The 56,601-nt window shown below is 65.6% G+C and carries 50 protein-coding genes, 1 tRNA gene, 1 pseudogene and 2 riboswitches (2 of these 54 cut by a window edge); of the genes and pseudogenes, 23 read left to right on the forward strand and 29 right to left on the reverse strand.

What is annotated here, in order from left to right:
* Both AC5RVB_RS03625 and AC5RVB_RS03630 read left to right on the forward strand, forming a co-directional pair.
* Nucleotides 1–1,335 carry the 3' portion of a BCCT family transporter gene (locus AC5RVB_RS03625; protein WP_494142021.1) on the forward strand. 483 nt of this gene lie to the left of the window's left edge, so only the last 1,335 of its 1,818 coding nucleotides appear in the window; the start codon falls outside the window, past its left edge; the stop codon is at nt 1,333–1,335.
* Between the two features lie 259 nt (nt 1,336–1,594).
* Nucleotides 1,595–3,151 (forward strand): alpha/beta hydrolase, encoded by a 1,557-nt coding sequence (locus tag AC5RVB_RS03630; protein WP_494141992.1) that lies wholly within the window; start codon nt 1,595–1,597, stop codon nt 3,149–3,151.
* Nucleotides 3,152–3,218: 67 nt separating this feature from the next.
* Here AC5RVB_RS03630 and AC5RVB_RS03635 read toward each other — a convergent pair whose 3' ends face one another.
* The 5 genes from AC5RVB_RS03635 to AC5RVB_RS03655 all read right to left on the reverse strand — a co-directional run bounded on the left by AC5RVB_RS03635 (nt 3,219) and on the right by AC5RVB_RS03655 (nt 10,364).
* The gene (locus tag AC5RVB_RS03635; RefSeq protein WP_227905831.1) at nt 3,219–4,625 is read right to left on the reverse strand and encodes a sugar porter family MFS transporter; all 1,407 of its coding nucleotides are present in this window, start codon (nt 4,623–4,625) and stop codon (nt 3,219–3,221) included.
* Nucleotides 4,626–4,708: 83 nt separating this feature from the next.
* Entirely contained in the window at nt 4,709–5,611 is a 903-nt protein-coding gene (gene sucD / locus AC5RVB_RS03640; RefSeq protein WP_227905829.1) for a succinate--CoA ligase subunit alpha, read from the reverse strand.
* Nucleotides 5,612–5,647: 36 nt separating this feature from the next.
* Nucleotides 5,648–6,817 carry an ADP-forming succinate--CoA ligase subunit beta gene (gene sucC / locus AC5RVB_RS03645; RefSeq protein WP_227905827.1) on the reverse strand — a complete coding sequence of 390 codons (1,170 nt, stop codon included), beginning with the start codon at nt 6,815–6,817 and terminating at the stop codon, nt 5,648–5,650.
* A 200-nt stretch (nt 6,818–7,017) separates the two neighbouring features.
* Complete coding sequence (gene pcrA / locus AC5RVB_RS03650) at nt 7,018–9,468, reverse strand: DNA helicase PcrA (RefSeq protein WP_227905825.1); 2,451 nt, start codon at nt 9,466–9,468, stop codon at nt 7,018–7,020.
* A gap of 92 nt (nt 9,469–9,560) precedes the next feature.
* Entirely contained in the window at nt 9,561–10,364 is an 804-nt protein-coding gene (locus tag AC5RVB_RS03655; protein WP_227929188.1) for an inositol monophosphatase family protein, read from the reverse strand.
* Nucleotides 10,365–10,500: 136 nt separating this feature from the next.
* Between AC5RVB_RS03655 and AC5RVB_RS03660 the strand changes: the two genes are divergently transcribed.
* Complete coding sequence (locus AC5RVB_RS03660) at nt 10,501–11,130, forward strand: hypothetical protein (protein WP_227929189.1); 630 nt, start codon at nt 10,501–10,503, stop codon at nt 11,128–11,130.
* Nucleotides 11,131–11,151: 21 nt separating this feature from the next.
* On the opposite strand, the pseudogene AC5RVB_RS03665 reads toward AC5RVB_RS03660, so the two are convergent.
* Nucleotides 11,152–13,113: pseudogene (locus AC5RVB_RS03665) on the reverse strand (MMPL family transporter); the annotation flags it as partial.
* 82 nt (nt 13,114–13,195) lie between these two features.
* Here AC5RVB_RS03665 and AC5RVB_RS03670 point away from each other — a divergent pair.
* Complete coding sequence (locus AC5RVB_RS03670; protein WP_494141993.1) at nt 13,196–13,750, forward strand: MarR family winged helix-turn-helix transcriptional regulator; 555 nt, start codon at nt 13,196–13,198, stop codon at nt 13,748–13,750.
* Nucleotides 13,751–13,783: 33 nt separating this feature from the next.
* Nucleotides 13,784–13,857: transfer RNA gene (locus AC5RVB_RS03675), tRNA-Arg, on the forward strand.
* 41 nt (nt 13,858–13,898) lie between these two features.
* Here AC5RVB_RS03675 and AC5RVB_RS03680 read toward each other — a convergent pair.
* From AC5RVB_RS03680 to AC5RVB_RS03690, 3 genes are all read right to left on the reverse strand, one after another.
* Entirely contained in the window at nt 13,899–14,807 is a 909-nt protein-coding gene (locus AC5RVB_RS03680) for a carbohydrate ABC transporter permease (protein WP_494141994.1), read from the reverse strand.
* A 1-nt stretch (nt 14,808) separates the two neighbouring features.
* Entirely contained in the window at nt 14,809–15,729 is a 921-nt protein-coding gene (locus AC5RVB_RS03685; RefSeq protein WP_227905815.1) for a carbohydrate ABC transporter permease, read from the reverse strand.
* A 71-nt stretch (nt 15,730–15,800) separates the two neighbouring features.
* Nucleotides 15,801–17,033 (reverse strand): extracellular solute-binding protein, encoded by a 1,233-nt coding sequence (locus AC5RVB_RS03690; protein ID WP_227905814.1) that lies wholly within the window; start codon nt 17,031–17,033, stop codon nt 15,801–15,803.
* Between the two features lie 361 nt (nt 17,034–17,394).
* Here AC5RVB_RS03690 and AC5RVB_RS03695 point away from each other — a divergent pair, with 361 nt between their 5' ends.
* From AC5RVB_RS03695 to nagB, 6 genes are read left to right on the forward strand one after another with little or no spacing between them, the layout of a single operon-like run.
* A complete protein-coding gene (locus AC5RVB_RS03695; RefSeq protein ID WP_494141995.1) occupies nt 17,395–18,336 on the forward strand; it encodes an SIS domain-containing protein in 942 nt (313 codons plus the stop codon).
* Nucleotides 18,333–19,277, forward strand: coding sequence for an ROK family protein (locus tag AC5RVB_RS03700; RefSeq protein ID WP_494141996.1), 945 nt, complete (start codon nt 18,333–18,335; stop codon nt 19,275–19,277). The genes AC5RVB_RS03695 and AC5RVB_RS03700 overlap by 4 nt, the downstream gene beginning before the upstream one ends.
* On the forward strand, nt 19,274–20,263 hold the full coding sequence (locus AC5RVB_RS03705) for a 1-phosphofructokinase family hexose kinase (protein ID WP_494141997.1): 990 nt from the start codon (nt 19,274–19,276) through the stop codon (nt 20,261–20,263). Before AC5RVB_RS03700 ends, AC5RVB_RS03705 begins: the two co-directional genes overlap by 4 nt.
* Nucleotides 20,263–21,123, forward strand: coding sequence for a class II fructose-bisphosphate aldolase (locus AC5RVB_RS03710; protein ID WP_227905801.1), 861 nt, complete (start codon nt 20,263–20,265; stop codon nt 21,121–21,123). The genes AC5RVB_RS03705 and AC5RVB_RS03710 overlap by 1 nt, the downstream gene beginning before the upstream one ends.
* Nucleotides 21,124–21,129: 6 nt before the next feature.
* Nucleotides 21,130–21,954 (forward strand): DeoR/GlpR family DNA-binding transcription regulator, encoded by an 825-nt coding sequence (locus AC5RVB_RS03715; protein WP_227929195.1) that lies wholly within the window; start codon nt 21,130–21,132, stop codon nt 21,952–21,954.
* 4 nt (nt 21,955–21,958) lie between these two features.
* Nucleotides 21,959–22,720, forward strand: coding sequence for a glucosamine-6-phosphate deaminase (gene nagB, locus AC5RVB_RS03720; protein ID WP_227905799.1), 762 nt, complete (start codon nt 21,959–21,961; stop codon nt 22,718–22,720).
* A 39-nt stretch (nt 22,721–22,759) separates the two neighbouring features.
* Here the strand turns inward: nagB and AC5RVB_RS03725 are convergent, their stop codons facing one another.
* Nucleotides 22,760–24,667 carry an ABC transporter ATP-binding protein gene (locus tag AC5RVB_RS03725; RefSeq protein ID WP_227905797.1) on the reverse strand — a complete coding sequence of 636 codons (1,908 nt, stop codon included), beginning with the start codon at nt 24,665–24,667 and terminating at the stop codon, nt 22,760–22,762.
* A 194-nt stretch (nt 24,668–24,861) separates the two neighbouring features.
* Between AC5RVB_RS03725 and AC5RVB_RS03730 the strand changes: the two genes are divergently transcribed.
* Complete coding sequence (locus AC5RVB_RS03730) at nt 24,862–26,565, forward strand: ATP-binding response regulator (protein WP_494141998.1); 1,704 nt, start codon at nt 24,862–24,864, stop codon at nt 26,563–26,565.
* A 70-nt stretch (nt 26,566–26,635) separates the two neighbouring features.
* Here the strand turns inward: AC5RVB_RS03730 and fdhD are convergent, their stop codons facing one another.
* The 9 genes from fdhD to AC5RVB_RS03775 form a co-directional block, all read right to left on the reverse strand.
* Nucleotides 26,636–27,481, reverse strand: coding sequence for a formate dehydrogenase accessory sulfurtransferase FdhD (gene fdhD / locus AC5RVB_RS03735; RefSeq protein WP_227905792.1), 846 nt, complete (start codon nt 27,479–27,481; stop codon nt 26,636–26,638).
* Nucleotides 27,482–27,526: 45 nt separating this feature from the next.
* Nucleotides 27,527–28,825: a molybdopterin molybdotransferase MoeA gene (locus AC5RVB_RS03740; protein ID WP_227905789.1), complete on the reverse strand. Its 1,299-nt coding sequence runs from the start codon at nt 28,823–28,825 to the stop codon at nt 27,527–27,529.
* Nucleotides 28,822–29,109 (reverse strand): DUF6457 domain-containing protein, encoded by a 288-nt coding sequence (locus AC5RVB_RS03745; RefSeq protein ID WP_494141999.1) that lies wholly within the window; start codon nt 29,107–29,109, stop codon nt 28,822–28,824. Before AC5RVB_RS03745 ends, AC5RVB_RS03740 begins: the two co-directional genes overlap by 4 nt.
* Entirely contained in the window at nt 29,061–29,759 is a 699-nt protein-coding gene (gene mobA / locus AC5RVB_RS03750) for a molybdenum cofactor guanylyltransferase (protein ID WP_290245683.1), read from the reverse strand. Before mobA ends, AC5RVB_RS03745 begins: the two co-directional genes overlap by 49 nt.
* On the reverse strand, nt 29,759–30,259 hold the full coding sequence (locus AC5RVB_RS03755; RefSeq protein ID WP_494142000.1) for an HNH endonuclease: 501 nt from the start codon (nt 30,257–30,259) through the stop codon (nt 29,759–29,761). Before AC5RVB_RS03755 ends, mobA begins: the two co-directional genes overlap by 1 nt.
* 349 nt (nt 30,260–30,608) lie before the next feature.
* Complete coding sequence (locus AC5RVB_RS03760) at nt 30,609–31,397, reverse strand: NlpC/P60 family protein (RefSeq protein ID WP_227905780.1); 789 nt, start codon at nt 31,395–31,397, stop codon at nt 30,609–30,611.
* A 27-nt stretch (nt 31,398–31,424) separates the two neighbouring features.
* Nucleotides 31,425–32,228, reverse strand: coding sequence for an NlpC/P60 family protein (locus AC5RVB_RS03765; RefSeq protein ID WP_227905778.1), 804 nt, complete (start codon nt 32,226–32,228; stop codon nt 31,425–31,427).
* A gap of 3 nt (nt 32,229–32,231) precedes the next feature.
* Nucleotides 32,232–32,389: riboswitch (cyclic di-AMP (ydaO/yuaA leader) on the reverse strand.
* A 125-nt stretch (nt 32,390–32,514) separates the two neighbouring features.
* On the reverse strand, nt 32,515–33,285 hold the full coding sequence (locus AC5RVB_RS03770) for a M23 family metallopeptidase (protein ID WP_494142001.1): 771 nt from the start codon (nt 33,283–33,285) through the stop codon (nt 32,515–32,517).
* A 3-nt stretch (nt 33,286–33,288) separates the two neighbouring features.
* A riboswitch (cyclic di-AMP (ydaO/yuaA leader) is annotated at nt 33,289–33,478 on the reverse strand.
* A gap of 91 nt (nt 33,479–33,569) precedes the next feature.
* Nucleotides 33,570–34,268: a metal-dependent transcriptional regulator gene (locus tag AC5RVB_RS03775; RefSeq protein WP_227905774.1), complete on the reverse strand. Its 699-nt coding sequence runs from the start codon at nt 34,266–34,268 to the stop codon at nt 33,570–33,572.
* Nucleotides 34,269–34,481: 213 nt separating this feature from the next.
* On the opposite strand from AC5RVB_RS03775, the gene serC reads away from it, so the two are divergent.
* Complete coding sequence (gene serC, locus AC5RVB_RS03780) at nt 34,482–35,609, forward strand: phosphoserine transaminase (RefSeq protein ID WP_227905765.1); 1,128 nt, start codon at nt 34,482–34,484, stop codon at nt 35,607–35,609.
* A 38-nt stretch (nt 35,610–35,647) separates the two neighbouring features.
* On the opposite strand, the gene AC5RVB_RS03785 is transcribed toward serC, so the two are convergent.
* The 3 genes from AC5RVB_RS03785 to AC5RVB_RS03795 are packed head-to-tail and all read right to left on the reverse strand — an operon-like array spanning nt 35,648 to nt 37,914.
* A complete protein-coding gene (locus AC5RVB_RS03785; RefSeq protein ID WP_227905764.1) occupies nt 35,648–36,928 on the reverse strand; it encodes an MFS transporter in 1,281 nt (426 codons plus the stop codon).
* A 53-nt stretch (nt 36,929–36,981) separates the two neighbouring features.
* Nucleotides 36,982–37,509, reverse strand: a complete 528-nt coding sequence (locus AC5RVB_RS03790; RefSeq protein ID WP_227929238.1) for a DUF3027 domain-containing protein — start codon at nt 37,507–37,509, stop codon at nt 36,982–36,984.
* A gap of 21 nt (nt 37,510–37,530) precedes the next feature.
* Nucleotides 37,531–37,914: a cold-shock protein gene (locus AC5RVB_RS03795; protein WP_227905763.1), complete on the reverse strand. Its 384-nt coding sequence runs from the start codon at nt 37,912–37,914 to the stop codon at nt 37,531–37,533.
* Between the two features lie 200 nt (nt 37,915–38,114).
* Between AC5RVB_RS03795 and AC5RVB_RS03800 the strand changes: the two genes are divergently transcribed.
* The 6 genes from AC5RVB_RS03800 to AC5RVB_RS03825 all read left to right on the forward strand — a co-directional run bounded on the left by AC5RVB_RS03800 (nt 38,115) and on the right by AC5RVB_RS03825 (nt 45,292).
* The gene (locus tag AC5RVB_RS03800) at nt 38,115–38,441 is read left to right on the forward strand and encodes a hypothetical protein (RefSeq protein WP_227905762.1); all 327 of its coding nucleotides are present in this window, start codon (nt 38,115–38,117) and stop codon (nt 38,439–38,441) included.
* Nucleotides 38,442–38,480: 39 nt separating this feature from the next.
* Nucleotides 38,481–40,910 carry a helicase-associated domain-containing protein gene (locus AC5RVB_RS03805; RefSeq protein WP_227905760.1) on the forward strand — a complete coding sequence of 810 codons (2,430 nt, stop codon included), beginning with the start codon at nt 38,481–38,483 and terminating at the stop codon, nt 40,908–40,910.
* A complete protein-coding gene (locus AC5RVB_RS03810) occupies nt 40,903–42,549 on the forward strand; it encodes a DNA repair helicase XPB (RefSeq protein WP_227929201.1) in 1,647 nt (548 codons plus the stop codon). The genes AC5RVB_RS03805 and AC5RVB_RS03810 overlap by 8 nt, the downstream gene beginning before the upstream one ends.
* An 88-nt stretch (nt 42,550–42,637) precedes the next feature.
* Nucleotides 42,638–43,351 (forward strand): response regulator transcription factor, encoded by a 714-nt coding sequence (locus AC5RVB_RS03815; RefSeq protein WP_227905757.1) that lies wholly within the window; start codon nt 42,638–42,640, stop codon nt 43,349–43,351.
* 4 nt (nt 43,352–43,355) lie between these two features.
* Nucleotides 43,356–44,837: a sensor histidine kinase gene (locus tag AC5RVB_RS03820; protein WP_290245688.1), complete on the forward strand. Its 1,482-nt coding sequence runs from the start codon at nt 43,356–43,358 to the stop codon at nt 44,835–44,837.
* A 164-nt stretch (nt 44,838–45,001) separates the two neighbouring features.
* Nucleotides 45,002–45,292, forward strand: coding sequence for a WXG100 family type VII secretion target (locus AC5RVB_RS03825; protein ID WP_227905752.1), 291 nt, complete (start codon nt 45,002–45,004; stop codon nt 45,290–45,292).
* A gap of 110 nt (nt 45,293–45,402) precedes the next feature.
* On the opposite strand, the gene groL is transcribed toward AC5RVB_RS03825, so the two are convergent.
* From groL to AC5RVB_RS03845, 4 genes are all read right to left on the reverse strand, one after another.
* Nucleotides 45,403–47,040: a chaperonin GroEL gene (groL, locus tag AC5RVB_RS03830; protein WP_227905746.1), complete on the reverse strand. Its 1,638-nt coding sequence runs from the start codon at nt 47,038–47,040 to the stop codon at nt 45,403–45,405.
* A 356-nt stretch (nt 47,041–47,396) separates the two neighbouring features.
* Nucleotides 47,397–47,600 carry a cold-shock protein gene (locus AC5RVB_RS03835; RefSeq protein WP_227905745.1) on the reverse strand — a complete coding sequence of 68 codons (204 nt, stop codon included), beginning with the start codon at nt 47,598–47,600 and terminating at the stop codon, nt 47,397–47,399.
* Nucleotides 47,601–47,720: 120 nt separating this feature from the next.
* Nucleotides 47,721–48,353, reverse strand: coding sequence for a LytR C-terminal domain-containing protein (locus AC5RVB_RS03840; protein ID WP_227929204.1), 633 nt, complete (start codon nt 48,351–48,353; stop codon nt 47,721–47,723).
* A 70-nt stretch (nt 48,354–48,423) separates the two neighbouring features.
* Complete coding sequence (locus AC5RVB_RS03845; protein WP_227905743.1) at nt 48,424–48,756, reverse strand: DUF3263 domain-containing protein; 333 nt, start codon at nt 48,754–48,756, stop codon at nt 48,424–48,426.
* A gap of 113 nt (nt 48,757–48,869) precedes the next feature.
* Between AC5RVB_RS03845 and AC5RVB_RS03850 the strand changes: the two genes are divergently transcribed.
* From AC5RVB_RS03850 to AC5RVB_RS03865, 4 genes are read left to right on the forward strand one after another with little or no spacing between them, the layout of a single operon-like run.
* Entirely contained in the window at nt 48,870–49,361 is a 492-nt protein-coding gene (locus AC5RVB_RS03850; RefSeq protein WP_494142002.1) for a transporter substrate-binding domain-containing protein, read from the forward strand.
* Complete coding sequence (locus tag AC5RVB_RS03855; RefSeq protein ID WP_494142003.1) at nt 49,358–50,356, forward strand: cation diffusion facilitator family transporter; 999 nt, start codon at nt 49,358–49,360, stop codon at nt 50,354–50,356. The genes AC5RVB_RS03850 and AC5RVB_RS03855 overlap by 4 nt, the downstream gene beginning before the upstream one ends.
* A gap of 57 nt (nt 50,357–50,413) precedes the next feature.
* Nucleotides 50,414–51,202, forward strand: coding sequence for a uracil-DNA glycosylase (locus tag AC5RVB_RS03860; RefSeq protein WP_494142004.1), 789 nt, complete (start codon nt 50,414–50,416; stop codon nt 51,200–51,202).
* A 30-nt stretch (nt 51,203–51,232) separates the two neighbouring features.
* Nucleotides 51,233–52,099, forward strand: coding sequence for a siderophore-interacting protein (locus AC5RVB_RS03865; RefSeq protein WP_494142005.1), 867 nt, complete (start codon nt 51,233–51,235; stop codon nt 52,097–52,099).
* 87 nt (nt 52,100–52,186) lie between these two features.
* Here AC5RVB_RS03865 and AC5RVB_RS03870 read toward each other — a convergent pair whose 3' ends face one another.
* The 3 genes from AC5RVB_RS03870 to AC5RVB_RS03880 all read right to left on the reverse strand — a co-directional run.
* A complete protein-coding gene (locus AC5RVB_RS03870; protein WP_494142006.1) occupies nt 52,187–53,785 on the reverse strand; it encodes a threonine/serine exporter family protein in 1,599 nt (532 codons plus the stop codon).
* A 315-nt stretch (nt 53,786–54,100) separates the two neighbouring features.
* Nucleotides 54,101–55,174 carry a lipid II:glycine glycyltransferase FemX gene (locus AC5RVB_RS03875; RefSeq protein ID WP_494142007.1) on the reverse strand — a complete coding sequence of 358 codons (1,074 nt, stop codon included), beginning with the start codon at nt 55,172–55,174 and terminating at the stop codon, nt 54,101–54,103.
* A gap of 142 nt (nt 55,175–55,316) precedes the next feature.
* Nucleotides 55,317–56,601, reverse strand: partial view of an MFS transporter gene (locus AC5RVB_RS03880; RefSeq protein WP_494142008.1) — the 3' portion only. Its footprint extends 284 nt past the window's final position; the window shows 1,285 of its 1,569 coding nt (coding positions 285–1,569); the start codon falls outside the window, past its right edge; the stop codon is at nt 55,317–55,319.

Consider the following 56,601-nt stretch of genomic DNA (forward strand, 5'->3'; position numbering starts at 1 on the left):
ATGTACGCCGTGGTGGGTATTGCCATGGCCTACGGCACCTACCGGCTGGGCCGCAAACAGCTGATCTCCTCTGCCTTCACCTCGCTCTTCGGCGCCAAGCGCGTGGACGGCCCGCTGGGCAAGGTCCTGAACATCTTCGCGATCTTCGCGACGCTCTTTGGCACCGCCGCTTCCCTCGGCCTCGGCGCCCTGCAGATCGGCAGCGGCCTCCAGGCCACCGGCTTCCTGGGTACGGTGGGAACACCCATTCTGGTGGCCATTGTCGCCATTCTCACCGGCTGCTTTGTGGCGTCCGCCGTGTCCGGCATTTCCCGCGGCATCCAGTGGCTGTCCAACATCAACATGGTCCTGGCCTTCGTCCTCGCCGCGATCATCTTCGTGGTGGGCCCAACCCTGTTCATACTCAACGTGGTTCCCGCCGCCATTGGCGACTACGCCGCCAACATGGCCCAGATGGCTTCCCGGACCGAAGTGACCGGCGATGAAGCCATGCGCGCCTGGCTCTCCAGCTGGACCATCTTCTACTGGGCCTGGTGGCTCTCCTGGACGCCGTTCGTGGGTATGTTCATCGCCCGGATCAGCCGCGGGCGCACCATCCGGCAGTTTGTTACCGGCGTCCTGCTGGTGCCCTTCGCCGTCAGCGTTGTCTGGTTCTCCGTCTTTGGCGGCGCGGCCATCGGCACCCAGCAGGAAGCAGCGGCTAACGGATCCGAGGGGCTGGTCACCATGGTGGACGGGGAACCCACCATTTCCTTCGACGGATCGCTCTTCGATCTCTTCGCTGCCCTGCCGATGCCGAATCTGCTGGCCGGCGCCGTCGGCGTTCTGGCCATGATCCTCATCGCAATCTTCTTCGTCACCGGAGCAGACTCCGCATCCATCGTGATGGCCTCAATGAGCTCCAACGGCGCGGAAACCCCGCCCCGTGCCGTCGTCGTCTTCTGGGGAATCCTTACCGGTGGCGTGGCGGCAGTGATGCTGCTGGCCGGCGGCGACGAACCTGCCGAGGCATTGGACGGCCTGCAGCGAATCACCATTGTGGCGGCTTTGCCCTTTGCCGTGGTGATGTTGCTGCTAACCGTGGCACTGGTTAAGGACCTGGCCAGGGATCCGCTCTCGCTGCGGCGCAAGCTCGCGGTATCCGTTGTCGGCCGTGCCATTCAGGCCGGCGTGGAGGAGCACGGTTCCTCCTTCGACCTGCACACCACCGAGCATGACGAACGCCAGGAGCCGGCAGCATCCAACAACGGTGCGGTGCCGGCCGATAGCGCGGCCTCCAAGAGCGCGGCGCCAGAGGGCACAGACCGCGACGGCGGTGCCCGCGGCGGCAAGTAGCCGCAGGCAAGCACCGAGAATCATCCCGGAATGCCCCCGCACCATAGGTGCGGGGGCATTCTGTTTGCCTGAAACCGTCCATGCCGTACCGGCGTCCTCTAAACCACTGACCATCGCAGCACAATAGACAACGCCAAAAAGGACTCCACTATCGGTTCAATATGTTGCACAAAGCTTGTGCCCCTGCCGGCCTCTCCATAGTCTGCGGGAAGTTACCAGTCGGTAACCAATCTTCTTCCCCACGGACAATGAGGTCATTATGAGGAAACACCTGGGCGTTTTGGCGGTTGCCGCGGCTTTGCTGGGCCCCACACTGGCTGCCGTACCCGCTGTGGCAGCACCGGCTGCCCCCACCGCTGCGGCACCGGCAGCGCGCACCGACGTCGTCGTTACCAGCTTTGACGGCACGCCTATCCATACCAATTTCTTCCCTGCCACAGGGCTCGCCGCCGGGCAGCAGGCCCCTACCGTGATGGTGGGGCCCGGATTCGGGCTTCCCGGCGGACGCCTGCCGGTCACCTCCACCAGCACTCTGATCGGCTCCATCGGCATCGCGCCGCTGCGGGAAGCCGGGTACAACGTGGTCACATGGGACCCGCGCGGGTTCGGCCTCAGCGGCGGTGAGGCCTATGTCAACAACCCCGCTTATGAGGGCCGGGACGGCTCGGCCATCATTGACTACATCGCAGCGCAGCCGGAAGCGAGCCTGGACACCCCGGGGGATCCTGTGCTGGGCATGGCCGGGGCCTCCTACGGCGGCGGCATCCAGTTTGTCCTCGCCTCCCAGGACCAGCGGGTGGACGCGATCACGCCCACCATCGCCTGGAATGACCTGACCACCAGTCTCTACAAGGCGGGCTCCTTCAAGAGCGGCTGGGGCGCCCTGCTCTGTGCCGAAGGTACGGCACTGGGCCAGCTGGGTTCGCTGGTGGGAAACCAGGGCGCCCTGGCCGCCCCGGTCCGGAAGGCCTGCAGGGAAGGGCTGACCTATCCAAACCAACTCAGCGCCGAATCCATTGCCTACTTCGAGTCACTGACTCCGGAAAGTATGTTCACCTCCATTACTGCTCCCACGCTGATCATCCAGGGCACTGCGGATACGCTGTTCACCCTTGATGAGGCCACCCGCAACTATCGCCTGATCAGCAGCACCGGCACCCCCACCAAAATGCTGCAGTTCTGCGGCGGACACGGCTTGTGCAACTCCGCGGCCGGTCCGGACCGGATTACCCCGGCGGTGCTGAACTGGTTCAGTAAATACCTCCGGGACCAGCCGGTGGACACCGGAGCCGCTTTCGAGTTCATTGATCAGCACGGCGTCACCCGGGCTGCTCCGGGCTACCCGGAAGCCACCGGCTCCCTTACGGGTGCGGGGCGGGGATCCATGCTCCTCTCCCCCGCCGCCGTCAGCGGCGCAGTGGTAGCGGCTGCGGTTGCACCGGTAGCAGTCAACGTACCGATTACCTCACCGGCGGTCACCACTTCGGTCTTCGGGGCGCCGCAGCTGACGCTCACCTACAGAGGGTCAGCCCGGCAGGGCAGCACCCACGTTTACGCGCAGATCATAGATAAGGCCCGGGCTTCCCTGGTGCTGGGCAACCAGGTGACGCCGGTGCCGCTGGTCCTGGACGGCAAAGAACACACCGTGACCCTGCCATTGGAAGAGGTGTCCTACACCGTGACGTCCGCCAGCAGGCTGGTGCTGCAGGTTACGCCGGCCACGTCCGTCTACGCGCCGCCGAAGGCCACCGCGCTCACCAGCTTCACTGCGTCGGTGACGGTGCCCACGGTCGCGGCATACCCTGCCGTTCCCTAGGGGATCTTGGAAAGGCGGAAGGGACCCTGCAGCGTGCAGGGTCCCTTCCGTTGTTCGACGGCGCGGGCTACTTGGTGCCAGCGGCCCGCAGCTGTTCCTCCACCTGTTCCAGGCTCTGGCCGCGGGTCTCCGGGACGTACCGGCGGACAAACAGCAGGGCCAGGATCCCGAGCACCACAAAGATAAAGAAGGTGTTGGAGATGCCGATGGCAGCCATCAGGATCGGGAAGGAGAATCCAACGGCAAAGTTGGTCATCCACTGCACAAAGACCGACATACCGATGCCGAGCCCGCGGACCTTCAGCGGGAAGATCTCGGAGAGCATCAGCCAGGTGACCGGCGATACGGCGCCCTGCTGGAAGGCCAGGAACGTCACGGTCAGGGCCAGGATGAGGTACCCGCGGAGGCTGCCCTCGGCCACAGTCAGGGACACGATCCCGATCAGCAGCAGGGAGGATGCGGTGCCGACCAGGCCGGTCATCAGCATTCGGCGGCGCCGAACCCGCCCCAGCAGCCAGATGCCGACACAGGCCGCGGCCACGGAGACCACGCCGTTGGCGATGTTCGCCGTGAGGGCCGCTTCCGTACCGAACCCTGCATTGGCGAGGATCTGCGTGCCGTAGTACATGATCGCGTTGACGCCGGTGATCTGCTGGACGATGGACAGGCCCATGCCGATCAGCAGCACCCGCATCAGCCACGGCTCGGCGAAGTCACGCAGGCTCCCGGCGGAGGCAGACTCCTTCTCCGCGAGTCCGCGCACCTCGTTGTACTCCGACTCCGCCGCTTCCGCGCTGCGGATACGGCGCAGGGCGGTAAGGGTTTCCGCGAAACGGCCCTTGGAGGCCAGCCAGCGCGGGCTTTCGGGCACAAACGCGATACCGATCCACAGCGCGATGGCAGGGAGGGTGGCCACCACGAGCATCCAGCGCCAGACGCCCTGATCCTCACCCCAGATGTTGCCGATCACCGCGTTGGCGATGAAGGCAACCAGCTGGCCGGTAACAATCATCAGCTGGTCGCGGGTCACCATCTGGCCACGCCGTTCAGCGGGAGCCAGTTCGGCCAGGAACAGGGGCACCAGCGCCGAAGCGCCGCCCACTGCCAGCCCCAGCACGATCCGGGAGATCACCATCACGGCAATGGTGGGCGCCAGCGAGGTACCCAGCGTACCCAGCAGGAACACGACGGCGAGTCCCATCAGCACGCGGCGGCGGCCGAACCGGTCGGTCAGCTTGCCGGAGATGGCACCGCCAAACGCCGCGCCGAAGAGCAGGCTGGAGGTGATGAGGCCCTCGGTGAACGGGGTCAGACCCAAATCGTCCTGCATGTATGGCAGTGCGCCGTTGATGACGCCGGTGTCATAACCGAACAGGAAACCGCCGAGGGTGACAATCCAGGAGGCGCGGCGCAGGGCCCGTTTATGCCGGGATGCGCCGGCCTTGCCGGGACCGTTTGTTACTGAGGTGGACATGTCTAACTTTCTAACCGGATCAGTACGCACAAAACCCCCGTCCCGCGGAATGTATCCGCGGGACGGGGGCATGCGTGGTGGAACTAGAGGGCTGCGTAAACTTCGCGCAGCAGGGTGGCGGTCTCGGACGGCGTCTTGCCAACCTTGACGCCGGCAGCCTCGAGGGCTTCCTTCTTGGCCTGGGCGGTTCCGGCGGAACCGGAGACGATGGCGCCTGCGTGGCCCATGGTCTTGCCTTCGGGAGCCGTGAAGCCTGCCACGTAGCCGACAACCGGCTTGGTGACGTTGGCCTTGATGAACTCGGCTGCGCGCTCTTCGGCGTCGCCGCCGATTTCGCCGATCATCACGATCGCCTTGGTTTCGGGATCCGCTTCGAAGGCAGCCAGGGCGTCGATGTGGGTGGTGCCGATAACCGGGTCGCCGCCGATGCCGATGGCGGTGGAGAAGCCAAGATCGCGCAGTTCGTACATCATCTGGTAGGTCAGGGTCCCGGACTTGGAAACCAGGCCGATGGGGCCCTTGCCGGTGATGTTGGCGGGCGTGATGCCGACCAGTGCTTCGCCGGGGGTGATGATGCCGGGGCAGTTCGGGCCGATGATGCGGGTGACCTGGTTGCCGTCGGCGTCCACCTTGGACTGGGCGTGGGCCCAGAACTCGGCGGAATCCTGTACGGGGACGCCCTCGGTGATGACCACAACGAGGCCGATGCCGGCGTCGATGGCTTCCATGACGGCGTCCTTGGTGAAGGCCGGCGGCACGAAGACGATGGAGACATCGGCGTCGGTCTTGTCGATGGCCTCGGCAACGGTGCCGAAGACGGGCAGTTCAACGTCGCCGTGGGTGACGGTGGTGCCTGCCTTGCGGGCGTTGACGCCGCCGACAACCTGGGTGCCGGCCTTGAGCATCAGGGCGGTGTGCTTGGTGCCTTCGCCGCCGGTGATGCCCTGAACGATGACCTTGGAGTCCTTGTTCAAGTAGATAGACATAGGTGGATTCTCTCTTCTAGGTTTCGACAGGCTCGGTTAGCGAGCGGCGTGAGCGAGCTCGGCGGCCTTGTCGGCGCCTTCGTCCATGGTGGTGGCCAGGGTGACCAGCGGGTGGTTGGCCTCGGCGAGGATGCGGCGGCCTTCCTCGACGTTGTTGCCGTCGAGACGGACAACCAGCGGCTTGTTGGCTTCGTCGCCGAGGATTTCCAGGGCCTTGACGATGCCGTTGGCGACGGCGTCACAGGCGGTGATGCCGCCGAAGACGTTGACGAATACGGACTTGACCTGGGAGTCATTCAGGATGACGTCCAGGCCGGCGGCCATGACGGATGCCGAGGCTCCGCCGCCGATGTCCAGGAAGTTGGCAGGCTTGACGTTGCCGTGCTTTTCGCCGGCGTAGGCCACCACGTCGAGGGTGGACATCACCAGACCGGCGCCGTTGCCGATGATGCCGACTTCGCCGTCCAGCTTGACGTAGTTGAGGTCGTTTTCCTTGGCCTTGGCCTCGAGCGGATCAGCGGCATCCTTGTCCTCCAGCTCGGCGTGGCCGGGCTGGCGGAAGTCTGCGTTCTCGTCGAGGGAAACCTTGCCGTCGAGGGCAACGATGTCGCCGGCGCCGGTGCGGACCAGCGGGTTGACCTCAACCAGGGTGGCGTCTTCCTTGGTGAAGACGTCCCACAGCTTGATGATGGCGTTGATGACGCCGTCGCGCAGCTCGGGTGCGAACCCTGCGGCGTCGACAATCTCTGCAGCCTTGGCGGAGTCGATGCCGACGGCCGGATCAACGGCCACGCGGGCCAGGGCGTCGGGACGCTCCACGGCCAGCTGCTCAATCTCCATGCCGCCTTCAACCGAGCACATGGCCAGGTAGTTGCGGTTTGCGCGGTCCAGCAGGACCGAGAAGTAGAATTCCTCGGCGATATCGGCACCCTGGGCAATCATCACCTTGTTAACGGTGTGGCCCTTGATGTCCATGCCGAGGATGTTGGATGCGTGCTCGAAAGCCTCATCGGCGGTCTTTGCGACCTTTACGCCGCCGGCCTTCCCGCGGCCACCAACCTTGACCTGTGCCTTGACGACAACGACGCCGCCGATCTTCTCAGCAGCAGCTTTGGCTTCTTCAGGAGTGTGCGCCACGATTCCGGCAAGCACGGGTACACCGTGCGCCTCAAACAGATCGCGCGCCTGATATTCAAACAGGTCCACGGGCTAGTGTCCTTCTACGTCGAAGTAGGTTTACATTCGATCTGACGATCGCAGAGCAGATGCATCCAGCCGGTCTGCTCCATTGGGAACTTTAGTACCTCGGCGCTTGGCGCCGATCACAGACTACCCCTTTAGTGATGAAGCACACACTTCTATCGTTTGTAGAAATGAGGGGGCCTGCGCTATGACAGGCGTCTCTTTCAGGACTCCTTCGTCAGGGGCGCATAGCGCAGCAGCAGGCGTTTTTCACCAATGTCGAATTTCACCTTGGCTACCGTTTTATCCCCGGCACCTTCCACCGCGAGCACCGTACCGTGCCCGAAGGAGGTGTGGTTGACCTTGTCGCCCGCGGCTACGGAAATGACTTCCTTCTGCGGCTGTACGCGCCCCATGGCCTTGGCCACCGGGGCGTTGGCTGTACTGCCGCCGGTTCCCATCGGTGCACCGGCGCCCCAGGATGATCCGCCGTAGCGGCTGGAGGTGATGCTGCCTCCGCCGCCCCACGTGGGCCGGTCCATCCCCTCGCGCTTCCACTCGATCAGTTCGGCCGGGACCTCGCCGACAAACTGGCTGGCGGGGTTGTACTGGCTCTGCCCCCACATGCTGCGCACCTCGGAGCGGGTCAGGTAAAGGCGCTGCCGGGCGCGGGTCAGGCCCACGTAGGCCAGGCGGCGTTCCTCGGCGAGCTCGGCCGGGTCGGTGGCGGAGCGCTGGTGCGGGAAGAGTCCCTGTTCCATGCCGGTCAGGAACACCACCGGGAACTCCAGGCCCTTGGCCGTGTGCAGGGTCATCAGGGTGACCACGCCCTGGCGACGGGACTCCTCGACGGCAGCGGCAACCTCCTCGGCGGAGCCCTCCGGGGCATCCGGAATGGAATCGGCGTCGGCGACGAGGGAAACCTGTTCCAGGAATTCTCCCAGTGACCCCTCGGGGTTGTCCCTCTCGTATTCGCGGACCACGGCAACCAGTTCGGCGAGGTTCTCCACCCGTGATTCGTCCTGCGGGTCATTGCTGGAGCGCAGCTGGGCCAGGTAGCCGGTCTGCTCCAGCACGGCCTCCAACGCGGCGGCAGCTCCTGATCCGGATGCTACCTCGGAGAGGTCGTCGATCAGCTTCACAAAGCCGTTGATTGCGTTCAGGGACCGGGTGGCCAGCCCCGGCGCCTCATCGGCACGGCGCAGGGCAGCCATAAAGGAGATCCGCTCCCGTTCGGCCAGGGCCGCCACGGAGTATTCCGCGCGGTCGCCGATCCCGCGCTTGGGTTCGTTGAGGATGCGGCGCAGGTTCACGACGTCGTCGGAATTCACCAGCACGCGCAGATAGGCCAGCGCGTCCTTGATTTCCTTGCGTTCGTAGAACCGGGTGCCGCCAACCACCTTGTAGGGCAGGCCAACGCGGACCAGGACGTCCTCCAGGGACCGGGACTGGGCATTGGTCCGGTAGAAGACGGCGACGTCGCCGGGGCGCAGGTTTTCCTCGTCCTGCAGGCGGTCGATCTCCTCGGCGATAAAGCGGGCTTCCTCGTGTTCGTTCTCGCCCACGTAGCCGATGATTTTCTCGCCGTCGCCCTCGGCAGTCCAAAGGCGTTTCTCCGGCCGGTTCGGGTTCCGCTGGATCACGGCGTTGGCCGCGTTGAGGATGGTCTGGGTGGAACGGTAGTTCTGCTCCAGCAGGATGGTCCGCGCGCTCGGATAATCCTTCTCGAAGTCATTGATGTTGCGCACATCGGCACCACGGAAGGCATAAATGGACTGATCTGAATCGCCGACCACGGTCAGCTCTGCCGGCGGAATCTCCAATGCGTCGCCGTCGGTGCCCACCAGTTCGCGAACCAGGGCGTACTGGGCGTGGTTAGTGTCCTGGTACTCGTCCACCAGGATGTGCCGGAAGCGGCGCCGGTAGTATTCGGCGACACCCGGGAACGCGCGGAACATAAAGACCGTCTGGGCAATCAGGTCGTCAAAGTCCATGGCATTGGCCTGGCGCATCCGCTGCGCGTAACCCTTATAAACCTCCGCCACGGCGGATTCGAACGGATCGGCGTGGTTGGCCGATTCGGCGTAGGACTCCTCGTCGATCAGTTCGTTTTTCAGCGCCGAGATCTTATGCATGATCGACTTCGGCGTGAACCTCTTGGGGTCAAGGTCCAGGCCCTTGGCCACCAGGGTGATCAGCCGCAGCGAGTCAGCAGAGTCGTAGATGGAGAAGTTGGAGTTCATCCCCACCGTTTTGGCTTCCCGGCGCAGGATCCGTACGCAGGAGGAGTGGAAGGTGGAGATCCACATGGTCTTGGCGACGCCGCCCACCAGCGATTCGATCCGCTCACGCATTTCCGCGGCGGCCTTATTGGTGAAGGTGATGGCGAGGATCTGGCCGGGGTTGGACCGTCCGGTGGCCAGCAGGTACGCGATCCGGTGGCTGAGCACCCGGGTTTTGCCGGAGCCTGCGCCGGCCACAATCAGCAGCGGCGAACCGCTGTGCTTCACCGCTTCCTCCTGTTGCGGGTTCAGGCCCTGCAGCAGGTCTGCGGCACGGCTTTCATCTGCGTAGGAGGAGCCCCGCCGGGCATTTTCGGCGTCCGGCGCTTTGGCGGCGGGTACCGGTTCGTTGGTGCGGGGTGCGGGAAAGAGTGGATCAAAGAGGTAGTCCATGATGGCTTTAAGTCTAGGCGCTGCGGCTGACATTCCGGTGAGGGGCGGTTTGCGCCCCTCAACTGCGGGGAAGGGTATGGGCCGGGCGCGGGTCAGGCGGAGGTCAGCGCGCCGTGGATCTCGCGCACAGCGGCGGCGGTGCCGGCAATATGCCAGCGGAATCCGTTCACCTCGGCGACGGCGGTGCTGCCGCCGGCAGCGAGGACAATCGCCTTGCCCGGCAGCCAGTCCCATTCCGGACAGCTGTGCTGGAACCAGGCACCGAACTGGCCGGCAGCCACACGAACCAGGTCACAGGACCCGGAGCCCATCATCCGGATCGTGGCGGCCCGGGACGCGGCTGCCGTCCAGGGGCCGGCAACTTCCGGGCGCAGCAGCCAGGTCGGGTGGATGTAGGTCCCGGCCGAGATGCGGTTCAGCGGCTCATCCTCGGGCCAGGTAACCGGTTCCCCGTTCCGGGTGGCCGGATATCCCCTGCCGCCCAGCCAAAGCTGTTCTTCCTGCGGCTGGTAGACGGCGCCCAGCAGCACCTCAGGATCGCCGTGGACGTCGTGCGGACCCGGATCGGCGCGCAGCGCGAGGGCAGAGCACCAATACGTTGAGCCGGCAAAGAAGTTGTAGGTGCCGTCCACCGGGTCAATAACCCAGGAGCGGCCGGAGGTGCCGTTTCGGCTGGCGCCTTCCTCCCCCACAATCCCGTCCTCGGGCCGCAGCTCGCGCAGCCGCTTCACCACCAGCGCTTCGGCCTCACGGTCTGCTGCGGTCACTACGTCGGACACGGAGGTCTTCTCACTGGCGGTCAGCCCCTCCATGCGCATGCGAAGGGCGAGCTGTCCGGCGTCCCGCACCAGATCGGCGGCCAGGGCAAAATCTTCAGGGCTTGCTACGGGGTCCATAGCCCCAGCGTAGCTTCCGGTCCGGCGCCCGCGACAGGGACGGTGCCGGCGCCGCAGCAGGCACGGCGCCGCACGGCGCGGCACGGCGGAAACAGTATGGCCGCACCGTATGTACCGGTACGGCCATACTGTACTTATGGGAAAAACCGCCGCGCAGCGCGCAGCCAAACACGGACCAAACGCAGCCCCGGCCCGCCCGGGGGCACCGGGAGCGGGGCAGCCGCCACAGCCCAAAAGCAGTCCGGGGCTGATTGTTATTGCCGGGGTGGTGACCACCCTGTTCCTGTTCTGGTACCTGCACCTGCTGGTGCTGGGCCAGCTGACCGACCTCTCGGACGGGCTGGCCATGCCCGATTCCATGGTCTTCGGCTACGGGGAAGATCACCTGGCGGCGCTGCGCGCTGCCATGGACGCGGACGCCCTGGGCCAGCTCAGCTACGTGCACAAAACTGCCGGGGTGCTCTTTCCCCTGGTCTTTGGCATGACCTGGCTGCTGATCATCGGGCTGAACACCCAGCGCCGTTCGCTGCGCTGGGTGCTCTTCAGTGCGCCGATCCTCTTTGTGGTCGCCGATCTGTGGGAGAACATCGCCATTGACAATGCCCTCGGTGCCGCAGAACTATCCAGCGGCGACGCCGCTCTTGCTGGCACCCTGACCGTCGCCCGATGGGTCCTGCTCGGCCTCAGCCTTGCGGCGGCCGTGGTTTCCGTCTTTACCCGCCGGGTTGGACGGCCACCAGAACTTGTCGCCAAGGATAAAGGTTAGGGCCGGGACCACCACGGTCCGCACCAGCAGGGTGTCGAAGAGGACACCGATGGCTACGATGATGCCCACCTGCGTCAGGGTGACCAGCGGAAGCACGCCCAGCACGGCGAAGACCGCCGCCAGCAGAATGCCTGCACTGGTGATCACACCGCCGGTGGAACGCAGTGCGGCCAGCATGCCCTTCCTGGTGCCCATGGTCACCGCGTTTTCCCGGGCTCGGGTGGTGAGGAAGATGTTGTAGTCCACGCCCAGTGCCACCAGGAACAGGAACGAGTAGAGCAGGGTCTGCACGTCCATGGCCGGGAAGTCCAGCACGTTCTCGAACACCAGCCAGCTCAGTCCGGTACTGGCCAGGAAGGTCAGCAGTACCGAGGCGACCAGCAGGAACGGTGCCACGAGTGAGCGGAGCAGGATGGCCAGCACCAGCAGCACCAGGATGATCACCGAGGTGCCCACCAGCAGCGTGTCGTGCTGGTTCGCCGCCAGCTGGTCTACTCGCTGTGCAGCTTCGCCGCCTACCAGTGCTTCGTAGTCTTCATCCGCAAGGTCTTCGCGCAGATCGGTAATGAAGGTGTTCGCTTCATCCGTTCCGGCTTCATAGCCGGTGATCAGTTCAACGCGGGTCAGTCCGTCGTGCTCGCTGCCCGGGGTGGCGGAGGTGACGCCCTCGAGACCCTGGAGGTCGGCGACGGCCGCATCAGTGGCCCCGGTTTCCACCAGCACGGTGACGGGTGAGGAGGATCCTGCCGGGAAGCCCTCGGCAAGGGTTTCCGCAGCGGTCACTGCCTGCGGCTTTTCACGGAACTGCTCGTTCTCGCTCAGGCCGATCTGCAGGGTGAACACGGCGCTGCCCAGCGCCAGCAGGACAACGACGGCGGTACCGGCAATGGTCTTCGGCCGGCGGGCAGTTGCCTCGCCCAGCTTGCCCCAGAACTTCCCTTCCTTGGCCGGGTCCCCGACCTTGGGCACGAAGGGCCAGAACAGCTTGCGACCCAGCAGCACCAGCGCCACCGGCAGCAGGAACAGTGCACTGAAAATGGCCAGCACAATGCCGATGGCCGCGGAGAAGCCCAGCCCGCGGTAGCTGTCCGTATCGGTGAAGAGCAGCGTCAGCAGCGCCAGGATCACTGTGCCGCCGCTGGCAATGATCGCCTCACGGGTGCGGGTCAGGGCCTTGCCCATCGCTTCGTAGACCGAATCGTGGGCGCGCAGCTCCTCCCGGTATCGGGCAATCAGCAGCAGCGCATAGTTGGTGGCCGCACCGAAGACCAGGACGCTGGTGATGCCGACAGCAGATGGATCCACGTTGATTCCCGTGGCAGGGGCCAGCAGGTCCACCACCTTCGCGGCCAGCTGCTCAATGGCCGCAACAATGAGCAGCGGCACAATCCAGAGCCACGGGGAACGGTAAGTGACAATCAGCAGGACGGCGACGACGCCGGCCGTCACGGTGAGCAGGACAAAGTTGGCACCGGAGAACACGCCGGCCAGATCTGCGCTGAACGCCGCACCGCCGGTCAGTTCGGCCTTCACACCCTCCGGGGCTGCATCGGAAACCGCCGTCCGCAGGGCCTCGACTTCCTCCGATACTGCGTCGCCGTCGTCGGCGGCAGCCTGCAGGGTCAGCGGAACGATGGCCACGAGCTTGTTCTCCGAGACCACCGGCGGAACCTGCGGGGGCGGGCCCGAGGCGCCGGCGTCGGCCGCCGCCGCATTAATCTCCGCGATGGCGGCCGTGTCCGCATCGGTCAGCGGTTCGCCGTCTTCGCGGGAAACCACCACAATGGCAGAGGATTCCTGCGCGTCGGGGAACTCCTGGAGCAGCTCCTCCACCTGGGTCGACTGGTACTTGTCGTCCAGGCCACCCACTCCGGTGGTGTCGTTTTCCTCTGCCGGCAGGGCGAACAGGCCAATAATGACGGCCACCCCGATCAGTAGAGTGACCCACGCCGTTTTGGCGTTCTTCACTATCCCTGCGTACATGTGCTTCTCCCGTGACGTAAGTATCTCTATCCGAAAGTATCTCAGATATGGAGATACTTCAATTCCAAGTTACTATTGGGCTGTGGAAGATCAGGAGCTACGACGGGATCTCGTCGACGCGCTGCGCGGCATCACCCTGGACGGGCAGCGGGTCGCTGATGCCTTCGCGCACGCCCACGGGCTGAACACCACCGATATGCGCGCGCTGGTACTGATCATGGAGGCGGAGATGCGGCATGAGGCACTGACCGCCGGCCAGCTCAGCGCCCGGCTAGGCACCTCGTCCGGCGCCACCACCGCCGTCATCGACAGGCTGGAGCGGATCGGGCACATCCACCGCAACCGCACCCACGCTGACAGGCGGAAGGTGACCCTGCATTTTGAACCGCTCGCCATGCAGCTTGCCGGAGCCTACTTCGGGCCGCTCGGCGCGCTGAATGACGAGGTGATGTCCCGGTATTCGGATGCGGAACTTCGCACTGTTCTGGGGTTTATGCAGGGCATTCGGGATAGCTATCAGCGGTACGTGAACGAGCTGCGCCCCGACACCGGACAGCCGCCCTCAGGTGACGCGGCCGGCGGCGCAGCCAATGGCACACCGAATGAGCTGCAAACACGTACGGAAAGAAACGGGTAAGCTGGTACCGCTCCGCCGGTATCCCGGCGGTTTGCCTCCGTAGCTCAGTAGGATAGAGCGGCCCTCTCCTAAAGGGCAGGTCGTCGGTTCGATTCCGGCCGGGGGCACTTTTTCCTTTAAGGACCCCACGCCCTGAACGCTCTTCCGTCTACTTGACGGCCCCGGCGGTCAGCCCGCCGATGAGGCGCTTCTCGATCACGGCAAAGAGAATAATCACCGGCACAATGGCCACGATGGAGACGCCGAAGACATACTGCCAGCTGGTGGCGTACTGGCCGATGAATTTGGTCAGCGCAACGGAGAGCGGCTGGTTCTCCGCGGTGGACATAATCACCAGGCTGGCGGCGAATTCATTCCAGGACGAAACAAAGGTGAAAATCACGGCAGTAACAATGCCCGGCCAGACCAACGGCAGGTTGATCCGGAAGAGTACCTTCAGGCGTCCCGCGCCGTCGATCTGCGCTGCCTCGTCGATTTCCTTTGGGATGGCAGCGAAGAAGCTGTGCATGATCCAGAGGGCAAAGGAGAGGTTGAAGGCGGCGTTGATCAGGATCATCGCAACCCAGGTGTCATTAAGGTCAAGCCAGAGCATCTGCCGGAACAGCCCGGCGGTCAGAACGGCCGGCTGAAGCATCTGGGTCACGATCACCAGGAAGAGGAAGACCATCCTCCCGGGAAAGCGGAAACGCGCGGTGTAGTACGCGGCGGGGGTGGCCACCAGCAGCACCAGCAAGGTAGCGAATACCGCGATGATGATCGTGGAGAGCAGGTTGTAGGTCAGCGGGGTTTCCGGGGTATCCCACATGGACTGGTAGTTCCCCAGCTGAAGGCCGTCCTGCGGCAGGTACTCGGGCGGAACCGAGAGGATTTCCGAGCGTGTCTTCAGGGAGCCCACCAGCATGATCAGGTACGGGGTCAGGAAAACAAGTGCGATAACAGCGCCGATGGCGGTCCGTCCCCACATGCGGCGGCCGCTGACGTTGTCAGTCCCGTACCGCTTCCGGCGGGGCCGTACGGGTGCGGCAACCGGGGGAACTGCGGGGGCTGTCACGGCCATTTCAGACCTCCTTCATAGGTTTGACGATCTTCACGTAGACCGCCACGATCACCAGGACGACGGCGAAGTTAACCACGCTGAGCGCGCTCGCCACATCCAGGCGCCGGTCAAACTGCAGCACCTTGAAGATGTAGGTCATTAGGGTGTCGGCACTGTAGCCCGGAATGGATCCGGTCATGATCCTCAGGATGGGCAGGTTATTGAAGACGTTGATGATGTTGATCAGTACGGCGACGGCGAGCGCGCCGCGCAGCTGGGGCAGCACCACACTGAAGTAGGTGCGGACCGGACCGGCACCGTCCATCTTGGCGGCCTCGAGAGCATCTCCGGGTACCGCCTGCATTCCGGCCAGCAGGGTATAGGTGGTGAACGGGAGGGAGACAAACACACCGACAATAATGGCCGCGGCCAGGGCGGTGGTCGTGTTTTTAGTGAACCCGTAGGCGGCATCCATCAGCCCAATGTCGACCATGAACTTGTTGATGATGCCGTAGTCCCGGTCCAATCCGTAATAGAACACCGTGGTGGTCATGACCACGCTGGCAGCCCAGGGAACCACCACCGCCATCCGGACCAGGGTCCTGCCGGGGAAGGGTTTGTTCAGGAAGTTTGCCAGCGCCAGGGAGATGATGACCGTCAGGGTCACCACCACGGCAACCCAGACCACGGTGTTGAGCAGGATCCGCGGCAGGTTGGGATCCGTGAACACTGTCTGGAAGTTCGCCAGGCCCACACCCTCCACGTTCGTTCCCGCCTGGCTGATGCGCCTGGTGGAGCTGTAGATCATGTAGCCGGCGGGAAAGATGACGATGCCGAAGATTAGGACCAGGACCGGGCCGATCCAGGGCAGGGCGGCCCAGATGCTTTCGCTGCCCCGCGGCCTGCCGGCCCGCACTCCCGGATGCCGAAGTGTGCTGCTCATAATGTGAAACCGTTCTGGAACAGGAAGGGGCCGCCGCTTCGAACCGGAGCGGCGGCCCCTTCGGGCCGGGGTCAGGCTGCGTCTGCCTTGGACTGGATCTGATCCAGGACGGTCTTTGCATCCTGGTCTTCAAGCTGGCCCATCAGGGACTTGAAGGCGCCGTCCGTGCTGTTCCAGGCAGGGTTGGTGGTGGGGTAGAACTTTGCGCTGGGCAGCATGTCCAGGAACGGTGCGAGGTCCTCGTTACTGGCCATGGCTTCGGAACCGCTCTTCGTGGTGGGCAGGAAACCCTCGGTCTGCACCCAGTCCACGTAGTTGTCCTCCGAGTAGAAGAAGTCCATGAAGGCCGTGATGGCTTCCTGCTTGTCCTCATCGTTCTTGAAGGCCATCAGCCGGTCGGCAACGCCAAGCGTTGCAGGCTCACCGCTCTTGGTGGGGACCGTGGTCACTCCGTAGTTGAGCTCGGGATTCTCTTCCTCAATCTGGCCCACCGTCTGCGGCAGGGCGTAGACCATGCCGATCTGGCCCTGGGCGAAAACATTGATCATGGGCGTGCGCTGGGTTGCTCCCGGATCCGGCTGCGTCACGCCGTCGGAAATCATCTTTTTCATGAACTCGGCGGCTTCGAGGTTCTCCGGCGAGTTGACAGTGATCTCGGATTCGCTGCCGAAGCCGCCTCCGTTACCGGCGAACCAGATCAGGCTTTCGCCCTGCGCCTCTTCAGAGCCCAGGGGCATGCCGTAGCCGGGGGTGCCTGTATCCGAGATTTTCTTCGCGGCAGCATGCAGCTCATCCCAGGTGGTGGGAGGTGCCGTGACACCCGCGGCGTCAAAAAGGTCCTGGTTGTAGAACAGCGCACGGACCGAGGCGATCAGCGGCAGGCCGTACTGCGTGCCGTCGAGGGCTTCATTCTCGGCGAAGGATTCCTGGAAATCGCTGATGGTTTCCTCGGACGCAATGTCTTCTGCCGGATACAGCAATCCCTCGTCCGCGAAGGCCGAGAAGGCACCGCCGTTGTAGATATCCGGAGCCTCGCCGGCCTGGATCTTGGTCTGCAGGACGGACTCGAGGTTCTCCCACGATTCCACCTGCAGGTTTACCTTGATTCCCTCGTTCTCGGCCTGGAAGTCCTCGATGACGCCTTCCCAGAGGGCCTTGGTTCCGTCCGAATAGCTGGGAACAAGCAGGTCCAGGGAGCTGGCATCCCCTTCACCGGAACCGCCGCCACCGAACCCACAGGAGGAAACCGCGAGGGCGCCGGTGGCGGCCAGGGCCACCAGGCCGATGCGAACTTTGCTCTTCATTGAATCCTCTTTCAATAGTCACGGCCGTGGGACCGCGAAACGGTGCCAGCTGCTGCCGGCGGTAAAACGACCGGATGCCCGTTAGCTATGACGGAATCTGATAACTAGGAGTTGTCTGTAATCAGTGTTCATCAGTCAGTTGAGAGAATACTTACCCGAGGATGCGTCGCCGTCAAGACTTTTTTCTGCAGATTTCTCGCTGTTTCTCGGGAAAATGCCGCCATTCCGGCAAAACCTGGGTCAAAAATGATCGGAGCCTCCATGGTTTTTCATGATCACTAGACAAGCTAAGCAATCAATGTCCATCATTGAGCAACATTGATTGCCGGAAAGCCGGCCCGCTGCACACAGGAGCACCTACATGCCAATTTCCTTCACCGACGCAGCACCCGCCGCCTCGGCGCCCGGCCAGTGGATGCGCGAGGAGCTGTTCTCGCAGCCGGATGTCTGGGAGCGTGCAATTGGACAGGCGCGTGCGGAGAGGCTCCTGCCTGCCGCGGGCAAGCGCGTAGCCGTTGTCGGCTGCGGCACGTCCTGGTTCATGGCCCAGTCCTACGCGGCGGCCCGGGAGGAAGCCGGCCTCGGCGAAACCGACGCCTTCGCTGCTTCCGAGGCATCGGTTGTTACCCGCCGCGGATATGACGCCGTCGTAGCGATCACCCGTTCCGGCACCACCACCGAGGTACTAAGCCTCCTCGCCGAACTGGACAACGCAGTCCCCACCACAGTGCTGCTCGGGGACCTGGATTCGCCGGCAGCCCAACTGGCCGGATCCGTGGTTGCCCTGCCCTACGCAGATGAGTCCTCGGTGGTCCAGACCCGGTTCGCCACCGCGGCGCTGGCCTATCTTCTGACCTCCCTCGGTACGGACCTGGCGCCTGCGGTCGAAGACGCACGCGCCGTGCTGGCTGAACCTGTCCCGGAGGAACTGCTGGACGCGGAGCAGTTCAGCTTCCTTGGCCGCGGGTGGACCGTTGGCCTGGCCCACGAAGCTGCGTTGAAAATGCGTGAAGCGGTACAGGGCTGGACCGAGTCCTACCCCGCAATGGAATACCGGCACGGCCCGATCGCGATTGCCGCGCCCGGCCGGGTGACCTGGCTGCTGGGAGAGGAACCCGAGGGCCTGCGCTCCGACGTCGGACAGGCGGGCGCACGGTTCGAGCATTCCACCCGCCATCCCCTTGCCGAGCTGGTCCGCATCCACAAGCTCACCCTGGAACGTGCCGTGGGCCGCGGGCTCGATCCCGACCGCCCGCGCAGCCTGACCCGTTCCGTCATCTTGGAAGGCCAGCCGGGCACATGAGCGCACCGGCAGCCTCCTCCCCCGCCGGCGGGTCTGTCCTCGCCTTTGACGTGGGTGGAACCGATATGAAGGCAGCCCTGCAGGACGGGAGCGGAAAGTTCCACTCCCTCCTGCGGATGCCGACGCCTCGCGATCCGGCCCGCCCCGGCGACGCGGTGGTGAAGGAGGTTGCCGCCCTGGCCCAGCGGTACACCCGGGACTATCCGCAGGTGTCCGTGCAGGCTTTGGGACTGGTGGTACCCGGACTGGTGGATGAGGGCACCGGAACCGGCCTTTTTTCGGCGAACCTGGGGTGGCGGGATTACCCCTTCGCCCAGCGGCTCCGGGAGGAGACCGGGCTGCCCGTAGCTTTCGGGCACGACGTCGGACTGGCCGGCGAGGCCGAAATGCGCCTCGGCGCCGGCCAGGGACTGCGCGACGCGGTGGTGCTGATCATCGGCACCGGCATTGCCGGAGCCGTGTTCAGTGACGGACGGCGGGTGCGGGGCGGCGGCTATGCCGGGGAAATCGGCCATGCCGCCGTTCCCACGGGCACTCTGTGCGCCTGCGGTGCCCACGGCTGCCTCGAAACGGTGGGCTCCGCCGGGGCCATAGTCCGCCGGTATACGGAACGCACCGGCAGGGCCGCCGCCGGGGCAAAAGAGGTGCTGCACGCCGCACACAACGGCGACGCCGACGCAGCAGGAGTCTGGGCAGACGCGGTGGAGGGCCTGGCCGATGGCATCTGCCACCTGGTCGCGGTATTGGGCACCGAAGCCGTCATTCTCGGCGGCGGCCTCTCCCAGGCCGGCAGCGATCTGACCGGGCCGCTGCGCCGCGCCGTCGACAGCCGGCTCTCCTTCCACCGCCGGCCAGGGATCCGGGTTTCCGTCCTCGGCCAGGATGCCGGGCTCATGGGCGCTGCCCTGCACGCGCGCGGCCTGACCGGACAACCGCTGTGAACCCGGCCGTCCGTACGGTGCTGACCGTCACGGCCAATCCGGCGCTGGATGAGACCTATGCCGTGCCGGCGCTTGTTCCCGGTTCCAGCCATCGGGTGCCGCCGCCGGCCGTCCGCGCCGGAGGCAAGGGAATGAACGTGGCCCGGGTGGCCCACCAACTGGGCGCGCGGACGCTCGCCGTTGCCACCAGTGGAGGCTCTTCCGGTGCCCGCTACCGCGAGGACCTTGAGCATGCCGGTATTCCGCACCATCTCGTTCCCGTGGCGGCGCCGACCAGGCGGAGCATGGCGTTTGTCGACGAAAGCGCCGGCATCACCAGCATCTTCAATGAAACCGGTTACCCGCTAGAGGGCGGTGAATGGCAGGACCTGAGCGTTCACATCGGGCAGCTGCTCCCCCGCGCCGGCGTGCTGGTGGGCTCGGGCAGCCTGCCGCCCCAGGCTCCCCCGGGGTTTTATCCCGGTCTCGTGCGGGCAGCCGCCGGATACGGCATCCCCTGCATCATCGACACCTCGGGGCCGGACTTGATCCGCGCGGCTGAGGCCGGGGTCTTCGCCCTGAAGCCCAACCATCACGAGCTGCGCGAGGCCACCGGCGAGGATGATCCGCACCAGGGCGTGCTCCGGCTTCTCAGGGCCGGCGCGGAGACCGTTTTCCTCAGCTGCGGTGAGGCCGGATTGCTGGCCTTTTCCGCGGCAGATCCCGAGTCCTACCTGCACGCGCGGCTGGGCCGCAGCCTGCCCGGCAATCCAACCGGCGCCGGCGACGCAGCCGTGGCCGCCCTCGCCGTCCATCTGGCGTCCGGGAACCGGGACCTGGAGCAGATGCTGCGCACGGCGGCCGCTTGGTCTGCGGCAGCTGTGCTGATGCCGGCAGCAGGCGAAATCTCCGCCGAGCACCGCAGTCTGCTGCGGCAGATCACCGTTACCAGGCACCGCACCGGCACCGCGGACGCCCATCTAAATACTGCATTGGAGAAAAACTAATGGGTCTCACCCCTACCCGGATCCTGATGGAAAACGCTGTGGCGGCCGGCACCGGAATCGGCAGTTTCAACGTCCTGCATCTCGAAACCGCCGAGGCCATTGTCGCCGGCGCCGAAGCCGCCGGGCTGCCGGTGATCCTGCAGATTTCGCAGAACTGCGCCACGTACCACGGTGCCCTGAAGCCGCTGGCGGCTGCCTGCCTGGCGGTGGCTGATGGTGCCACGGTCCCGGTGGCCCTGCATCTGGACCACGCGGAGGACGAAGCCCTGGTCCACCAGGCGTTGGAGCTTGGTTTCGGGTCGGTGATGTTTGACGGCGCGGCCCTGCCCTACAGCGAGAATGTTGCCGCTACCGCCCGTGTGGTCAAACATGCCGAGCCGTTGGATGTCTTCGTGGAGGCGGAGTTGGGGGAAGTGGGCGGCAAGGACGGAGCGCATGCCCCGGGGGTGCGGACTGATCCCTTCGAGGCGGCGGACTTTGTCCTGTCCACCGGCGTCGATGCCCTGGCCGTTGCGGTGGGGTCCTCGCATGCCATGACCAGCCGGAGCGCACAGCTGGACCTCGAGCTGATCCGGGAGCTGAAAAACGCCCTGGATGTCCCGCTGGTGCTGCACGGCTCCTCCGGGGTGCCGGACAGCATGCTGGTCGCCGCCATCTCCGCCGGCATGACTAAGATTAATGTTTCCACCCATCTGAACGGTTTCTTCACCCGTGCCGTGCGCCAGATGCTTGGAGACCATCCGGATCTTGTCGACTCGCGCAAGTACCTTTCCGCGGGCCGCCGGGCCCTGGCCCCCGAGGCCGGGCGCCTGTTGTCCCTGTTCGCCCTGACCGGGACAACCGTTGTGGAAAAAGGCTGAAAAACCATGGAAAAGACCGAGCGCCTCAACGCCATCCTCGATCTCCTGGCGGCGCGCGGGCGCGTGCAGGTGGACGAGATCATGGCTGAGCTGAACGTCTCGCCCGCCACCGCCCGCCGGGACCTGGATGCTTTGGCCGCACAGCGGCTCCTGACCCGCACCCGCGGCGGGGCCACAATGGAGGCTGTTGCCTACGACCTGCCCACCAGGTACACCCGGGATGACCATACGGCCGAGAAGCAGGCCATTGCCCAGGCCGCCAGTGCCCTGGTCCCGCTGGGCGCCGTCATCGGCCTGTGCGGCGGCACCACCAGTACCGCCATCGCCCACGCGCTGGGCATGCGCCGGGACCTGATGGAACCCTCGAGCAAACCCACACTGACCGTGGTCACCAACGCCATCAACATCGCGGTACAGCTGGTGGTCCGGCCCAATATCCGCGTGATGGTGACCGGCGGCACCGTGAACCCCCGCTCGTACGAACTGGTGGGCCCGTACACCGACGTCATCCTGCAGCGGGTGGCACTGGACTTCGCTTTTGTGGGGGTCAACGGGCTCGACGCCGAAGTGGGGCCCACCGTCAGCGATGAAGGCGAAGCAGCGGTCAACTCGCTGATCTCGCGGCGTGCGTCGGAGACGTACATCGTGGCGGACTCCTCCAAGATCGGCACCCGAAGCTTCGCCACGCTCAACGGGTATGTGTTCAGCAATCTGATTACTGACAGCGGGATCACCGATAGCGAGAAGGCCGAGTTTGAAAGCCGCGGCACCAGGGTGATCGTAGCGCCGGTCAAAACGGCCGGCGGGGCCCGGGAACGCGCCGGAAGGTAGAGCCATGCAGGTTGTTGTTCTGGACAGTGCCGCGGAGGTCGGAGAATATGCCGCCGGGGTGATCCTTCGCGGCGTCAGCCACGGCACCGTCAAGACGCTGGGCGTGGCCACCGGTTCCTCTCCCCTGGCCATTTACAAGGCACTCGAACGCCACCGCAGCCCGGAGCTCTCGGCTCTGAGCGCCTTCGCCCTGGACGAGTACGTAGGCCTGGCGCCGGACCATCCGGAGAGCTATGCCGCAGTGATCCGCCGGGAAGTCACCGACAGACTGGGCCTGGATCCGGGCAGGGTACATGTCCCTGACGGCGGCGCTGCGGATCTTGCTGCTGCCTGCTTGGACTATGAGGCTGCCATTAAGGCCGCGGGCGGGATCGACCTGCAGATTCTGGGCATTGGACGGAACGGGCACATCGGATTCAACGAACCGACGTCATCCCTTGCGTCGCGGACCCGGGTGAAGACCCTGATGTCCGCCACCCGCAGGGACAACGCACGGTTTTTTGCCGATGTGACCCAGGTGCCTTCCCTCTGCCTCACCCAGGGGCTGGGCACCATCATGGAGGCGCGGACGGTGCTGCTGGTGGCCAACGGTAAAGCCAAGGCGCAGGCTGTGGCCCGGGCGGTGGAGGGGCCGCTGGCCAGCATGTGTCCGGCCTCGGTGCTGCAGATGCATCCGCACGCAACGTTCGTCCTGGACCGTGAGGCGGCCGCGGACCTGGCGCTGAAGGATTATTACCGGGACGTCCAGGACCAGATGCCCCGGTAGGCGGCAGCGGACCGGCGGCGGAGCGCCGCCGGCCGGCGCTTATGGCCTGCCGGCGGGATTCTCCTCAAGGTGTCCGTCCGTGGCCGGTTCCGTTGCGAACTGTGTGTTGTACAGCTCCGCATAGCGTCCGCCGCGTGCCAGCAGCTCGGTATGCGTGCCCTGCTCGGCAATCCGGCCGTCTTCAATCACCAGGATCCGGTCCGCGTTGCGGATGGTGGAAAGCCGGTGGGCAATAACGACGGCGGTGCGTCCCTGCAGCGCCTCCCCCAGGGCCGCCTGTACGGCTGCTTCGGAGGTTGAATCCAGGGCGGCAGTTGCCTCGTCCAGGATGACGATCCGCGGCTGGGCCAGCAGCAGGCGCGCAATGGTCATGCGCTGTCGCTCACCGCCGGACAGACGGTAACCGCGCTCCCCCACCATGGTTTCCAGGCCGTCCGGCAGGGACCGGACCATGTCCTGAAGCCGGGCACGGCGCAGCGCGTCCCAGATCTGTTCCTCCCCCGCTTCCGGATTGGCGAGCAGCAGGTTGGCGCGGATGGTCTCGTGGAACAGGTGCCCGTCCTGGGTGACCATGCCCAGCGCCCCGCGGATGCCTGCGAAACTCAGGTCCCGCACATCGGTGCCGGAGAAGCGCACGGCGCCGGAATCGACGTCGTACAGCCGGGAAAGCAGCTGGGCGATGGTGGATTTGCCGGCGCCCGAGGTGCCAACCAGTGCAACGGTCTGCCCCGGCTCCACGCGGAAGGAGATTCCGTGCAGCACTTCCTCACCGCCGCGCGTATCCAGCACGGCCACGTCCTCCAGCGATGCCAGCGAGACCTTCTCTGCGGTGGGATAGGCAAAGCGGACGTCGTCGAACTCCACGGCCAGCGGGCCGTCCGGCACCGGTGCCGGCTTCTCCTTCTCGGCGATGAGCGGGCGCAGATCGAGGATCTCGAACACACGCTCGAAGCTGACCACCGCGCTCATGATTTCCACCCGGGCGTTGGCCAGCGACGTCAGCGGTGCGTAGAGCCGGGTGAGCAGCAGGGCCAGGGTGACCACGTCGCCCGTGTTCAGGCTTCCGGTCAGCGCCAGGTAGCCGCCAAGACCGTACACCAGGGCCAGGGCCAGGGCAGAGACAAGTGTCAGGGCGGTGACAAAGACCGCCTGCATCATGGCCATTTTCACGCCGATGTCCCGTACCCGGGCGGCCCGTACCGCGAACTCGCGGGACTCCGCGTCAGGGCGGCCAAAGAGCTTGATCAGGGTTGCCCCGGGTGCGGAAAACCGCTCGGTCATCTGGGTGCCCATGGAGGCATTGTGGTTGGCTGCCTCCCGGCGCAGGGCCGCCAGCCGTCCGCCCATCCGCCGGGCCGGCAGCAGGAACACCGGCAGCAGCAACATGGCCAGGACGGTGACCTGCCAGGAGGTCCCGAGCATCACAATCAGGGTAAGGATGAGGGCGACGACGTTGCTCACCACGCCGGACAGGGTGCCGCTGAACGCCTGCTGGGCGCCAATGACGTCATTGTTCAGCCGGCTGACCAGGGCGCCGGTGCGGGTCCGGGTGAAGAACGCCACCGGCATCCGCTGGACGTGGTCGAATACCGCCGTCCTCAGGTCAAGGATGACGCTTTCCCCGATCCGCGAGGAGAACCAGCGGGTGGCCAGCGACACGGCGGCGTCGGCCACCGCAACGGCGGCTATCAGCAGGGCGAGGCGGATCACCACCCCGGGGGCGGTCCCGGCCACAATGGAGTTGACCACCTCACCGGCCAGGACCGGGGTGGCCACGGCCAGGAACGCGCCGGCTACGGAAAGCAGCACAAAGCCCAGGAGCCGGAACCGGTAAGGGGCAGCGAACCGGACAATCCGGCCCAGCGTGTCCTTGGAAATCTTGTTATCCGTGCCGCTGCCGCGGGAAATCTTGTGGAGCGAACTCCACGCGGCGCCTTCCATGCTCATGTGTTTTCCTCCGTTATCTGCACGTTCCAGCTTAAGCCTCCGTGCGCCCGCGTCCGGGCCTATCGCCAGGGGCTGAAACCGGCCCGCGACATCCTCGCGCCCGCCATGAAACAAGTCACTGTTTTGGCTGTCTGCGCTGATACACTTCCAATCGCTGCCCGGTTTTCTGCCCCGGGCACCGACGAAAGGCCGCTATGTCTCCGGCGCTAAAACCCGTGGCCGTCCCCGAGGACGATTCCTCTATGGACGGCACCGCCCGGCGCCCTACGGCCCTTGTGGCCGTTGAGGAGCCCGGCGTTTTTTCCGTCGTGGCGGGAATCCTTGCGGCTGCCGGGCTGGACGCCGTTGCGGTGCGAAACCTTGACGAGGCCATCGACGCCGCCCGGAAGGCCCCGCCGGCCCTGGCCGTAGTGGATTCCACGGTCCGCCAGATTGCCGGAATGGACATGCTCAAGCGCGTCCGGCATGAGCGGTCCATGACCAAACTTCCCGTGATCCTGGTAACCGGTGAAGCCGGACTGGACGTGGAACTGATGGTGGAGCTGGGCATTGCCGACTTTGTGCCCAGTCCCGTAGACCCGCAGGATCTTGCCCGCCGGGTCAACCTCATCCTCACCACTGCCCAGGCCCGCCGCGGACGCCGGATGGCCACCGCCCGGATGCGTGCGGATACCCGCCGCATCTCTGCTTCCATCCGCTCCACCAATGACCCGCAGCAGATGGCCGAGGTTATGGTTCACGGGCTGGGCACCGCCTTCGAAGCAGACCACGTCCTGCTGGTGACCTTTCCCGATGAACGGGTGCCTGAGCTCAACCTGTCCTGGAGCAGGGACGGCACCGTTGGGGCCATTCCTGCGCTGGCGGGCCACACTGCCGGAGAACTGGCGGACCGGCTGTGGGAACGCGGACACGCGCTGGCGGTGGAAGACCACCGCGCACCGGCCGGCGACGAACCGGTGCAGCTGAGTCCGGCGTCCGCTGCGGCGGGCCTGCGGACCTCCCTGGTGACCCCGCTGGGCCACGGGGATAAGTCCTTCGGGTTGCTGTGGCTTGCAGGTGAAGGCAGCGCCCGGGAGTGGACCAGTACCGAGATTTCACTCATCCAGCACGCCAGCGGGAACCTGGCCCACGGTCTGGTGCAGGGGAACCTGATCACCGCCCAGCGGATGGTGCTCAAGCGACAGCGGGAACTGGACCGGGCCAAAACGGACTTCGTGGCCACCGTAAACCATGAACTGCGCACTCCGCTGACCTCCATCACGGGCTATCTGGACCTCATTCTGGAAGACTCCGGCGCCGATCTTCCCGATGACGTCGCCCAGATGCTGAAGATTGTCGGCCGCAACGCCGTACGGCTCAACCAGCTGATCACGGATCTGCTCACCATCTCCCGGCATGACGCGGATGAGAACACCTTGGAAGTGGAGGAGGTTGACCTGGATGAGCTGCTGCGCTCCGTCGCGGCCTCCCTGGCGCCCGCCGCCCGGGCCAACAGCCTGGACCTGCGCTTCGAGCCCTCCCCGGAGCCGCTGCTGGTGGATGGTGACCGCGCCCAGCTGGAACAGGTTTTCACCAACCTGTGTTCCAACGCCGTGAAATTCACGCCCACCGGCGGGTCCGTGCACATCCGCGCCCAGCAGGTGAGGCCCGACGCCGCCGGCAACAGTATCCGGGTCCAGGTCAGCGACACGGGCATCGGGATTCCTGATGCGGACCTGCCGAACCTTTTCCGCCGGTTCTTCCGGGCGTCCAATGCCACCACCGCTGCCATTCCGGGCACCGGCCTGGGACTGGCCATTGTGCAGGACATAGTCCTGCAGCACGGCGGCGAACTGGGCATCGTCTCCACGGAGGGCAAGGGCACCACCGCCACTGTCCTGCTGCCGGCTTCCCGCTAATCCGGCCGACGAGCCTCCCCTGCCGGTCCGGGCCGCCGGCCGGCCGCCCGCCCGGGCCGCCGCTCCGGCGTCAGAGCGCGGCAGGCACCGGAGCGACAATCCGCTCCGGTGCGGAATAGCAGTTCAGGGAACTGCCCCTGCTGAAGCCGATCAGGGTCATCCCTGCATCCTTGGCCAGCTCTACGGAGAGGGCGGACGGTGCGCTGACGGCGGCCAATACGGGAATGCCGGCGAGCTGGGCCTTCTGCACCAGTTCAAAGGATGCCCGTCCGGAGACCTGGAGTACGGCGCCGCGCAGGGGAAGCATTCCTGCCCGCAGCGCCCATCCAACCACCTTGTCTACGGCGTTGTGCCTGCCCACGTCCTCGCGCAGGCACAACAGCTCACCCTCCGCGCTGAACAGTCCGGCTGCATGTACGCCACCGGTGCGGTCGAAGACTTTCTGTCCCTCCCGCAGCCGGTCCGGCAGCTCCGCCAGCATCTGCAGGGGCAGCCTGACGTTGTCACCCGCGGCGTCAAAGTGCGAGGACTTACGCACGGCCTCAATGGAGGCTGTGCCGCAGATCCCGCATGAGCTGGAGGTATAGACGTGCCGCTCCATGCCGGTGTCCGGCAGCGCGGTACCGGGACGCAGCTGGACGTCGACAACGTTGAAGGTCTGTTTCCCTTCCTCATCCACCCCTGCGCAGTAGCGCAGGCTGATGAGCTGGCCGGGCTCCCAGATCACTCCTTCGGAGACCAGGAAACCGGCCACCAGATCGAAGTCGTCGCCAGGGGTGCGCATCGTGACGGTAAAGGAGGTGCCGTTCAGCCGTATTTCCAGCGGCTCCTCCCCCGCCAGCACGTCCTCGCGGGTGCCGGTATGTCCGTCCAGCCGGAACCGCGTAACCCGTCCTCGTTGGGTAACCCGTCCCATAATGCCTCCCTGTGCAGTAGTACCTGTTGCGTTTGCGTGCCGGCCCTAGCCCGCGGGGGCCTGGTTGACCTGCCACGGCAGTGGAAGGGCCATAACCGCCTGGTCACGGATGCAGCCCTCCGCGGGGACCACCATCACTGCATCGGCTTCAGCCAGCCCACGGAGCATGCCGGAGCGGAAATACGGCGAGGGCATGGCCCGGTCCTCCTGGATGGTGCACGGAACCAGGCGCGTCCTGCCCGGCAGCGGCTCCAGGTCCACTCCCGCCAGCACATGCCGCTCACGGGAAATCGGTGCGCCGCGCAGCCCGTCCAGCAGCGGCTGAACCAGTGTGAAGACCGCCATCATCGCAGCCAGGGGGTTGCCAGGCAGCGCCACCAGCAGCCTGCCGTCCCTCAGCCTTGCCAGCATGGTGGGATGTCCCGGCCGCATGGCAATGCCGTCGATCAGCAGCTCGGCGTCCACTTCCTCCAGGGCCCGGCGCAGATGGTCTGCCTCGGAGCGCCCCGTGGCACCGGTGGTGATCAGCACGTCCCCGGAGGACATTGCAATGGAGAGTTCGTCATTGGCCTCCTCGCTGCTGAGTGCGGCCACTACCTCCTCGAGCCGGTCCGGCAGGCGCCGCACCACGTCCACCCGTCCGCCAAGCATGGTGATTAGCTGCGGCAGCTGCGGCCCGAACGTGTCCCGGACCTGGCCCGGTTCAGGCAGCCCCGCTTCGATCACCTCGTCGCCGGTCAGCAGCAGGGAAACCCGCGGGGAGCGCAGTACGGGGAGGGTATCGTGCCCGCAGACGGCGGCCAGGGCGATGTGCGCAGGATTCAGCAGCTTCCCTGCCGGGATGGTGGTTTCGCCTGCCGATGCTTCCTCGCCGGCCGGACGGATGTGTTCACCCTGCCGGGGCTGGACGCCTTCCGCACGGTCATTCAGCGTCAGCACCGGCACTTCATCGCCGGACACCGTACCGCTTTCCGAACGCAGCACCGAATCCGCGCCCTCTGGGATGAGTCCGCCCGTAAGGATGGCCACGGCCTCGCCGGGCTGCAGTGCCCGGCGCCCGGATTCGCGGTGAATCTGCCAGCGCTCTACTTCCGGTTCCTTGGTGGTGATGACCGTCCAGGGCGGCGGGCCGGCCACAGCCCACCCGTCCATGGCCGCCGAGGCGTAATGCGGCACGGGCTGCAGCGCAGCGGTTTCCAGCGCGAGGATCCGCCCCAGGGCTTCGTCCAGGGGTACCGTCTCATAGGGCAACGGACGGGCTGCGGCGTACGCGGCATGCCGGGCCTGGGCCCAGGACGCGTTGGGCTGCACGGGGAGGATGACAGGAACCGAGGGTTCACTCATTCCATTCCCCCTTTCTCTGCAGCTGCGCCGGCGCATTCGCCGGCCGCCACCGCCATCGCCGAACGCATGGCCACCGCGTCATCCGCCTGGCCGCTGCCTGCTGCCATGCCCGCAGCGTAACCCGCGATGAAGGTGGTCAACGGCGCCGCCGGACGCACCACGCTATGTGCCGCGGCTGCCGCGAGGTCGAGGACGGCGGAAACCTCCACCGGAGTGCCTTCGAGCTCAAGGGCCCTCAGCAACCTGCCGCTCCATGCTTCGAGTTGTTCCTGCTGGCTTGCCATTCGTGCTCCTTCGCTTCGCTGGGTCCATGCCGCAGGCTGTGCTGCTGCATGTCCGTGGCGCTCACACCCAGGGACGTCGCGTCCGCCCAGGTGTCAACATCGGCCGTACTCATGGGGGAAACCTGCACACCCCTCCATTGCACCCTAGCAAGCAGCCCCTTCATCGACATGTTTGTCAGCTGTCCGGGCGCAGGAACATTCACTGCGGAGAGCAGGTCCGCCGTACGGTAGATCCCTGCAAGTGGCTGCATATATCCCTCGGCGTCCACCGCCAGCAGGCTCTCGGATCCCGTCGCTGAGCACAGCAGTGTCTCTACGGCGGCCGCGATACCGGGCATGTCGCAGGCCAGCACCAGCGTCCATTCGGGCGGATCGGTCATGGCCAGGATGCCGGCCGCCACTGCTGCTGCCGGTCCGCCGAAGGCGGGTTCTTCACGGACCAGCACCGCCTCCGGTGCAGACCGGGCCAGGAGCGGGGCCAGCTCAGGCGGACCGGCGACGTATACCGGCCGCGCGTCGGGCACCGCGGCAAGGGTGGTTTCCAGCAGCGTTTTACCGTCCGCCAGCAATAGTGCCTTGGGCACACCGCCCAGGCGGCTGGAGCGGCCGCCGGCCAGGATAATTGCCGCGTGATCCGGGGGTCCGGGCATCAGGCAGCCGTGTCATTCTGCAGGAAGGGGTCCCATTGCGGGGACGGCCGTTCCAGTTCACGGATCTGACAGCGGGCGCCGCAGGGCGCCTTGGGCGAAATGCGCAGCTGCCACCCGAGTTGCGCCAGGGTCTTATCCCCTTTGGTGTTGTTGCAGCGCAGGCAGCAGGCTACGAGATTCTCCCAGCTGTCATCTCCGCCGCGGGAGCGGGGCACTACGTGGTCCACCGTCGCCGCAGCCTTGCCGCAATAAGCGCATTCATGGTTATCCCGGCGCAGTACTCCCCGGCGGGTGGCAACAGTGCCCTCGCGGTAGGGAATTTTCACATAACGGTGCAGCAGGATCACGGAGGGCCGGGGAAAAATCTCATTTGGCCCGGCCACGGGTTCACCGCTCTCGGCTACCACGCTTGCCTTTCCGTTGAGGACCAGTACCAGGGCCCGGCGGAAGGTAATCACGGCCAGCGGTTCGTATCCAGCATTCAGAACGAGAGTGCGCATGCACATACCTCTTCATCTGCCGCCCACGAACCGGTGAGTACAAGACACCGTTCCGCAAACGGCACTTCGGATTGTCTATGCAAGAGTATGCCGGGATTCGCAACTTGGCCATTTTCACGCGCAAAACCCCGGCGGACACACCACTCCCCCGCTCCGCTTCCCCGCCCCAGCGACGACGGCGGGGTGCGGGTGTATCAAAGGGCCGGAGGGGTTAGACGGGCCGGGCGGGTTAAAAGGAATGGATTAAAGCCGGAAGGCTCCCCCCGAAGGAGGAGCCTTGCCGTGGTCTTACAGACTGTCTTACAAACTCACGCCCCGCACTCAGGCAGTGCGTTGATGTGCAGGGGTATTAGCCGCCTACGCGGATGTAAACGCCGCCGGAGCCAAGCTCCGCCGGAGCAACCACTGTGCTGTTTCCGTTGAACCCGCCGTGTACTGCCTGTCCGCCGCCTACGTAGACGGCAATGTGGGCCATGCCCATGCCGCCGTCGGCGTAGTAGATCAGGTCTCCGGGCATGGCCTCGGCTGCACTGACCGTCCGTCCAAGGGACAGGTAGCCGGCCGGCCATCCGTGGAAGTTGATGCCTGCGGCAGCCAGCGAATTGGTGGCCAGCATGGTGCAGTCCTGGCTGACGCCAAGCTGGGCGTAAGCTGCGGCCGCGATGGTTGCGCCAACTCCGGAAGGAACTTCCGGTGCCGGTGACGGGGTTGCCGCGGCCGGTGCTGCAGTTGCGGCACCGGTGGCGGCGCCGCCCTGGGCATTGGTGTTGGCCGTGGCGGGAACTACTTCCTGGGCCTGTACGGTCAGCGTGGGCGTCTCGGCCGGCACAGGCTCGGGAGCGGTGATCACACCGTTGATCCCGTCCCGTTCGAAGGAGACCTGAATGGTCTCCGGTACCTGGACGGGCTGGGCCGCGGAAAGGTTCAGGTTGCTGGTGCGGACATCGCGCAGGGTCTCCGCACCGGAGGCATTGGCGGCAACGCCGGTTGTCAGTACCAGCCCCGAGGCCGCGGCAATAACAGCGGCCTGGCGGCCCACTGTTCCTGCGTTGGCGCTCACGGCACCGGCGAGTGCGTTCAGCGTAGTGGTGCGTTCCACCGGCGCCCGGTGGCGGGCGCGCTCAGTTGTCGAGGTCATGATTCTCCGGCTCTCGAAAAACTGGGCTTAGCTGACCCGGACGAAGCTGGCGCCCGGCAGGTCGGAGAGGCTGTGCAGGCCGGTGTTCATACCGTTCAGCCCGCCGCTGATGACCTGGCCGTTGCCGACGTAGATCGCGACGTGGCCACCGGTGATGACCAGATCGCCGGGCTGCGGGCTGCCGACAACTGCGCCGAACTGGAAGAACTGGCCCGGGGCCAGATCGCCGACGGACTTGCCGACGGAGCGCAGTGCGTTTTCAACCATGGCGGTGCAATCCTGGGCAACGCCGATCTGGCCGTAGGCCGAGGCGACCAGGGCCGCGCCGACGTTGCTGGGAGCAGCGGTTTCCGGTGCGGGTGCGGCAGGAGTGGAGGAAGCCGTCATAACGGCGGCACCGGCAGCGGCCGGGGCAGCTGCGGGTGCGGTTGCTGCAGCGGCGGTCTGTGCTGCCTGGGCAGCCTGTGCAGCTGCCTGCTCGGCTGCTGCGGTTGCTGCTGCTTCTTCTGCTGCAACCTGTGCGCGGTATTCGGATCCATCGATGGAACCGGCGGTAGCGGCCAGCTGCAGAGCGAAGGGGGCGTTGGCGGGAGCGGTGACGCTGCCGTCCACGAAGTTCAGGGTGGTTGCCTCAAGTGCCTGGCGGTCCGTGTTGACGGAGGAAGCCTGTGCAGGAAGTCCTGCAGCCAGCACGAGGCCGGATGCTGCTACTACGACGGCGGCCTGGCGGCCTACGGTACCGGCGTTGGAGCTGACTGCCTTGGATAGCGCGGTGATCGGGTTGGTCTGTACGGTGGCAGCGCGACGGCGGCCATGAGCGTGTGATGACACAAGTTTGCCTCTCCCAATGCCTACGAGGTGAGCTGTCGGATTCGGATGGGAGTCACCCGGTTGCCCGGCCTAATGGCCTTTGCAACTTAACCCCAAGGGTTTCTTTCGAAACCCGAAATTGGTTCCCCCGCCTCTGCCATGCGATTCTGCGAACGGACTTCAAACAGTGGCAGAGCTCGGCGATCTGTTCGAAGGTGCCCGATCGTTGGCGAATCAGGCACGAGGACGAGCGTACAGCAACATTTGCTCTATGTCACGTTCCGATCACGAAACGATATTCGTCCGGTTACAACCAGTCCCGCGGGTCGACTACTTCGCCGTTAACTACGACCTCAAAATGCAGGTGGCAGCCGGTGGAAGCGCCAGTGGTTCCGCTTGCGCCCACCAGGTGTCCGCGCTTGATTTCGGTACCCACGGTGACTGCTGCGCTGGACAGGTGGTTGTACGTGGTCTCTACGCCGTTGCCGTGGTCAATCACCACACGGTTGCCCCCGCCATAGGGGTGCCAGCCGGCAAAAACGACCGTGCCGGAGGCAGCGGCATTTACGGCGGTGCCGCAGGCTGCAGCGAAGTCCTGGCCATTATGCATTTCGCCGGCTTCACCGGTGATGGGGCTGACGCGGTGTCCGAACCCGGAGGTTTCGATCAGGGCGGCGTCCAGCGGAGTGGAGAGTGTGCCCTTGGCGGCGGCGGGAACCACCGTGCTGCCGGCAGCAACCGTAACCGAGGCGAGTTTGGCGTCCGGATCGAAGGCGCTGCTCAAACCTGCCCGGGCGAAGCCGACATTGGCATTCGGGTCAGCCTGTACTGGCGTACTTGTCGCTGCAACCGGTTCCGGCTGCACTGCGGGGTCCCCGGCAGCCGCCGTCGTCGGCAGGGCCGCGGTGAGGATCAGGCCCGACGTGGCAGCGGTAATGGCAACCTTCTGGGCGGCTCCCCCAACGGAGATGGTCTTGGTTTCAGCCCGCCGGCGGCCGGAGGACGTTGAGTTGCGCTGACGCGCAGGCGTAACAGGAGCAGACGCACGGCGCCGGCCCGAAGCAGCATGCTTCGACAAGTAATTCCCTCTCTTGGATCGCCTACGAAGTTAGCTGTCGGATTCGAGTAGAGAAACTCGGCCTCCGGTCCGGCGGCGTGCAGGCGGCTGGGCGTGCACGGCTGTCGGCGTCCGGAAGGCTTCACCCCAAGGCAGCTGTGCTGCCGGAAAGTGGGTCCTCCGCCCCTGCCTGAACGGTTGGTACTCCGGTCCGCTGGCAGGGCTCGGCGGACGGACCGGATAACGATGGTGTTTCAACGTCAGGAACTCACTATAGGGTAAACGCCACAAAAGTGACCATTCCGTTACCCGGCGTGGGACACGAAGACGTGCGCCGCAACCTCCGCAGGCAGTTCCAGGGCCCCTTCAATGCCGGGCACACGGACTGAGATATACCCGCCCACTTCTTCCGCGGTGATCCGGGCGCCGGGCCGCAGGCCTGCTTCGTCCAGCTGGGACAGCAGTTCGGGCTCCACCTGGATGGGCTCGGCCAGGCGGACCAGCTTCAGCGGGGCGCCCGGCACAGCTTCAGCGACCATGGAGACCAGGTCATTGACTCCTGAACTGAAGACCTCCGAGGCTACGCCGCCGATCGCTTCCAGGCCCGGGATGGGGTTGCCGTAGGGGGATTCGGTGGGGCGTCCCAGCAGCTCGTAGAGCCGCCGTTCCACCCGTTCACTCATGACATGCTCCCACCGGCAGGCCTCGTCGTGGACGTAGGCCCAGTCAAGGCCGATCACATCGGCCAGCAGGCGTTCGGCCAGCCGGTGCTTCCGCATGACCTCCGTGGCACGGCGCCGGCCGAGTTCGGTCAGCTCCAGCCTGCGGGTTCCCGCGACCACCACCAGGCCGTCGCGCTCCATCCGCCCAACTGTCTGGGACACGGTGGGGCCTGAGTGGCGCAGCCGTTCGGCAATCCGCGCCCGCAGGGCAACAATGTTTTCCTCTTCCAGTTCCAGGATGGTCCTGAGGTACATCTCAGTGGTGTCAATGAGATCCGTCATGACGGGCCGCTCCTACTAAGGAAGAAAGGAGGACAACATACCGCTGCCCCGGGTGTACGCCAACACGTTAGCCTATTCGCCCGACGCCCCGTAAATTGCCCGGCCTGCAGCACATCCTCCCGTGGCCGGGGTCATAAATCGTCCGGTGGAGGAGGGTGCGGCAGAATGGAATTGCATACGCGCTTTCCCCTGACACGCTTGGAGCGATAACCAATGGGCGATACCGCCGCACTGAAGATTCCCGCCGGACTCCTGCCCCGCGACGGCCGGTTCGGCGCCGGACCGTCCAAGGTCCGCCCGGAACAGATCGAGGCGCTTGCGCAGGCCGGAGGCAGCCTGCTGGGCACCTCCCACCGCCAGGCACCCGTGCGCAACCTTGTAGGCAGCATCCGTAACGGCCTCTCCGACCTGTTCTCGGCGCCCGAGGGTTATGAAGTGGTCCTCGGCGTCGGCGGGTCCACCGCCTTCTGGGACATTGCCTCCTTCGGCCTGGTGGAGAACAAGGCCCAGCACCTCTCTTTCGGTGAGTTCGGTTCCAAGTTCGCCGCCGCCACCAACAAGGCGCCGTTCCTCTCCGCATCCAGCATCATCAAGGCCGAACCGGGTACCCGGCCGCAGCCCGTGGCCGAGCCCGGCGTAGATGTTTACGCCTGGCCGCAGAACGAGACCTCCACCGGCGTAGCAGCTCCGGTCCAGCGGGTGCAGGGCGCCGACGACGGCTCCCTGGTCCTCATTGACGCCACTTCCGCTGCCGGCGGGCTGGACGTGGACCTGGCCCAGTCCGATGTGTATTACTTCGCGCCGCAGAAGAACTTCGCGTCCGACGGCGGGCTGTGGCTTGGCATGTTCTCCCCTGCCGCGCTGGAGCGTGCGGCGCGGATCAACGCCGGCGACCGTTGGATCCCCGACTTCCTGAACCTGCAGACGGCCATTGATAACTCGCGGCTGAACCAGACCTACAACACGCCGTCGTTGTCCACTCTGGTGACCCTGAACTCGCAGGTCCAGTGGCTCAACACCAACGGCGGGCTGGCCTTCGCCGCCGGCCGCACTGCCGAATCCGCCGGCCGCATATACTCCTGGGCGGAGAAATCCGCGGTGGCCACACCGTTCGTCGCCCGGCCCGAGGACCGCTCAAACGTGATTGCCACCATCGATTTCGATGACAGCATTGACGCGTCCGCCATCGCTGCGACCCTGCGTGCCAACGGCGTGGTGGATGTGGAGCCCTACCGCAAGCTGGGCCGCAACCAGCTGCGGATTGCCACCTTTGTTGCCATCGAACCCGATGATGTCAGTGCCCTGCTGAACTGCATCGACTACGTGATCGAGCATTCCTGACCCTTCAGGCCAGCAGCATCAGGCGCAGGACCCGGACGCTAGGCGTTGTCCGGGTCCTGCGCCTTTTCCGGGATGTCTGTGGTCATGCTCAGGCGGCGCGGCAGGCTGCGGTCATAGTGGAACCGCATTCCGTAGGTCCGCCACGCCCAGACAAAGCCCAGTGTGGCCGCCACAATGCCGGCAGCGGCCGCTACCCCCAGGCTCCAGCGCGGACCGAAGGCGTTGGAGACCCAGCCGACCACCGGGGCGCCCAGCGGCGTTCCGCCCATGAAGATCGCGAAATACAGCGCCATCACCCGCCCGCGCATTCCAGGTGCGGTGGTGGTCTGCACATAGGCGTTGGCGCTGGTCATCAGTGTGAGGGCGAACAGCCCCACCGGGATCAGCGAGAGTGCGAACAGGATCAGGTTGGGTGCGGCGGCGGAAAGGATGCAGGCGAACCCGAAGGCACCCGCGGCGCCGAAAACAAACCGCAGCCGTGGCCGGTCCCGGCGGGCGGAGAGTAAGGCACCGGATACCGAGCCGATCGCCATCACTGAGTTGAGCACCCCGAAGACCCCTGCATCGCGGCCAAATTCCGTGCGCGCCATTGCCGCTATATATATGGCAAAGTTCATGCCGAACGTGCCGACAATGAAAATGGCGAGCATCACCATCATCAGGTCCGGCCGGTGGCGCACATAGGCCAGCCCCGCCCGGATGCGCCCCTTGCCGGCGGCCGCCTTCGGCATGGCCCGCAGTTCCCCGGCACGCATCTTCAGCAGGGCCACCACCATGGCGCCGAAGGTCAGGGCATTGAGGATAAAGACCAGCCCCGGGCCGACGGCCACGGTCAGCAGGCCCGCGACGGCGGGGCCGATCATCCGTGCCCCGTTAAAGGAGGCGCTGTTCAGGGCCACGGCGTTCGGGAGATCCCGTTCCGAAACCACTTCGGACACAAAAGCCTGCCGTGCCGGACCGTCAATGGCGGAAACAATCCCCAATGCCATGGCAAACGCGTAGACATGCCACAGCTCGGCATGGCCGGAGAGAACCAGCAGGCCCAGGGCGAGGCCGAGACCGCCCATACTGATCTGGGTCAGCAGCAGGACCTTGCGGCGGTTGTAGGTATCCGCAATCAGTCCGGACCAGGGGGCGAGCAGCAGCTGGGGGCCCAACTGCAGGGCCATGACAATGCCCATCGCTGCCGCATTCTGGTCAGTGAGGATGTCATAGACCAGCCAGTCCTGTGCGGTCCGCTGCATCCAGGTGCCGATGTTTGAGACCAGGGCACCGAAAAACCAGATCCGGTAGTTAAAGATGCGTAGGGAACGGAACATCAGTTCAGCGCCCCCTGCGGGATTGATGAACCTGTTGCCGCAACCGTCACGGGTTAGTCGTCCTCCCCGGCACCCGTCGCGTCAGTGGAGGACTGCTGCCCGTCCTGCCGGGGCTCAGCCTGTTCCAGCGCGTCGCGGGCCTCCTGTTCGGCCTGCTCCTTCGCCTGCTGTTCCTGCTCGGCGGCGATATCCTCGGGCCGCAGCCGGTCGGACCACGGCACCCATTCAGGCGCCAACAGGGAATCCTCGGACGGCAGCAGACCCACCTCGCTGACCGTCACCTTTTTACTTCTGGGCATCCGCGCAACCGTGGAGTACCACTGCCATCCGCGGTAACCGGGACGCAGGGCCGCGAACCGGTGGGTTACCAGGCGCTCGGCATCCGCAACGGCGCCCACGTACTCGCCCACTTCTTCTTCAGCTGCGACCTCCAGCAGGCCGGCACGTGCTTCAGCCACTGCTGCGGCCAGGACGGCGTCGGGTTTACCGGGACGGCGCGGAGCCCGCCGCCGGGCCGCGGGAGCTGCCTGGTCGGATCCGGGTTCCGGAGACGTATCGGGAGAGGGGGTTACCGGTGTCATAGTCACTTCAGTACGCGAACCTTATACATCCAGGTCGTCAGCGACGGCGCGCAGGACTGCGGCCACCTTGGCGGCATGTTTCTTTTCCGGGTAGCGCCCGCGGCGCAGGCCGTTGGAGATTCCGTCAAGGAGTTTGATCAGGTCTTCGGTAATCACAGCCATGTCTTCGGCGTCCTTGCGGGTGGCCTTGGCAACCGACGGCGGTGCTTCCAAGATGCGTGCGGAAAGGGCCTGCGGGCCGCGCCGGCCGTCGGCTACGCCGAACTCCATGCGGGTGCCGGGCTTAACCTCGCTGACTCCTGCTGGCAGGGCCGAGGCATGAAGGAATACTTCCTGCCCCTCATCCGTGGCCAGAAAACCAAAACCCTTACCAGTGTCGAACCACTTGACCTTGCCGATAGGCACTTCGGTTACCTCGTTCTTAGTTTTCAGCAAGGCAGGGTTGCCTGCCTTTTCGTGTGACCCGCAGTCCGGCACGGAAGCGGCGCTCCGTACCCCAGAGATACTACGGGGAAGTCTGTTCCCTTTAGAATATCCCGACAAGGGAATCCGCCTCCAAGCCTTCCCCTTTGTCGGCTGGTTTTCCGCTGTTAGCGTTAATAACCATGAGCACCACGCCACCGGACGCGGTCCGGGCCACTGCGGCAGCGCAATCTCCGCAGTCCGAAGATGTGAAGTTCCATGATCCGCAGCCACAGAAAGGGTCCGGCATCTCCAACGGCACGTCTCCCCTACGCCGCATCGCTGCCGCCCTTGCGGGTGTGCTGGCACTGTTTGGCCTCGGCACTCTGGCAGCGGTTCTCTTCCTTTCCCTGCAGGGACGGACCGTTGAGCCCTGGCTGGTCGCAGCAACCTTTTATGCATTGCCCCTTGCCTTCGTGCTGATGGCGGGCCTGGTCATCGATTCAATCAGGCGCAGGCGCCGGGGCTGATCGGTCCGTTTCCCTCCCTCCTCAGGTAACGTGGTGCTGATGTCCGCGATTCGAGCTTTGGCCGATGATCTAGCCGCACGCAGCGACGACCAGCTGCGTGAATTGCTCACGGCCCGGCCCGATCTCGTACTTCCGCCGGTACCTGATTTCCAGGCCCTGGCGGCACGTGCGTCCACCCGGGTCAGCGTGCAGCGGATCCTGGAGAAACTCACCGCTCCGGAGCTGCAGGTCCTCGAAGCCGTGGACCTGACCACCAACGAGGATTCACATCTCAGCACCACTGCGTCCTGGCTCAAGGGCGCGATTGCCGGATCCACGATCAAATCCCTGGACGTCATTCTGGGACACCTGCATTCCCTTGCGTTGCTGCGCCGGGCGAAACCGCATCCGGGAGCCCCCAAAGCAGATGCCACGCGCCGCTTCTACCTGCCGGTCTCCGTTCTTGGCGAGGCGCTGGGCGCCTATCCGGCGGGCCTGGGCCGCCCCTACTCCACGCTTGCCGCCCAGCATCCCGAGTTCGGGCAGCGTCTCGTAGGCATAGTCGAGGGGCTGCGCAGCGCCGGGCTGCCTGTAGAGAAAGCCGACACCCCGGCTACCGCTGCCCACGCGCTGCATCATCTGGTGTCCGACCCGGTTGCCTGGGCATCGCTGATGAGCGGGGCACCTCCCCAGACTGCCGAACTGCTCCGCAGGTTTAAATATTCACCGGTGGGCACCATTCCCAAAAAAGCCGCCCTGGGACGTGCCGTGCTGGAAAACCCTTCGCCCACAGCGGTGGAATGGCTGGTGGCCCGCGGCCTCCTCGTCCCCCTTGATGCCCTGCATGTGGAACTGCCGCGCCCGGTGGGACAGGCGTCCCGCGGCCACGTCATCGTGGCCGACTTCCAACTGGAAGCACCCCGCCCCAACCCGCGCCCCGTAGCGCGCAACCTGCGCGACAATGCTGCGTTCGGAGCCGTGGCTGAAACCCTCCGCCTGGTGACGGAGTTGGTGGGCCTGGCTGCGGAAAACCCGGTAGGGACACTGCGCTCTGGCGGTGTGGGCGTGCGTGAAGTGCGGCGGCTGTCCGAATCCCTGCGCCTCGACGGCGCGGCCACCTCCTGGCTGCTGGAACTGGCCGCCCTGGCCGGGCTGCTGACCCTGGACGCCGCAACGTCCCGCTGGGGCGCCTCGGAAGGAGACTGGCTGCAGGCCAGCCGTGAGGAGCAGTGGCGGCGGCTGGTGGAAGCCTGGCTGGACGCCGACAGGGCTCCCTCACTGGTCGGTGCACCGCTGCCGGCCGGCGGAGCAGTCAACGCGCTGGCCGCCGAAGTCTCCCGCCCCGACGCTCCGGTGGTCCGGCGCCGGGCCCTGGAAATGCTGGCACTGCTCTCGGAAGTCGAAAGCTCCGGGGACTCCGTGAACGCCTTTGACACTGAGGACCTCATCAGCGCCCTCACCTGGCACCAGCCCCGCCTGCAGCGGCGTTTTGCCCGCCTGGTGCCGGGCATTCTGCGGGAAGCGGCACAACTGGGACTTCTCGGTTCCGGCGCCCTGACCGTCCTGGGCGCCGCCGTGTCCGAGGGCGACTACGTGCGGGCCGCCTCCGTGCTGCGCGATGCTTTGCCGGCGCCGCTGAACTCCTTTTTGCTGCAGGCGGACCTGACCGCCATCGCGCCCGGCTACCTGGAGCCCGACGTCGCGCGTGAACTGGCGCTGATTTCCACCGCCGAAGGCCAGGGCCCGGCCACCATTTACCGTTTCTCGGCCGAATCCATCCGCCGTGCCCTGGATGAAGGACTCGACGCCGAAGGCATCCTCAGGTTCCTGCGCCAGCATTCCGCCACCGAAGTCCCCCAGCCGCTGAGCTACCTGGTGGAGGACACCGCCGCCCGGTACGGCCGGCTCCGGGTCGGCACCGCCGGGTCCTATCTGCGCAGCGACGATGAGGAAGGGCTGAGCGCGCTGCTCGCGGACCCGCGCACCGCGTCGCTGGGCCTGGTCCGGCTTGCGCCCACCGTCGTGGCAGCTGGCGTGTCCGCCAAGGAACTCACGTTTTCCCTGCGGGAACTGGGGTATCCGCCTGCACTGGAGGGACCGGCCCGCAAACCGGTCGGCTCCCACCGGATGGTTCCCGTAGCTGCGCCGTCGTCTTCCAGGACCCGACTGAACCAGTGGGAGCTGACAGATGAGGATCTGGACAGGCAGCTCGCTGCCCTCCGCGGCGTTGGGCCAGTGCTGCATACCAGCGGTGAAACCGAGTCCCTGGTCAGCCTGGAAACCCTGCGCAAGGCTATCCGGACAAAAAGCTCTGTACGGATGGGCGTGGTGGACAGCCAGGGGAATCAGCGCCAGGAGATCTTTGTTCCCCTTTCAGTGAATGAGGGCAGGGTGCGGGTCTACGACCCGCGGCATGACGTGGAACGTACAGTGTCAGTACATCGGATTATGGACGTGGAAATAGTGGAGGGTAGCCCGGCACATGGTTGACGGACCGTTGATTGTCCAAAGCGATAAGACGATTCTTCTGGAAGTCGATCACCCGCAGGCTACCGAGGCCCGGCATGCCATTGCGGCTTTTGCCGAGCTGGAGCGTGCCCCCGAGCACATCCACAGCTACCGGCTCACCCCGCTGGGTCTGTGGAACGCCCGCGCTGCCGGCCTCGACGCCGAGCAGGTGCTGAACACACTGCTGACCTACTCCCGCTTCCCGGTGCCGCATGCGCTGCTGATCGACATTGAAGACACCATGTCCCGGTACGGGCGGCTGCGGCTGGAAAAGGACCCCCAGCACGGGCTGGTGCTGCGGACCAATGACTACCCGGTGCTGGAAGAAGTTATGCACGCCAAGAAGATCCAGCCGCTGCTGGGTCCGCGGATCGACGGCGAAACCGTGGTGGTCCAGTCCGCCATGCGCGGACAGCTGAAGCAGCTGCTCCTGAAGCTTGGCTGGCCGGCTGAGGACCTGGCCGGTTATGTCGACGGGACTCCGCACCCCATTCTGCTCAACGAGGACGGCTGGGCGCTGCGGCCCTACCAGAAGCTGGCCACGGAGAACTTCTGGGCCGGAGGCTCCGGCGTGGTGGTCCTGCCGTGCGGGGCGGGCAAGACCCTGGTGGGCGCGGCAGCCATGGCCACCAGCTCCACCACCACCCTGATCCTGGTCACCAACACCGTCTCCGCCAGGCAGTGGAAGGATGAGCTGCTCAAGCGCACCTCGCTGACCGAAGACGAGATCGGTGAATACTCCGGCGCGGTGAAGGAGGTCCGGCCGGTCACCATCGCCACCTACCAGGTCCTCACGCTCAAGCGCGGCGGCCTGTATCCGCACCTGGAACTGCTGGACGCCAATGACTGGGGACTGATTATTTATGACGAGGTCCACCTGCTGCCGGCACCGATCTTCCGGATGACCGCGGATCTGCAGGCCCGGCGCCGGCTGGGCCTGACCGCTACCCTGGTCCGGGAAGACGGACGTGAGGGCGAGGTCTTCTCCCTGATCGGCCCCAAGCGCTATGACGCGCCGTGGAAGGACATCGAGGCGCAGGGCTACATTGCTCCGGCCGAATGCATCGAGGTTCGGGTGGACCTGCCTCGGGATGAGCGGGTGGCCTACGCCATGGCCGAGGACGGCGACAAGTACCGGTTGTGCTCCACCTCGGAAACCAAGACCGGCGTCGTCGAACAGCTGGTCCGCCGGCACACGGGTGAGCAGACCCTGGTGATCGGACAGTACCTGGACCAGCTGGACGAGTTGGCGGAGCGCCTGGACGCTCCCGTTATCAAGGGCGACACCCCGGTGAAGGAACGCCAGCGGCTCTTCAACGAATTCCGTGAGGGAACGCTGAACACCCTGGTGGTGTCCAAGGTCGCCAACTTCAGCATCGACCTGCCCGAAGCCTCCGTGGCCATCCAGGTCTCCGGCTCCTTCGGGTCCCGGCAGGAGGAGGCCCAGCGGCTGGGCCGGCTGCTGCGGCCCAAAGCCGATGGCAAGGCGGCACACTTCTACACCGTGGTGGCCCGGGACACCCTGGACCAGGACTTCGCCGCCAAGCGGCAGCGGTTCCTGGCCGAGCAGGGCTACGCCTATTCCATCCTGGACGCCTCCGATATCGAAAAACCGGTGTAGCGGGGACCTTTAGGATTCCCCGGCGCCATTCAGGAACTATCCGGTCCACCTACAGACAACGTCCAGCTAAATGTAAGAAACTGGCGGGGTGAACAAATCGTCTACCCCTGAAGCACGCCTACTTGTTGTTGATGACGAGCCGAACATCCGCGAGCTGCTCTCCACCTCGCTGCGGTTCGCCGGTTTCGACGTCGTCGCTGCCGCCAACGGCCGTGAGGCCCTGGCCGCCGTTGACTCCCACAACCCGGATCTGGCCGTCCTGGACGTGATGCTTCCGGACATGGACGGCTTTACGCTGACCCGGCGCCTGCGCGCGGCCGGACAGCACTTCCCCGTGGTCTTTTTGACTGCCCGCGACGACACCGAGGACAAGGTCACCGGGCTGACCGTGGGCGGTGACGACTACGTCACCAAGCCCTTCAGCCTCGACGAGGTAGTCGCCCGCATCCGGGCGGTGCTGCGTCGCACCCAGCCGCTGGACGACGACGACGCAGTCATCCGGGTGGATGATCTGGAGCTCGACGACGACGCCCACGAGGTCCGGCGCGGGGGCGTCACCATCGACCTCTCCCCCACCGAATTCAAGCTGCTGCGCTACCTGATGCTCAACCCCAACCGGGTGCTGTCCAAGGCGCAGATCCTGGACCACGTGTGGGAATACGACTTCAACGGCGACGCCTCCATTGTGGAGTCCTACATTTCCTACCTGCGCCGGAAAATCGACAAGAGCCCGGACGCGCCCGCGCTGATCCAGACCAAGCGCGGCGTCGGCTACCTGCTTCGCTCTTCGGAGAAGCGCTAGGCCCTTGATACGCCGCTGGAAATCCGCGTCGCTGCGGTCGCAGCTTGTCGCCATCATGGCCGTGCTGATGGTGGTGACGGTAACCATCACCGGCCTCGCCACGATCTACGTACTGCGCCAGATCCTGGTTGGCCGGCTGGACGCGGACATTGAGGAAAACGCCCCGAACGTCTCGCGCTATCTGGTGGTCAACGAGGCCAGCACGGATGCCTCGCTTTTCCGCTATTACGGCCTGTACCTGAACGAGGACGGAACGCACGGTCCGGCCACCCACTCGGAATCCGCCACGGATGTGCCGCTGCTGGGCAATTACACCGCCGAGCAGGTGGCAGAGATGGATACGCGCGGCTTTGATGTCCGCGGCACGGCTCCGCTGTCCAAAGGTTGGCGCGTGCGGATCTACGATTTTGCGAATCTGCCCGGCTCCGTGGCCGTGGCGGTTCCGCTGGACTCCGTGGCCGCCACGGTTGATGAGGCGGCCTCCCTGGTCTTTTCCGTAGGGCTGCTGGGTACCCTCGGCGCCACCGGAATTGCCTATTGGGCGGTGACCCGGCAGTTCCGGCCGTTGAGCCAGGTGGAGAAAACGGCCGCTGCCATTGCCGCCGGAGACCTGAGCCGCCGTGTGGAGGTCGGCAACCCCGCCACCGAAATCGGCCGGTTGTCCCGCTCGCTGAACGCCATGCTGGCGCACATCGAAACGGCCTTCGCCGCACGCACGCAGTCCGAACGCAAAATGCGCCGTTTTATCCAGGACGCCTCGCATGAGCTGCGCACCCCGCTGGTGACGATTCGGGGCTTCTCGGAGCTGTACCGGCACGGTGCCCTGCAGAAACCCGAAGAGGTAGCGGCCGCCATGGGCCGGATTGAAAGCGAAGCCAAGCGGATGGGCCAGCTGGTGGAGGACCTGCTTACCCTGGCCCGCGTGGATGAACAGCGTCCGCTGGAGTATGCACCGGTGGACCTGATGATCCTGGGCAACGACGCCGCCATGGACGCACGTGCCAGCGCCCCGGACCGCGACATCAGGGTGGTGGGCCTGGACGGCAACGGACCGCAGAGCGCGCCCACCATTGGCGATGAAGCCCGCCTGCGGCAAGTGGTGGCAAACCTGATGACCAACGCGCTGCGGTACACCCCCGAGGGCTCCCCCATCGAGGTGGCCGTGGGCGTGGCCCCGGTGATCCATGACCGCATGGACGCGGTGCTGGAGGTACGCGACCACGGTCCCGGCATTTCCGAGGACGACGCCGCCAGGGTCTTTGAGCGCTTCTACCGGGCGGATTCCTCCCGCTACCGGGAAACCGGGGGCACGGGCCTGGGACTGGCCATTGTGGCCGCACTGGTGGCCCAGCATGACGGAACCGTCCGGCTCGTGGAAACCGAGGGCGGCGGAGCCACCCTCTCCATCCGGCTCCCGTACCGGGCACCGGAGCAGCTGCCCGAGCACGAGCATCACACGGATACCGGGGACAACCCGGAATCCTGACTCCGGACCCGGATCACCCTGTGGTCCACCCGGCCTCCCCAGCCCTGCAGGCGGCCTGCGGGCAGGGCAGTGCGCCCACAACGCCGCCCCTGCCGTCCAGCGGCTCAGCAGCGAGTATTAGCCTTCCCGGTACCGATAGTGAGTTCCTACCAGGAGGAAAAGACATGCCTTTATTTGCTGTGGACAGTGAGGCGCTCTCCGCCAAAAGCGCCGAAGTGCAGGGAACCATCGAACGCCTGCGGGCGGACGTGAACGGAATGCAGACCGGGCTCGCGTCGCTGAGCGAGATCTGGCGGGGGTCGGCGTCGGCCAATTTCCAGTCGCTGGTCACCGACTGGCGCGCCACGCAGGCACGGGTGGAGGAGTCGCTGGACAGCATCAACCAGGCCCTGGCTTTCGCGTCCGCCCAGTACGCCGAAACCGAAGCGGCAAACACCTCGCTGTTCATGCATTAGCCTGCGGAATACCGCCCCGGAGGGCCCTCCGGTCCGGGGTAACGCAACAGGCGCGGCACCCTGTGCGGGTACCGCGCCTGTTTACGCGTCAGCTGGGAGCAACCGGGGGCTTAGAAGCCGCCCATGCCGCCCATGCCGGCCATTTCGTCGCCGCCGCCCATGGCGGGAGCGGCCTTCTCCGGCTTGTCCGCAACCACAGCTTCGGTGGTCAGGAACAGGCCGGCGATGGAGGCCGCGTTCTGCAGGGCAGAGCGGGTCACCTTTACCGGATCGTTGACGCCGGCTGCCAGCAGGTCTTCGTACTCGCCGGTGGCTGCGTTCAGGCCGAAGCCTTCGGGCAGGCCGCGGACCTTGTCCACCACAACGCCCGGCTCCATGCCGGCGTTGAAGGCGATCTGCTTCAGCGGAGCGTCGATGGCAACGCGGACAATGTTGGCGCCCGTTGCTTCGTCACCCTCAAGGTTCAGGTTGGCGAAGGCCTTCAGGCCGGCCTGGATGAGTGCAACGCCGCCACCGGCGACGATGCCTTCTTCAACGGCAGCCTTGGCGTTGCGGACGGCGTCCTCAATGCGGTGCTTGCGTTCCTTCAGCTCAACCTCGGTTGCGGCACCGGCCTTGATGACTGCAACGCCGCCGGCCAGCTTGGCCAGGCGTTCCTGCAGTTTCTCGCGGTCGTAGTCGGAATCGGAGTTCTCGATCTCGGCGCGGATCTGGTTCACGCGGCCGGCGATCTCTTCGGCGTCGCCTGCACCTTCAACGATGGTGGTTTCGTCCTTGGTGACAACAACCTTGCGGGCCTTGCCGAGCAGGTCGAGCGTGGCGTTTTCAAGCTTCAGGCCAACTTCTTCGGCAATGACCTGGCCACCGGTGAGGATGGCGATGTCAGCCAGCTGGGCCTTGCGGCGGTCGCCGAAGCCCGGTGCCTTGACGGCTACGGACTTGAAGGTGCCGCGGATCTTGTTGACCACGAGGGTGGCAAGGGCTTCGCCCTCAACGTCTTCGGCGATGATCAGCAGCGGCTTGCCGGACTGCATGACCTTCTCGAGGACGGCAACCAGATCCTTGACGTTGGAGATCTTGGAGTTGACGATCAGGATGTACGGATCCTCGAGGACCGCTTCCTGGCGCTCTGCGTCGGTGACGAAGTAACCGGAGATGTAGCCCTTGTCGAAGCGCATGCCTTCGGTGAGTTCCAGCTCCAGGCCGAAGGTGTTGGACTCCTCGACCGTGATGACGCCTTCCTTGCCCACCTTGTCCAGTGCCTCGGCGATCAGGTCGCCGATCTGCTGGTCACCGGCGGAGATGGAAGCGGTAGCAGCAATCTGCTCCTTGGTCTCGATTTCCTTGGCGGAAGCGAGCAGCTCTTCGGTGACGGCCGCAACGGCCTTCTCGATGCCGCGCTTCAGGCTCAGCGGGTCGGCGCCGGCGGCAACGTTGCGCAGGCCTTCCCGAACCAGTGCCTGGGCCAGGACGGTTGCCGTGGTGGTGCCGTCACCGGCAACATCGTCAGTCTTTTTGGCAACTTCCTTGACCAGCTCTGCGCCGATCTTCTCGTAGGGATCGTCCAGCTCGATCTCCTTGGCGATGGAAACACCATCGTTGGTGATCGTGGGGGCACCCCACTTCTTTTCCAGAACCACGTTGCGGCCACGCGGGCCGAGGGTCACCTTGACGGCATCGGCGAGGGTGTTCAGCCCGCGCTCGAGGCCGCGGCGTGCCTCTTCTTCAAATGCAATGATCTTGGCCATAACGGCTATCGTCCTTCCGGAACAGTCATGCTTGGAGCAAAATGTTGCATTCCTGCCGAGGTGCCCGCGACGGACGGCCAGGCTCGCGCGATCTCTTTACGCGCTCCCCTGACCTCACCCCAGTGGGTTGCTGGTTCACTCAACGCCGTCGGACTTTTAGCAGTCATCCGGCAAGAGTGCTAAGTCAATAATTAGCACTCCCGCACACTGAGTGCAAGCCATCACGCCGCCCTGCCGCGCGCCTCACAGTGATCCCCTGTACAGGCTGCCGGAGAAGCAAAAGCAGCGGCGGAGCTGATGCTCCACCGCTGCTTTTATTCCCCTGTACGGGACGGGGCAAGGCCCGCGCCGGGCCGCTATACGGCCCGGACCTCTTCAGCCTGGGGACCCTTCTGCCCCTGGCCTATTTCAAACTCGACCCGCTGGCCCTCTTCCAAGGTCCGGTAACCCGAGGCCTGGATCGAGGACCAGTGAACAAATACATCCGTTTCCGCTTCGTCGAGGGTAATGAAGCCGTACCCCTTCTCCCCGTTGAACCACTTGACGATCCCCTGCGCCATGCTCTTTCTCCAACCGTGATTTTTCAGTGCCGCCCTCCGGCGGCTGGCATTACTCTAACCATGGTGTTCTGCATCACATGCGGGCAGGAGGATAACGTTTTGGTGTTTTTCTCCGTGCGGCTACTGGAATCCGGGTCCAAGGACCACCGTAACTACGGCAAATCCGGGTGTTTCCATAACCGTGGGGATGCCGAGCTGCGCAGCAACCTCGCGGGCGTTGGCTGCCTGGTCCGGTGAGCTGTAATAGACACCCGAGGCCTGCTGGGGCACTCCGGTCCAGTTACCCACCGTCCCCACCGGCCACCCGGCGCCGGAGATCCGGCCGGAAACGGAGGCACCAAGACCGCTGATTCCACTGGCGTTAAGCACTGTCACGGGCTGCGTCCGGTCCACCGCCGGTTCGGGCTCGGCTGAGGGCGTGGGCTCGGGCGTGGCCGCGGGACTCGGCGCCGCGGTTTCCTCGGCTTCTTCTGTCTCGCCGGCGGTGTCCTCAGGTGTGGGCGTGGGGGAAGCCGCGGGCTCGGCGGGTGCCGACGCCGTCGAAGAGGCTTCAGGATCTGCGCCACCCAGGTCAATGCCCAGGCGCGGCACCACAAAGTAGGCGGCCAGGCCGATGACCAGTGCGAGTACGCCCACGGTGATCAGCAGGCCCAGGCCGCGTGAACGCGACGGAATGAGGCGTTCACGGTGCACGCCCTGCCGCGCCGAGGTTTCGGGGACCTTGTCGAACTCGTCCCTGGGGTATTGGCTCATAGTGGAGAATCAATCCTTGTTCTGGTGGCGCCGCATCCTGGGCCGCCAAATGGTGGTTGGTGGACCGGAGCTAGATGCCGGAGCCCATACGGCGGGCGGTACGGGCGTTCTGGCGGGTCGTACGTAGTCTACGCAGTCGCTTGACCAGCATCGGGTCATGGGCCAGCGCCTCTTCGGTATCGATGAGGGCGTTCAGCACCTGGTAGTACGCGGTGGCCGACATCCCGAACAGGTCGCGGATGGCCTGTTCCTTGGCGCCGGCGTATTTCCACCATGCCCGCTCCAGTGCGAGCATCTGCTGTTCCCTGACGCCGAGCGGACTGTCCGGATCCACCGATTCATCGAGGGAAAACCGCCCGGTTTCCGATGATGCTTCCGCTGCCTCAGCCACACGTGCTCCCATGAAAGATCCTTGTCCTGCCTACTCAGACATGCTAATTGGGAATAACAGGCTTGTCATTTAGTGCACTGCCGCGGACAAGGACGCTGTGCAGGCAACCGCGCTATGGTCAGACTATGACTCGACGCTTTCCCGGTTTTGTCTGGCTGCTGTTCCTCGCCTGCACGGTGGTGCCGTTCACGGTTTCCTGCAGTGCCCTGCCCTCGGATCCGGAGGGAACACTGGAGCGTGTTTCCGGCGGCACCCTGCGCGTGGGTGTGTCCAACGCCCCACCCTTCACGGAGGTGGACGGGGACGGGGAACCCGCCGGAAGCGAAACGGACCTGGTTCGTGACTTCGCCGCATCCGTAGACGCGGACGTGGAATTCTTCGAGTCCGGCGAGGAACACCTGATGCAGCGGCTCGCGGAAGGCGATCTTGACCTGGTCATTGGCGGCCTGAGCGATTCCAGCCCGTGGACCGACAAGGCGGCCCTCACCCGGCCCTATGCCGAAGTGACGGATGGTTACGGCAAGCAGCGCAAGCTCGTGATGGCGGCACCGCTGGGGGAAAACGCCTTCCTGGTCCGGCTGGAGGAATTCCTGGCAGAACACGGGGAGCAGCAGTGAGCACCTGGATTGGACGTACCGAACTCAACGCGAAACAGGAGAAGATCCTTCGCCGCGCCGTCCACCTCGAATGGCTCACCATTGCCATCCTTGCCGTGACGGTGACCCTGGTTTTTACCGTTATGGGCAATTCGCAGGCGATGAAGGCCGCAGGTATCGAGGACGCACTCTCCTTCATCCCGCCGCTCGCCTTCCTGATGGGAGTGCGGATCGCCGGAAAACGCCCCAACGCGCGCTACCCGTACGGCTACCACCGCTCCATCGGCGTGGCCCATCTGGTGGCCGCCGTCGCCCTGGTCTCGATGGGCGCGTTCCTTATCTTCGACTCCGGCAGCGGCCTGCTGAAGGGGGAACACCCTCCCATCGGGACCATTGAGCTGCTCGGACAATCCGTGTGGCTTGGCTGGCTGATGATTGCAGTCATGGCGATCACCGGGGCGCCTCCCGTTTTCCTGGGCCGGGCCAAGATGAAGCTGGCCCGCGAGCTGCACAACAAGGTGCTGTATGCGGACGCCGACATGAACAAGGCGGATTGGATGACCTCGGCGGGCACCATTGTGGGCGTCGCGGGGATCGGTCTGGGATTCTGGTGGGCCGACGCCGCGGCCGCCCTGTTCATTGCAGCCAGCATCCTTCGCGACGGGCTGCGGAACATGCGCGGCGCGGTCACCGACCTGATGGACACCACCGCAACCACCTTTGACGACGACGGCCCGCATCCCCTGGGGGGAAAGGTCCGGGAGTACCTGCGCAGCCTGGACTGGGTGGGCGACGCCGGCGTCCGTGTGCGCGACGAGGGCCAGGTATTCCACGTGGAGGCATTCGTTGTGCCCCGCCGGGAGAAGGATCTGACGCTCGGACGCATCAACGCCGCCCGGGCCGGCTGCATGGACCTGGATTGGAAACTGCGGGACACAGTCATCATCCCGGTGGATTCGCTGCCTGATGAAACAGGCGGCAGCGGCAGCTTCCATCAGGCGGAGAAGGACGGGTAGGTCCACGCCGGAGTCGTGGCGGGCTGCAGGCGCCGCAGGCAATGACAGGATGGACCAGTGACCACTAACGAGCCCGCAATCAACGAGCCCCCGCTGTTCTCCTACGCGGCTCCGGCTGCGCCCGGCGCTCCGATTCCCTTCGCCGCTCCGGCAGGTCTCTCCGGCCTGATGGCAGCTGACTGGGCGGAGTCGCTAAGCCCGCTCACGGAAAGATTCCATGAACTTGCCGCCGGCCTGGAATCCGACCGCGCCCTGGGCCATGAGATACTTCCGGCGCCGGAGAACGTCCTGCGGGCGTTCCAGCGCCCGATGTCCTCGGTCAAGGTCCTGATCCTGGGCCAGGACCCGTACCCCACGCCCGGACACGCCGTCGGACTCTCCTTCTCCGTGGGTGCAGACGTTCGACCATTGCCCCGGAGCCTGAAGAACATTTTCACCGAATTGCAGACGGACCTCGGCATCTCCCCTTCCCCGTCCGGTGACCTCAGCGCCTGGGCGGACCAGGGCGTCCTGCTACTGAACCGGGTGCTGACCGTCAGGTCCGGCGCTGCCGGGTCCCACCGCCGCCGCGGGTGGGAGGAAATCACTGAACTGGCCGTGCGTTCGCTGGCTGCCCGCCGCGGACCTGACGGCACACGGCTGCCGCTGGTTGGCGTGCTGTGGGGGCGCGATGCCCAAAGCATCAAACCCTTCCTCGACGGGGCACCTACGGTTGAATCCGCCCATCCCAGTCCCTTGTCAGCGAGCCGCGGATTCTTCGGTTCCCGGCCGTTCAGCCGGGTCAATGAGCTGCTTGCCCGGCAGGGGGCGGGGCCGGTGGACTGGCAGCTGGGCACGGTACGGTAGTTTGCAGGCCCTTCCCTAGGAGAAACACTCATGCCCGATGCAATGTCCGCCCCGCAGGAGCCGGGACGCCCCCGGGAGGCAACGTCCCGGCCGCAGCGTCCCCTGCTGACCCTTGAGGTTCTTCGGCGCGAACAGATCAGCGAACACATGGTCAGGATCACCGCAGGCGGGCCGGGCTTCGACCGGTTCCGGCCCAACAGCTGCGCCGACGCCTACTGCAAGATCTGGTTTGGTCCTGACGGACGTCCGCTGGACGGCACGGAGGATCTGGAGACCATCCGGGCCCGGAGCGAACGTGAGCACTGGCCCGTTTCGCGCACCTACACCATCCGGCGGGTGGACCTGGACGCCCGGGAAATCAGCATTGACTTTGTGGTGCACGGTGACGAAGGGCTCGCCGGTCCCTGGGCCGCTGCGGCACAGCCCGGAGAGCCCCTGACGTTCTCCGGTCCCGGCGGAGCTTTCAACCCGGACCCCGAGGCGGACTGGTACCTGCTCGCCGCCGACGAATCCGCGCTTCCGGCCGCGGCCACCGTTTTGGAGGCACTGCCCGCACACGCCGTCGGCCAGGCGCTCATTGAGGTGGCGGGTCCCGCTGACCGCCAGCCGATCAGCGCGCCGGCCGGTGTTGAGCTGACTTGGCTGTACCGCAACGGTGCTCCCGCGGGCCGGAGCACCGTTCTCACGGATGCCGTGGCTGCGGTCCAGTGGCGCGAAGGTACTGTGCAGGTCTTTGCCCACGGTGAGCGGGAGGCCATGAAGTCCCTCCGGGATGTACTCTTTGGCCACCGGGGCCTGGAACGGTCCCAGGTATCCCTTTCCGGTTATTGGGCTGCCGGGCGGACCGAAGACGTCTTCCAGGCCGAAAAGCGCACGCCAGTGGGCAAGATCCTCTAGTCACGCATAGCCAAAGGGCCGGGTCCGCCGTGCAGTGCACAGCGGACCCGGCCCTTTGCGGTTCACCGAACCGTTCCGCGGCGGCCATTACCGGCGCCGGTTGCGCCTGTCGTTGCCGTTCAGGTTGCGGGTGAAGGGGCGCCCCAGGTTATCGCCCAGGACAACGCCGCCGGAGATCGCCAGGATGACGGTCAGGGCGTCGAACAGCCCCACCGCCCCCGCGTACATGTCCTCGGCGTCAATGCTCAGCCCGTACATGGACCGGAAGATCGCCAGTCCGGGGAACAGGAACAGCACCGCCGGGACCGCAACGATCAGCTGCGGCGCACCCATCCGCAGCGCCACGATCCGTGCCACCATGCCGATGAAGATAGCGGACACGGCGGGTGTAAGCCGGGGCCCCACTCCCCCGGCTTCGGCTAACTGGTAGACCAGGAATCCGGCAAGGCCGATCAGGACCGTGGGCAGCACCAGCGCACGCGGGGACTGTTCCACAATGCAGATGGTGGCCAGGGCAACGGCCAGCAGCAGCAGCGTCACCGGGAAGGAATACTGGGACGAGGCCACATCCGTGACATCCAGCCGGGCCATCCCGAACAGGGCCCCCATGACCAGGGCCACGGCGATCCCGGCCACCAGCGCGCCGAAGGTAAGGAACGCGGACAGGAACCGGCCGGAGGCCGTCACCGGGAACCCGTTGATGGCATCCTGGACCGCGGAGACCAGCCGCCCGGTGGGCAGCATCAGCAGGATCCCGCCGGCCACCACAATGCCCGGGGAGATTGGCACTTCCATGGACCAGAAGATCATCGCCATCGCCGTGACGACAAAACCGCTGGCCGCCGTTGTAAAGAAATCCGGCACCCGCCAGCGGCCCAGCACCCGCTGGAGCAGGCTGACCATGACCGTTCCGGCGAAGCCCACCAGCGAGGCCAGCGGACCGCCGCCGATGAAGCCGACAATCGCGGCAGCGAAGATGCCTGCAGAGAAGGTCACCGCCCAGCGCGGGAAGGGCTTGGGCCGGTGCGTGATCTCGTTGAGCCGGTTCGCCGCTTCGGCACGGCTGAGCCCGCCGTCGATAATCTCCGTCACCAGCTGGTGCACCAGGCCCAGACCGGCATAGTTGTTGGTCCAGGAGCGGACCACCCGCATGACGGTGATGGGGGTCTGGTCCTTGGGTGAATAGTTGAGCAGCACCGACTGGTTGGTGATGTCCACTTCGATGCTCTCAAGCCCGAATGCGGCGGTCACGGCGATGATGGCGGTTTCCACTTCCAGGGCACCTGCACCGTAACGGAACATGGTTTCAGCCAGGCTGAGGGCAAGGTCCAACGTCTTGCGGGCGTTGGCGTCCGTGCCCGAGCGCACCAGCGGATTGGCGTACGGGCTGCCCGCCAGCCGCTCCACAATGGACATGGCCTGCGTCGGCGGGTTCTCACCCTGGACGAGCCGGCGCAGCATCCGCCGCGCTGCCGCCGAGGACCGGTCGGTGCGGACCGCCGTGGAGCCGGCCGGAGCTATCCCCGAAGGAACGGTCTTCCGTGTGCGGGCGGGCCGTTTTTCACGGGGATCCGCCGCCTTTCGTCCACGCTCCGGCTTGAGCGCTTTGGCGCCGGCAGGCCGGATGACCGAGGTGGTGGGGGGCGGCGGCTTGGGCCGGGTGCTGCGCAGCGCGGCGGTGGGCATCTCTCCGGTGGGCTGGCGGCCCGGCGGTGTCGACGGCGGGGCGGGCGCCTTCCCTGCAGCGCCCAGCGATTTTGCCGCTGCGCCCTGTCCCCGGGATTCCGCTCCCGGGCCCGGCCCTTTCCCGGCCCGGGCTCCCCGCCCGGCCGGGACGCTGACTACGGGTATCAGCCCCGCAACCGGGTCCGGGTTGGGTGCCGAATCCGGCTTCGGTCCGGGCCTGCCTCGGCCCGGACCGGATGTGTTCTCCAAAGACTCACCCTTTCGCATGGTGACCCGGGGCTCCGCCCGGTTCCTGTGTTTCGTGCTCTGCTGGTTTTAGTAGAACGGCTGCTGGTGGCGGCGCCAGTAAATCTGCCGGGCCACCTTTTCGCCGATGGTGTTCCAGATCCGGTACCGGACCGGGTCCACCACAAAGTCATAGCAACCCACAAAGTCGGTGACCGTCTTTGAGAAGCTGGTCTTGAACAGGCCCAGTCCGTGGTGCGGATGGCTCTTGTCCTTGAGCCGGTCGCTCGGCGGGGTGCCGCAGAAGTCATAGGAGGTGATGCCGCACTCGTCCTTGAGTTCGTTGATGGCCATCCACTGGACCAGGTGCGAATCTCCGTACTGGCTGCGCTTCGGCTTGGACCCGCCGTCCTTATAGGTGCCCTTGTTTCCGTAGGCGATCACAAACGCGCCCACCGTGGGCTCGCCGTCCTCGAACGCGAAGTAGAAGCGTCCCTGTCCGGCGGCCACGAAGTTGGACCAGAAGCGGTGGTAGTACTCATAGGAGCGCAGGCGTGCGGCGGAACGGTCCTCAATATGGGCCATCAGCCGGTACATGGTCCGCATGTTCTCTTCCGTGGGTTCCACCCGGCGCACATCGGCGCCTTCGCGGATAGCCCGGCGGACGGCGTTGCGGCCGCGGGAGGAAAGGTTCTTAAGCAGCTGCTCGGAGTCCGGAGAGGTATCCAGCAGTGCCGTTGAATCGTTGGGCTGCAGGTTGAACGTCTTGATGAACCCGGCGCCGGTGAACAGTGCCCGCACCTCCTCGCTGTCCACAATGTCCGGCTCCACCTTGATCGCAAAGACCCGCAGCCGGTTCTCCCGGATAAAGCGGACGAGCGCGTTCACCACCAGCGGCACGTCTTCGGGTGCCGCGACGTCGGGACCCTTGATCAGGTACCACAGGCTGCCCAGGCCGCGGACTTTCTTCTCGATCGCGAGCGTGTAGGTCACGTAATCGGGTCCGGTGACGGCGAGGTAGACGGGATTCCAGCCGTGGTGGGACTTCACCTCGGCGAAGGAGGCCGACTGCAGGACGTTGCCGCCCCCGGGGTTCGCCAGCACGTGTTTATCCCAGTTGTCGATCTCTTCGGCAGTGGCCAGGCGTGCACTAAAATCTCGCAAAATACCTCAACTAATGGTTTGTTCACTGCATCGTTTTCGGTGCACCCACCCCGCATGCACCGGCCGCCTGTGAAGCGGCCTTCGGACCGGCTCCCAGTCTATCCGTTGCATTGCCGGCGAACCGAAACCCCGGGACCGGACCTCAGGTCGGTGCAGGCAGGAACCAGCGCACCCGGGGCTCGGCATCGGTCAGGTCCCAGGCCTCCCGGATGACCCGGCGGTCCTCCCCCGTAGTCCTGGTCTGCTCCTGGCGCAGGTATTCCCGCCAGGTCGGCACGTCATAGATCTCCCGGAACTGCTCCTCCTCGGTGATGGAGTGCACCAGCTCCCAGTCCGTGGCTCCGGTGCGCATCCGGGTGAGGCGTACCTCATGCATCGCCAAGAGGAAGGCGTCGCTGCGGTCCGCCGGCACATCGTAGGAAATCAGGACCGTCACCGGACCGGCGTCGGGTTTCGGCTCCTCGGGAACATCCAGATGAGGGTTTGGCGCCGAGGCAACACTGCGGTCCAGTCTCCCGGTTCCCGGCAGCAGCGGCAGCACCAACACGCTGGCCCCGGAGAGGGTGAGTACGACGGCGGCAAAGGCGAGGGTGGGTGCGTAGCCGGCGCCGGTTGCCCCGGATCCCCAGAACATGGCGCCGATGGCCTGCGAGCCGGCCGAGATCATGAGGTAGACGGACAGCCCGCGGGCACGCACCCACTCGGGCAGGGTCAGCTGCATGGCGGCGTTGAGCGTGGAGAAGGTAAAGATCCAGGCGATTCCGCCCGGTACCAGCAGCAGGGCAACCGCCCAGGCCGGCCAGTAACCGGCGGCGAAGGCACCCGCGGCGAAAACCACGGAACTGATCCCCAGAAGTGCGTTGGCGCTGAAAAGCGTCCGGGCCGACGGCAGCAGCAGCACCCCCAGGATGGCTCCGGCACCCAGTGCGCCGAGCAGCAGTCCGTAACCGGTGGAGCCGAGCCCCAGGTGTCCGTTGACGGCGATGGGCAGGAGCGCAAACAGGGAGCTGGCCGGGAACATAAAGAGCCCGTTGCGCAGCAGGATCCGCCGGATCCGCGGTGCCGCCCGGATATAGCGCATGCCTGCGGCGAGCGCCTCGCGCATGTGCTCCCGCTCCGCTGAATCCTGTGCCGGTGCGCGCCAGAAATAAATGGCTGTTGCCGTGCCGATGAAGGAGAGGGCGTTAAGCCCGAAAACGAACGCCGGGCCGATCAGGGCCACCAGCAGCCCCGCGATGGCCGGGCCAACCGCACGGGCGGTGTTCACCGCCACGCTGCCCAGCGCCGCGGCGGCCTGGACCTCTTTGCGCGGCACCAGCGCCGGGGTGATGGCCTGCCAGGCCGGTGCGCTCAGTGCCATTCCGCAGCCGATCAGGAAGGTGTAGAGCAGCAGTGAATCGGGGTTCAGCAATCCCAGGGCTGCCACC

This window comes from Arthrobacter sp. Y3225209 (genome assembly GCF_059090685.1).

Coding starts and splice junctions, on each gene's coding strand:
- AC5RVB_RS03630 (WP_494141992.1), top strand. CDS start 1,595: ATGAGGAAACACCTGGGCGTTTTGGCGGTTGCCGCGGCTTTGCTGGGC.
- AC5RVB_RS03635 (WP_227905831.1), bottom strand. CDS start 4,625: ATGTCCACCTCAGTAACAAACGGTCCCGGCAAGGCCGGCGCATCCCGG.
- sucD (WP_227905829.1), bottom strand. CDS start 5,611: ATGTCTATCTACTTGAACAAGGACTCCAAGGTCATCGTTCAGGGCATC.
- pcrA (WP_227905825.1), bottom strand. CDS start 9,468: ATGGACTACCTCTTTGATCCACTCTTTCCCGCACCCCGCACCAACGAA.
- AC5RVB_RS03655 (WP_227929188.1), bottom strand. CDS start 10,364: ATGGACCCCGTAGCAAGCCCTGAAGATTTTGCCCTGGCCGCCGATCTG.
- AC5RVB_RS03660 (WP_227929189.1), top strand. CDS start 10,501: ATGGGAAAAACCGCCGCGCAGCGCGCAGCCAAACACGGACCAAACGCA.
- AC5RVB_RS03680 (WP_494141994.1), bottom strand. CDS start 14,807: ATGGCCGTGACAGCCCCCGCAGTTCCCCCGGTTGCCGCACCCGTACGG.
- AC5RVB_RS03685 (WP_227905815.1), bottom strand. CDS start 15,729: ATGAGCAGCACACTTCGGCATCCGGGAGTGCGGGCCGGCAGGCCGCGG.
- AC5RVB_RS03690 (WP_227905814.1), bottom strand. CDS start 17,033: ATGAAGAGCAAAGTTCGCATCGGCCTGGTGGCCCTGGCCGCCACCGGC.
- AC5RVB_RS03695 (WP_494141995.1), top strand. CDS start 17,395: ATGCCAATTTCCTTCACCGACGCAGCACCCGCCGCCTCGGCGCCCGGC.
- AC5RVB_RS03700 (WP_494141996.1), top strand. CDS start 18,333: ATGAGCGCACCGGCAGCCTCCTCCCCCGCCGGCGGGTCTGTCCTCGCC.
- AC5RVB_RS03710 (WP_227905801.1), top strand. CDS start 20,263: ATGGGTCTCACCCCTACCCGGATCCTGATGGAAAACGCTGTGGCGGCC.
- AC5RVB_RS03715 (WP_227929195.1), top strand. CDS start 21,130: ATGGAAAAGACCGAGCGCCTCAACGCCATCCTCGATCTCCTGGCGGCG.
- nagB (WP_227905799.1), top strand. CDS start 21,959: ATGCAGGTTGTTGTTCTGGACAGTGCCGCGGAGGTCGGAGAATATGCC.
- AC5RVB_RS03725 (WP_227905797.1), bottom strand. CDS start 24,667: ATGAGCATGGAAGGCGCCGCGTGGAGTTCGCTCCACAAGATTTCCCGC.
- AC5RVB_RS03730 (WP_494141998.1), top strand. CDS start 24,862: ATGTCTCCGGCGCTAAAACCCGTGGCCGTCCCCGAGGACGATTCCTCT.
- fdhD (WP_227905792.1), bottom strand. CDS start 27,481: ATGGGACGGGTTACCCAACGAGGACGGGTTACGCGGTTCCGGCTGGAC.
- AC5RVB_RS03740 (WP_227905789.1), bottom strand. CDS start 28,825: ATGAGTGAACCCTCGGTTCCTGTCATCCTCCCCGTGCAGCCCAACGCG.
- AC5RVB_RS03745 (WP_494141999.1), bottom strand. CDS start 29,109: ATGGCAAGCCAGCAGGAACAACTCGAAGCATGGAGCGGCAGGTTGCTG.
- mobA (WP_290245683.1), bottom strand. CDS start 29,759: ATGCCCGGACCCCCGGATCACGCGGCAATTATCCTGGCCGGCGGCCGC.
- AC5RVB_RS03755 (WP_494142000.1), bottom strand. CDS start 30,259: ATGCGCACTCTCGTTCTGAATGCTGGATACGAACCGCTGGCCGTGATT.
- AC5RVB_RS03760 (WP_227905780.1), bottom strand. CDS start 31,397: ATGACCTCGACAACTGAGCGCGCCCGCCACCGGGCGCCGGTGGAACGC.
- AC5RVB_RS03775 (WP_227905774.1), bottom strand. CDS start 34,268: ATGACGGATCTCATTGACACCACTGAGATGTACCTCAGGACCATCCTG.
- serC (WP_227905765.1), top strand. CDS start 34,482: ATGGGCGATACCGCCGCACTGAAGATTCCCGCCGGACTCCTGCCCCGC.
- AC5RVB_RS03785 (WP_227905764.1), bottom strand. CDS start 36,928: ATGTTCCGTTCCCTACGCATCTTTAACTACCGGATCTGGTTTTTCGGT.
- AC5RVB_RS03790 (WP_227929238.1), bottom strand. CDS start 37,509: ATGACACCGGTAACCCCCTCTCCCGATACGTCTCCGGAACCCGGATCC.
- AC5RVB_RS03800 (WP_227905762.1), top strand. CDS start 38,115: ATGAGCACCACGCCACCGGACGCGGTCCGGGCCACTGCGGCAGCGCAA.
- AC5RVB_RS03805 (WP_227905760.1), top strand. CDS start 38,481: ATGTCCGCGATTCGAGCTTTGGCCGATGATCTAGCCGCACGCAGCGAC.
- AC5RVB_RS03810 (WP_227929201.1), top strand. CDS start 40,903: ATGGTTGACGGACCGTTGATTGTCCAAAGCGATAAGACGATTCTTCTG.
- AC5RVB_RS03825 (WP_227905752.1), top strand. CDS start 45,002: ATGCCTTTATTTGCTGTGGACAGTGAGGCGCTCTCCGCCAAAAGCGCC.
- groL (WP_227905746.1), bottom strand. CDS start 47,040: ATGGCCAAGATCATTGCATTTGAAGAAGAGGCACGCCGCGGCCTCGAG.
- AC5RVB_RS03835 (WP_227905745.1), bottom strand. CDS start 47,600: ATGGCGCAGGGGATCGTCAAGTGGTTCAACGGGGAGAAGGGGTACGGC.
- AC5RVB_RS03840 (WP_227929204.1), bottom strand. CDS start 48,353: ATGAGCCAATACCCCAGGGACGAGTTCGACAAGGTCCCCGAAACCTCG.
- AC5RVB_RS03845 (WP_227905743.1), bottom strand. CDS start 48,756: ATGGGAGCACGTGTGGCTGAGGCAGCGGAAGCATCATCGGAAACCGGG.
- AC5RVB_RS03850 (WP_494142002.1), top strand. CDS start 48,870: ATGACTCGACGCTTTCCCGGTTTTGTCTGGCTGCTGTTCCTCGCCTGC.
- AC5RVB_RS03865 (WP_494142005.1), top strand. CDS start 51,233: ATGCCCGATGCAATGTCCGCCCCGCAGGAGCCGGGACGCCCCCGGGAG.
- AC5RVB_RS03870 (WP_494142006.1), bottom strand. CDS start 53,785: ATGCCCACCGCCGCGCTGCGCAGCACCCGGCCCAAGCCGCCGCCCCCC.